This window comes from Dendronalium sp. ChiSLP03b (assembly GCF_034531165.2).
GTDB classification, from domain to species: Bacteria; Cyanobacteriota; Cyanobacteriia; order Cyanobacteriales; family Nostocaceae; genus Dendronalium; species Dendronalium minutum.
Window position 1 is genome coordinate 1 of sequence record NZ_JAVRBR020000051.1, and the last position, 50,097, is coordinate 50,097.

45 protein-coding genes and 2 riboswitches are annotated in these 50,097 nt (G+C 42.1%); of the genes, 15 read left to right on the forward strand and 30 right to left on the reverse strand.

What is annotated here, in order from left to right; translation table 11 throughout:
• Window positions 1–386 precede the first annotated feature (386 nt).
• A complete protein-coding gene (locus tag RMY31_RS13255) occupies window positions 387–1,907 on the forward strand; it encodes a GMC family oxidoreductase (RefSeq protein ID WP_322663548.1) in 1,521 nt (506 codons plus the stop codon).
• Between the two features lie 74 nt (window positions 1,908–1,981).
• On the opposite strand, the gene RMY31_RS13260 is transcribed toward RMY31_RS13255, so the two are convergent.
• A complete protein-coding gene (locus tag RMY31_RS13260) occupies window positions 1,982–2,320 on the reverse strand; it encodes a hypothetical protein (RefSeq protein ID WP_322663541.1) in 339 nt (112 codons plus the stop codon).
• A 229-nt stretch (window positions 2,321–2,549) separates the two neighbouring features.
• A complete protein-coding gene (locus RMY31_RS13265) occupies window positions 2,550–3,632 on the reverse strand; it encodes a class I fructose-bisphosphate aldolase (RefSeq protein WP_322663540.1) in 1,083 nt (360 codons plus the stop codon).
• Window positions 3,633–3,915: 283 nt separating this feature from the next.
• On the opposite strand from RMY31_RS13265, the gene RMY31_RS13270 reads away from it, so the two are divergent.
• Window positions 3,916–4,617: a hypothetical protein gene (locus RMY31_RS13270; RefSeq protein WP_322663537.1), complete on the forward strand. Its 702-nt coding sequence runs from the start codon at window positions 3,916–3,918 to the stop codon at window positions 4,615–4,617.
• Between the two features lie 200 nt (window positions 4,618–4,817).
• On the opposite strand, the gene RMY31_RS13275 is transcribed toward RMY31_RS13270, so the two are convergent.
• On the reverse strand, window positions 4,818–7,529 hold the full coding sequence (locus tag RMY31_RS13275) for a CHAT domain-containing protein (RefSeq protein ID WP_322663535.1): 2,712 nt from the start codon (window positions 7,527–7,529) through the stop codon (window positions 4,818–4,820).
• 156 nt (window positions 7,530–7,685) lie between these two features.
• Here RMY31_RS13275 and RMY31_RS13280 point away from each other — a divergent pair, with 156 nt between their 5' ends.
• Window positions 7,686–7,829 (forward strand): hypothetical protein, encoded by a 144-nt coding sequence (locus tag RMY31_RS13280; RefSeq protein ID WP_322663532.1) that lies wholly within the window; start codon window positions 7,686–7,688, stop codon window positions 7,827–7,829.
• Window positions 7,830–7,858: 29 nt separating this feature from the next.
• Here RMY31_RS13280 and RMY31_RS13285 read toward each other — a convergent pair whose 3' ends face one another.
• Complete coding sequence (locus RMY31_RS13285) at window positions 7,859–7,990, reverse strand: hypothetical protein (protein WP_322663530.1); 132 nt, start codon at window positions 7,988–7,990, stop codon at window positions 7,859–7,861.
• Between the two features lie 31 nt (window positions 7,991–8,021).
• Here RMY31_RS13285 and RMY31_RS13290 point away from each other — a divergent pair, with 31 nt between their 5' ends.
• Both RMY31_RS13290 and RMY31_RS13295 read left to right on the forward strand, forming a co-directional pair.
• Complete coding sequence (locus RMY31_RS13290) at window positions 8,022–8,423, forward strand: hypothetical protein (RefSeq protein WP_409877905.1); 402 nt, start codon at window positions 8,022–8,024, stop codon at window positions 8,421–8,423.
• Window positions 8,420–8,758 (forward strand): type II toxin-antitoxin system RelE/ParE family toxin, encoded by a 339-nt coding sequence (locus RMY31_RS13295; protein ID WP_322663525.1) that lies wholly within the window; start codon window positions 8,420–8,422, stop codon window positions 8,756–8,758. The genes RMY31_RS13290 and RMY31_RS13295 overlap by 4 nt, the downstream gene beginning before the upstream one ends.
• 261 nt (window positions 8,759–9,019) lie before the next feature.
• On the opposite strand, the gene RMY31_RS13300 is transcribed toward RMY31_RS13295, so the two are convergent.
• The gene (locus tag RMY31_RS13300; RefSeq protein ID WP_322663521.1) at window positions 9,020–10,810 is read right to left on the reverse strand and encodes a ShlB/FhaC/HecB family hemolysin secretion/activation protein; all 1,791 of its coding nucleotides are present in this window, start codon (window positions 10,808–10,810) and stop codon (window positions 9,020–9,022) included.
• Complete coding sequence (locus RMY31_RS13305; RefSeq protein WP_409877906.1) at window positions 10,800–14,039, reverse strand: filamentous hemagglutinin N-terminal domain-containing protein; 3,240 nt, start codon at window positions 14,037–14,039, stop codon at window positions 10,800–10,802. Before RMY31_RS13305 ends, RMY31_RS13300 begins: the two co-directional genes overlap by 11 nt.
• A gap of 147 nt (window positions 14,040–14,186) precedes the next feature.
• Here RMY31_RS13305 and RMY31_RS13310 point away from each other — a divergent pair, with 147 nt between their 5' ends.
• Window positions 14,187–14,714, forward strand: a complete 528-nt coding sequence (locus tag RMY31_RS13310; protein ID WP_322663518.1) for a COP23 domain-containing protein — start codon at window positions 14,187–14,189, stop codon at window positions 14,712–14,714.
• A gap of 2 nt (window positions 14,715–14,716) precedes the next feature.
• Here RMY31_RS13310 and RMY31_RS13315 read toward each other — a convergent pair whose 3' ends face one another.
• Window positions 14,717–16,753, reverse strand: coding sequence for a tetratricopeptide repeat protein (locus tag RMY31_RS13315; protein WP_322663516.1), 2,037 nt, complete (start codon window positions 16,751–16,753; stop codon window positions 14,717–14,719).
• Between the two features lie 781 nt (window positions 16,754–17,534).
• Window positions 17,535–21,212 carry a magnesium chelatase subunit H gene (bchH, locus tag RMY31_RS13320; RefSeq protein WP_322663515.1) on the reverse strand — a complete coding sequence of 1,226 codons (3,678 nt, stop codon included), beginning with the start codon at window positions 21,210–21,212 and terminating at the stop codon, window positions 17,535–17,537.
• A gap of 101 nt (window positions 21,213–21,313) precedes the next feature.
• Here bchH and RMY31_RS13325 point away from each other — a divergent pair, with 101 nt between their 5' ends.
• The 4 genes from RMY31_RS13325 (at window position 21,314) to RMY31_RS13340 (ending at window position 24,278) form a co-directional block, all read left to right on the forward strand.
• Window positions 21,314–22,405: a tetratricopeptide repeat protein gene (locus tag RMY31_RS13325; protein WP_409877907.1), complete on the forward strand. Its 1,092-nt coding sequence runs from the start codon at window positions 21,314–21,316 to the stop codon at window positions 22,403–22,405.
• A gap of 75 nt (window positions 22,406–22,480) precedes the next feature.
• Window positions 22,481–22,729, forward strand: a complete 249-nt coding sequence (locus tag RMY31_RS13330) for a hypothetical protein (protein ID WP_322663511.1) — start codon at window positions 22,481–22,483, stop codon at window positions 22,727–22,729.
• A 411-nt stretch (window positions 22,730–23,140) separates the two neighbouring features.
• The gene (locus RMY31_RS13335; protein WP_322663509.1) at window positions 23,141–23,761 is read left to right on the forward strand and encodes a PAP/fibrillin family protein; all 621 of its coding nucleotides are present in this window, start codon (window positions 23,141–23,143) and stop codon (window positions 23,759–23,761) included.
• Between the two features lie 4 nt (window positions 23,762–23,765).
• Window positions 23,766–24,278, forward strand: coding sequence for an NUDIX hydrolase (locus RMY31_RS13340; protein WP_322663507.1), 513 nt, complete (start codon window positions 23,766–23,768; stop codon window positions 24,276–24,278).
• A gap of 35 nt (window positions 24,279–24,313) precedes the next feature.
• Here the strand turns inward: RMY31_RS13340 and RMY31_RS13345 are convergent, their stop codons facing one another.
• From RMY31_RS13345 to RMY31_RS13375, 7 genes are all read right to left on the reverse strand, one after another.
• The gene (locus RMY31_RS13345) at window positions 24,314–24,892 is read right to left on the reverse strand and encodes a Uma2 family endonuclease (RefSeq protein ID WP_322663505.1); all 579 of its coding nucleotides are present in this window, start codon (window positions 24,890–24,892) and stop codon (window positions 24,314–24,316) included.
• A gap of 47 nt (window positions 24,893–24,939) precedes the next feature.
• Window positions 24,940–26,031, reverse strand: coding sequence for a 3-dehydroquinate synthase (gene aroB, locus RMY31_RS13350; protein WP_322663504.1), 1,092 nt, complete (start codon window positions 26,029–26,031; stop codon window positions 24,940–24,942).
• Window positions 26,032–26,178: 147 nt separating this feature from the next.
• The gene (locus tag RMY31_RS13355; RefSeq protein WP_322663502.1) at window positions 26,179–26,385 is read right to left on the reverse strand and encodes a hypothetical protein; all 207 of its coding nucleotides are present in this window, start codon (window positions 26,383–26,385) and stop codon (window positions 26,179–26,181) included.
• An 18-nt stretch (window positions 26,386–26,403) separates the two neighbouring features.
• Entirely contained in the window at window positions 26,404–26,952 is a 549-nt protein-coding gene (locus RMY31_RS13360; protein WP_322663500.1) for a pentapeptide repeat-containing protein, read from the reverse strand.
• Window positions 26,953–27,347: 395 nt separating this feature from the next.
• Entirely contained in the window at window positions 27,348–27,995 is a 648-nt protein-coding gene (locus RMY31_RS13365; protein WP_322663498.1) for a GNAT family protein, read from the reverse strand.
• A 144-nt stretch (window positions 27,996–28,139) separates the two neighbouring features.
• Window positions 28,140–28,595 (reverse strand): DUF1392 domain-containing protein, encoded by a 456-nt coding sequence (locus RMY31_RS13370; RefSeq protein ID WP_322663495.1) that lies wholly within the window; start codon window positions 28,593–28,595, stop codon window positions 28,140–28,142.
• Window positions 28,596–28,769: 174 nt separating this feature from the next.
• Window positions 28,770–29,234 carry a hypothetical protein gene (locus RMY31_RS13375; RefSeq protein WP_322663494.1) on the reverse strand — a complete coding sequence of 155 codons (465 nt, stop codon included), beginning with the start codon at window positions 29,232–29,234 and terminating at the stop codon, window positions 28,770–28,772.
• 218 nt (window positions 29,235–29,452) lie between these two features.
• Here RMY31_RS13375 and RMY31_RS13380 point away from each other — a divergent pair, with 218 nt between their 5' ends.
• The gene (locus tag RMY31_RS13380; protein ID WP_322663492.1) at window positions 29,453–30,430 is read left to right on the forward strand and encodes an SDR family NAD(P)-dependent oxidoreductase; all 978 of its coding nucleotides are present in this window, start codon (window positions 29,453–29,455) and stop codon (window positions 30,428–30,430) included.
• Between the two features lie 23 nt (window positions 30,431–30,453).
• Here the strand turns inward: RMY31_RS13380 and RMY31_RS13385 are convergent, their stop codons facing one another.
• From RMY31_RS13385 to RMY31_RS13400, 4 genes are all read right to left on the reverse strand, one after another.
• Window positions 30,454–31,482, reverse strand: a complete 1,029-nt coding sequence (locus tag RMY31_RS13385) for a VOC family protein (protein WP_322663490.1) — start codon at window positions 31,480–31,482, stop codon at window positions 30,454–30,456.
• Window positions 31,483–31,824: 342 nt separating this feature from the next.
• Complete coding sequence (locus RMY31_RS13390; RefSeq protein ID WP_322663488.1) at window positions 31,825–32,079, reverse strand: orange carotenoid protein N-terminal domain-containing protein; 255 nt, start codon at window positions 32,077–32,079, stop codon at window positions 31,825–31,827.
• A gap of 55 nt (window positions 32,080–32,134) precedes the next feature.
• Window positions 32,135–32,290: a hypothetical protein gene (locus RMY31_RS13395; RefSeq protein WP_409877908.1), complete on the reverse strand. Its 156-nt coding sequence runs from the start codon at window positions 32,288–32,290 to the stop codon at window positions 32,135–32,137.
• Between the two features lie 589 nt (window positions 32,291–32,879).
• Entirely contained in the window at window positions 32,880–35,999 is a 3,120-nt protein-coding gene (locus tag RMY31_RS13400; protein ID WP_322663486.1) for an MFS transporter, read from the reverse strand.
• Between the two features lie 512 nt (window positions 36,000–36,511).
• Between RMY31_RS13400 and RMY31_RS13405 the strand changes: the two genes are divergently transcribed.
• The 3 genes from RMY31_RS13405 (at window position 36,512) to RMY31_RS13415 (ending at window position 37,391) form a co-directional block, all read left to right on the forward strand.
• The gene (locus RMY31_RS13405) at window positions 36,512–36,715 is read left to right on the forward strand and encodes a chlorophyll a/b-binding protein (protein ID WP_322663484.1); all 204 of its coding nucleotides are present in this window, start codon (window positions 36,512–36,514) and stop codon (window positions 36,713–36,715) included.
• A gap of 40 nt (window positions 36,716–36,755) precedes the next feature.
• Window positions 36,756–36,959: a chlorophyll a/b-binding protein gene (locus RMY31_RS13410; protein ID WP_322663482.1), complete on the forward strand. Its 204-nt coding sequence runs from the start codon at window positions 36,756–36,758 to the stop codon at window positions 36,957–36,959.
• A gap of 213 nt (window positions 36,960–37,172) precedes the next feature.
• Window positions 37,173–37,391 (forward strand): high light inducible protein, encoded by a 219-nt coding sequence (locus RMY31_RS13415; protein WP_322663481.1) that lies wholly within the window; start codon window positions 37,173–37,175, stop codon window positions 37,389–37,391.
• Window positions 37,392–37,458: 67 nt separating this feature from the next.
• Here RMY31_RS13415 and RMY31_RS13420 read toward each other — a convergent pair whose 3' ends face one another.
• The 10 genes from RMY31_RS13420 to RMY31_RS13465 form a co-directional block, all read right to left on the reverse strand.
• Window positions 37,459–38,574, reverse strand: coding sequence for a HAMP domain-containing sensor histidine kinase (locus RMY31_RS13420; protein WP_322663479.1), 1,116 nt, complete (start codon window positions 38,572–38,574; stop codon window positions 37,459–37,461).
• A 39-nt stretch (window positions 38,575–38,613) separates the two neighbouring features.
• Window positions 38,614–39,015 (reverse strand): hypothetical protein, encoded by a 402-nt coding sequence (locus RMY31_RS13425; protein ID WP_322663477.1) that lies wholly within the window; start codon window positions 39,013–39,015, stop codon window positions 38,614–38,616.
• Window positions 39,016–39,513: a Rab family GTPase gene (locus tag RMY31_RS13430; protein WP_322663475.1), complete on the reverse strand. Its 498-nt coding sequence runs from the start codon at window positions 39,511–39,513 to the stop codon at window positions 39,016–39,018.
• 220 nt (window positions 39,514–39,733) lie between these two features.
• Window positions 39,734–41,539 (reverse strand): OmpA family protein, encoded by a 1,806-nt coding sequence (locus tag RMY31_RS13435; protein ID WP_322663473.1) that lies wholly within the window; start codon window positions 41,537–41,539, stop codon window positions 39,734–39,736.
• Between the two features lie 223 nt (window positions 41,540–41,762).
• A complete protein-coding gene (locus RMY31_RS13440) occupies window positions 41,763–42,371 on the reverse strand; it encodes a hypothetical protein (protein ID WP_322663471.1) in 609 nt (202 codons plus the stop codon).
• 587 nt (window positions 42,372–42,958) lie between these two features.
• On the reverse strand, window positions 42,959–43,579 hold the full coding sequence (locus RMY31_RS13445) for a universal stress protein (RefSeq protein ID WP_322663546.1): 621 nt from the start codon (window positions 43,577–43,579) through the stop codon (window positions 42,959–42,961).
• A 155-nt stretch (window positions 43,580–43,734) separates the two neighbouring features.
• Window positions 43,735–44,077, reverse strand: a riboswitch (cyclic di-AMP (ydaO/yuaA leader).
• A 17-nt stretch (window positions 44,078–44,094) separates the two neighbouring features.
• Window positions 44,095–44,931: an ABC transporter ATP-binding protein gene (locus tag RMY31_RS13450; protein ID WP_322663544.1), complete on the reverse strand. Its 837-nt coding sequence runs from the start codon at window positions 44,929–44,931 to the stop codon at window positions 44,095–44,097.
• A 53-nt stretch (window positions 44,932–44,984) separates the two neighbouring features.
• On the reverse strand, window positions 44,985–46,421 hold the full coding sequence (locus tag RMY31_RS13455) for an ABC transporter substrate-binding protein (protein ID WP_322663470.1): 1,437 nt from the start codon (window positions 46,419–46,421) through the stop codon (window positions 44,985–44,987).
• A gap of 139 nt (window positions 46,422–46,560) precedes the next feature.
• Window positions 46,561–47,412, reverse strand: coding sequence for a nitrate ABC transporter permease (ntrB, locus tag RMY31_RS13460; RefSeq protein ID WP_322663468.1), 852 nt, complete (start codon window positions 47,410–47,412; stop codon window positions 46,561–46,563).
• A 95-nt stretch (window positions 47,413–47,507) separates the two neighbouring features.
• Window positions 47,508–47,724, reverse strand: a riboswitch (cyclic di-AMP (ydaO/yuaA leader).
• 254 nt (window positions 47,725–47,978) lie between these two features.
• Window positions 47,979–48,146, reverse strand: coding sequence for a hypothetical protein (locus RMY31_RS13465; protein ID WP_322663466.1), 168 nt, complete (start codon window positions 48,144–48,146; stop codon window positions 47,979–47,981).
• A gap of 25 nt (window positions 48,147–48,171) precedes the next feature.
• Here RMY31_RS13465 and RMY31_RS13470 point away from each other — a divergent pair, with 25 nt between their 5' ends.
• Window positions 48,172–49,473 (forward strand): HAMP domain-containing sensor histidine kinase, encoded by a 1,302-nt coding sequence (locus RMY31_RS13470; RefSeq protein WP_322663464.1) that lies wholly within the window; start codon window positions 48,172–48,174, stop codon window positions 49,471–49,473.
• A 237-nt stretch (window positions 49,474–49,710) separates the two neighbouring features.
• Here the strand turns inward: RMY31_RS13470 and RMY31_RS13475 are convergent, their stop codons facing one another.
• Entirely contained in the window at window positions 49,711–49,932 is a 222-nt protein-coding gene (locus tag RMY31_RS13475) for a hypothetical protein (RefSeq protein ID WP_322663462.1), read from the reverse strand.
• Window positions 49,933–50,097: the final 165 nt, after the last annotated feature.

Here is a 50,097-nt window from a genome sequence, read left to right on the forward strand (position 1 = left end):
GCGTAATTTGCACCACTGATAAAACGGTCTTAACTGTCAGAGTACATTTTGAGTATAAGATTTATCTCTGACCAATTCTCAATGCTTGTGTTTCTTTCATATTTTGCTGGCTGCAAAGCCGCTAGTTGGAGGCTCTCAAGAAACAAGGCAAGAGGGAAGAGAATTTGACCTGTTTGTTTGCTTCATAACGGGTAGTGATATTCAGAAAAGAGCATCGCATTTTTTAACCGAACCAAACAGCGATCGCATCGGAGTGTTAGATTAAGTGAGAAGATTTTGAGTCATGGATTACCGTTTTAGCCCTATATTGAGCAATAGGCAGAACTAACAAATAAAACAAAGAATTATCAATTTAAGAGACAGCAGAAGTATACAAAGAAAATATGATGGCTAAATATGATTATGTTGTAATTGGCGCAGGTTCGGCAGGCTGTGTCTTAGCTAATCGGTTGACGGAAGATCATGAAAGGTTTGTATTGTTGCTCGAAGCAGGCAATCCGCCTAGCTTACCGGAACACCAAGTCCCTCTAGACTGGATAAAACTCTGGGGTACAGAGGTGGACTGGGCATATTTTACAGAAGAAGAACCGTATATAAATAATCGTAAAATATATTGTCCGCGCGGGAAAGTCTTAGGTGGCACCAGTGAGATCAACGCCATGATCTATATTCGAGGCAGTCGGTATGATTATGACCACTGGCAGGAGTTAGGCAATCTTGGTTGGGGTTATCAAGATGTGTTGCCCTACTTCAAAAAATCTGAAAACCAGCAGCGAGGAGCATCTGAATTTCATGGGGTCGATGGATTATTAAGTGTTACAGATCCCATTGCTCCTAGCGTCGTATCACAACGATTTGTGGAAGCAGCCGTCACGCTAGGCTACGGGCGCAATCCTGATTTCAATGGCGCACAACAGTCAGGTGCTGGACTTTACCAGTTGACAGTCAAAGATGGTAAGCGACAAAGTACAGCAACTGCATTTGTGCTACCAATTCTTGACCGCCCCAACTTAACAGTCACTACTGGTGCGTTAGTTACTCGGTTATTGTTTGAGGGAACGCGCACTATTGGAGTAGAGTATCTGCACCAGGGAACGATACACCAAACTTTTGTGAATCAGGAAGTAATTCTCTGTGCTGGTGCGCTCGATTCGCCCAAACTGCTGATGCTTTCTGGAATTGGGAATGCAGAATATCTGCGTGAGCTAGACATTCCTGTAGTTGTTGATTTACCGGGTGTCGGTCAAAACCTCCAAGATCATCTTCAAGTCGCCGTGGGACACCAAGCCACACAGGATCTGCAACCTGCTCCAACCAGCAATATCGCAGAAGTTGGATTGTTCCTGCATACTGAAGGTCGTTTAGATGCTGCGCCTTGTTTACAATTTTTCTCTGGGCCTGTTTTATGGACACATCCGGCTTATGCCCGTTCTGGGCCAGGATTCGCAGCTACAGCCTGTGTGACTAATCCCCAAAGTCGTGGTCGTGTCAGCCTGTGTTCTGCTTCCCCCAAAGACCCACCTCTAATTCGGATGAATTATCTCCAGAGTGAATCCGATTTACAAAAGCTGCTTGTAGGGATCAAAATTATTCGGCAGATATTCCACTCAAGTATATTTGATGAGTTCCGAGGGGAGGAAGCTGCTCCTGGTGCTGATAATAAGAGTGATGAAACACTCCTAGCTTACATCCGGGAAACCTGCGACAGTGTATACCACCCTGTCGGCACTTGCAAAATGGGAACCGATCCCAGTTCAGTAGTAAACCCCGAACTACGAGTGCATGGTGTTGAAGGCTTGCGTGTAGTAGATGCATCAATTATGCCAACTATTACTACGGGAAACACAAATGCACCCACAATTATGATTGGTGAAAAAGCAGCCGACTTGATTAAAGCCGCAGGGTAAGTTTCACTCAAACATATGTCCTAACAGTGATGGTACTTACGCAGGTTTCAAAGCTATAAAGTCGAACTTAGAGACTAGTACCGCCGCTCGCTGCCTAAATCTCTAGGAATCGTTTCTTTTGTTCTTCTACTACTCTCGATATTATTACCAGTTTCTGGTTGAGTTCTAATGACTTTTTTCTGATGACGTTCTTTGCTGGTATAGTAAGGTTTAAAACGCTCGCTTTGTGCTATTCTGCGTTCTTTTGTGGAATAATAGGGTGGCGTTGCCTCTACTTTATGTGATTTTTCTGAATAATAACCATCTGCTTGAACAGATGTCGCAGGTAAGCTAATTATCCAGACTAAAGTAGCCAGTAATGCGATCGCAACTTGGCGACACAATTGATTAAATCTTTTCTGAATTGCCAACATTGGGAAAACACCTTCTGAATTCTCTAGCAACTGCCTTGAATGCTAAAAAACTTTGATGGGGCTAACGTCTTTCCCTAGGCTGGGTTGCGTATATATAAAAAGTAAGGTGACTGAGGTTAGGAGGTTATCAGTACAGACGCGATTAATCGCGTCTGTACAATTGTCAGTGGTCAGTTGTCAGTGGTATTTTTCTCCCCCTGCTCTCTTATTTCCACCCAGTCCCCAATCCTTAAGCTATGGTTACATCTGGTGACAAGTAAACATCTTGGATAGCGTGAAACAGTTTCACTCCTTCCTCAAATGGACGTTGGAATGTTTTACGTCCAGAAATTAATCCTGTACCACCAGCTCGTTTGTTAATTACAGCGGTACGAACTGCTTCCGCAAAGTCATTTTTTCCGGATGCGCCACCAGAATTAATCAGCCCTACCCGTCCAGAGTAGCAATTCAGCACTTGGTAACGAGTCAAATCAATTGGGTGATCGGTTGTTAACTCTGTGTAAACTCGCTCATTGGTTTTGCCGTAACTCTGACCAGTAGCTTTAGCAACTGCCCCATAACCGTTGTTAGTTTCAGGTAACTTTTGTTTAATGATGTCGGCTTCAATCGTTACACCTAAATGATTCGCTTGTCCGGTGAGGTCGGCAGCAAGATGATAATCTTTATCTTGTTTAAAAGCATTATTCCGCAGATAGCACCAGAGAATAGTTGCCAAACCCAGTTCATGGGCGCGTTTAAAAGCTTGGCTGATTTCTTGAATTTGCCTAGTAGACTGTTCTGAACCAAAATAAATTGTCGCGCCTACCGCTGCTGCACCCAAATTCCAAGCTTGTTCTGCATCAGCAAATAATACTTGGTCGAATTGATTGGGGAAAGTCAGCAGTTCGTTATGGTTGAGTTTGACAATAAAAGGGATTTTGTGGGCATATTTACGCGAAACGATGCCTAATACTCCCAAAGTCGTAGCTACAGCGTTACAACCTGCTGCTATTGCCAGTTTGACAATATTTTCTGGGTCAAAGTAAATAGGATTGGGTGCAAAAGACGCACCTGCTGAATGTTCGATACCTTGGTCTACCGGGAGGATAGACAGATAGCCAGTATTTGCCAGACGGCCTGTAGAATAAAGTTGCTGGAGATTACGCAGTACTTGAGGATTGCGATCGCTATTTGTCCAAATGCGATCGATAAAGTCTGGTCCCGGCAAATGTAGTAAATCTTTAGAAACTTTTGCTTTGTAGGTAAGCAGGTCTTCTGCCTCTTTACCGAGTATTGACTCGATAGAACCAGGCTCTTTGAGTGTTGTAGTCATAGCGTTTTCCTCAGATTTGAGAATATGACTTTGCTTTTAAGATAGTACTCCTACTATTTGTAACGTACTTTACATGTATTAACTACTATAGCAATCCAAAATTATATTATTTTAGATTTTAGATTTTGCATTGAAAGTCATTTGTGTATTTTTTCAACTGAAATTGTCAAAGTCCCTCGTGCTTTATTTGAAAGTTTGAAAGATATAGCTGTTAATGCGTTTTAATTGGATAAAGTTGAGCTAATGTCTTAGTAGTTTAACCATAATTGCTCGCTCGAAAGCTATGAATTTTCCGTCTTTGGTGAGTGCCTTCTTGCTAGTTTTAACTAATTGTATTTTGTCTAGCAATTTGACTGGGCAGTATTTCAATATCATGGCTACTGAGCCAAATAATTCATTAAAAAGTATAAAGAGAGAATCAAATCAAAGTGCCGTAGAGATAAAGTTTGTGGGTTTGCATAGGCAGAAACCACCTCATATCACGCTCATGTTTGACATAACACTACGCAATCACCGCTCTGCCCCTCGTTGGTTTATTTTACCCTACAGCCTCAGTCCAGGTTTCAAGTATGAAAAAAGCGGCGGTGTTTACGGAGTTAGCATCTTCGGATTCGAGGGTAAAGGTAAAGTTATAGTTGGTCGTTTCCACGGTACAGATAATTTTCAAGCGTTGTTGTTACCAGCAGGTGCGGACATTAAACTACGAAACTTTCCTATAGAGTATTGGGGAGAAATTCCAAACGACTCATTGCCATTAGAAGTAGTCACAGCTACTAATTTAACTATTGGTTCTCAAACAGCTAGAGCATGGTTTGGTAGAGATCCAACGAGCGATAAACGTGCAGATGTTACCCAACAGCAACTGCAAGCTCTTGGTTCGCGATTTACACCAGATAGTCATGAGTTGCCAGTTTTAATTGTTGAAGAAAGTCGCCTAAAACTAAATATTTGTCTTACTCAAAATACTAGTACAATGGGCACGTAAATAAACTAACCATTCCAAATCAAAGAAACGGTATTAAGGAGTATTTCTAGACTGGAGCTTATTAGGTATAAGTAGAGGGTACAAAAAAAACAGAACTATCTAACAGAAAGTAAATTTAGTTGAAACTCTCTTGCCTTCTGCCCTCTGCCTTCTGCTTTAACTTAATGATAAATATTCATGCCTACCTACTTACCTTATACCTACTGCCAATTTCCTATCAAAACATAAGGTGCCCAATAATAAGGATGTGGCGGTAAATTCTTTAACTCTGGAAACGGTGGATTCATCTTTAGAGATTCTAACAGTGATAGTTGAGCGTTCCTTAGGGCATCTGCTTGTTTTCCTGCTGGCTTTTTCAGATGTTCGTAAAATTCACCCATGAATTTGGTGGTGGAAGCATCTCCTACAGGCCAAAGAGTAGCAAGAGTACTGCGTGCCCCTGAACGAACAGCCATTCCTGCTAATCCTAAGACAGCCCTTTCATCGCCTGTTGCGGTTTCACAGGCACTCAGCACCAGTAGTTCTACAGTTGTACCTGGTTCTTTTAACAAAGCACTTAACTCATTAATACTGATACTTTTACCATCCCCTGTAATAATAAAATTCTTCTGGGGATTAGAACTAAACAGCCCATGAGTTGCTAAGTGAACAACAGGAAAATTTAATTTCAGCTGTTTTTCAATAGTTTTGGCAGTAAACTCTTGATTGAGTAGCTTCTGGGAAGCAGGAAAAGCTTGTTTAATTTGGTCTAATTCCTTTGGCACATTAACTAGTGCGGCAAAAAATTCTCCTCGTACCTGAATTTGCTCGCTAACTCCAGCCGCTAAAACCTTAAGCTGTTTTCTTTCCAATCGTTGAGGATTGATGAGTTGTAGGCTAGGAACTAGCGCCACACTATATTTTTCAATCAGATAATTTTCACCATCATAGAGCGCAGCTATTGGCACTCTCTGCAATCTACCATTTAATACAAATACTAAGTTTTTGATTTGGTTGCTGTCTAACTTTGCCTCGAAAGGTTTAATTAACCAGTTATAAATTTGTCCAAACGTTGGTAAAACCGTTTGTAGATTTTCTTTTAATTCTCTAGGATCGGGATTAGAAGTGGATAGGATATTTCGTGCGGAGTTATTGATAGTAACGTTGTCTAAATAATCATAAAGCCGATCTAGAGTCTGATTGACTTCTTGCTCGCTAATAGGAATTACCACTTCTTGCAAAGGTTTTCCCGACAAGGAAAGAATGACTTCTAAGCGATCTGGCAAAACAATAGGATAGATAACAGCTGCGTTGGCATCAATATTATCAATTTGCACTGCAACATCTGCTGGCTCGGAACAGGGGTCTTGAAAAAAGTTATCTAGTTCTGCTAATTGCAGAGACTCTATTACCTGACGGGCTAACTCTAAACGTTTTTGAGGCTTTTGCGTCTCAGCTTTGTTTTGGGTAATGCTGGGATTTAATACTATGAGGGAATTCAATTCATCATCGCTCAGATTTGATTTCAAGAGCAAATCCACTAATTCAATATAGACAGGTTTAACTTCTTGGAGAAAGTCAAATTGGACATCTTGATTGTTAGCATTTAAATCACTTCGCAGAGATTGAAGAGTATTAAAAGCGGCAGTGTAAGCTGCGATCGCTCCTTTTTGATCTCCTTGTTTCCGGAGTAAACTCCCTAACTGATATTGCCAAAGATAAGTAATTTCTCTAGCATCACCATTGATATTTTGTTCCTGCGCTAACATTAGTGCTTGCCGAGTCAGTTTGGTTGCCTGACTTAACTGCCCCTGCTTGTGGTAAAGTTTGCCCAAGTAGCCGAGAACGTAGGTTTCGGCTCGTTTATCTTGGAGAGTACGCGCCTGTTGCAGTGCATTCTGTAATAAAGGTTCAACCTGATTTATTTGAGCGCTTTGCATCAAAGATTCCGCAAAGTTAATCTGGGCGTAAATTGCCGCACGACTGGGAGTAAGAGTGGCTAGATCGGGTACAATTTGATTTTGCAATGTTTGGGCTTGTTGGTTTAACTGTAACTCCAACTGAGAGACAAAATCGTTGCCTCGTTGGATTAATTTAGATTCACCAAATCTCGACCAAGAAGCGATGCGGCGATTAGTTTGATCGCGCCACCATTTTTTAGTTTCTAGTAATAGCTGGAAGTGATTGAGTTGTGCCTGAATTTTGGGAATTGGTGGCGCTGATGCCACCTTTGCTGCTGCAATATAGTAGTTGAAAGCTTGTTGGTAAGGTGCTAGAACATCAGAAATAGATTTGCGATCGATAATGTCCGTTACCACGTCGTAGTCCCAGCGATCGCGGATTTGGTTGCCGAGAATGCGTTCGGTGTTGCTTAAACTCAGTAGCACAGCACTTTTTTCCGGCGATTCGGGAATTAATGACAGACTTAACTGCAAGATTTCTTGAGACTTTTCCAATAATCCTTGTCTGCGTAGGACATCACCAAGGCTATGCAAGCCAATTGCTTGAATTAGGGTAAGAGAATTACGCTGTTGAGCAAGGGTTTTGTATAGTTGCTCGATTTGGGTTTGGCTACAGTTGGGATTTTTGATGGCAAAAGCTTGGAGTAAGGTATTGCAAGCTTTGGGATACAGTCCTAAATCTTGCAAAGCCTGGGATTTGTTAATCAGGCTTTTAGTCATGCCCTCGCGATCGCCCATTTTTCGATAAGCTTCAGCCGCTGCTTGCCACAATTTTGCTGCGGCTTCTAAGTCTCCGGCATTGTAGCGTTGTTGACCTTCCCTTGCTAGCGCTACAGGACTAGCGGTAGCATTAGCATGTAAACTGGAGGAATTCGACCAAGCTGGGATAGTGAAACTGGATAACAGTCCCAATAAGGCTGAAAAGATAAGGATTAATAGACGACGGTGCTTTTTATAAATCATCTTTGTCATTTGTCCCCAGGGCGGCCGCATCTAAAGTAGTCTTGACCACAACCAAGTTAAATAATCAACGAAAGAACCAGAATCGAGCGCCACAAAAAATCTGCACTTCTTCACTGGTTTGCAGACTTGCAATCAGTTCGGGTAAACGAAGTGGAGCTTCTGTTAATGAAATCCGTATCATTGCTTTGTGCTTTTATGCGATCGCTCTTGCTTAATTTTACAGGTATCTATAATGCGCGCGATCGCTCTTTTGCCCAAACCACGTTGCAGGGCGATCGCACTTTATTTGAGCTAATGATGATAACTTAGATGATCGCCTGATAAAATTTTTCGTTATTCTAGCGATCGCACTTAATTTGATAGGTATCGAGAATCAGAGCGATCGCTCCTTTGAGCAAACTATTGTGTAGAGCGATCGCTCTTGTTCTTACCAGAGTACAAATCAGAGAGGCGATCGCGCCTAACTCCATCTGATTCTGTAACCAAGTTTCCTAATCTGCGGTGTTCTGCGATCGCCTGATGGTGACGGGTTTAATCCGTGGCGATCCAAAGTCGGCGATTACCCCTTTGGGGAACTGCGAAACAACCGCAGAACAAGGGAGGTGCGATCGCTATAATAAAACCAGTATCACTAAGGTAAAACCAACAATGTCCATTACGCTTGAGCTTCCACCGAAAGTTGAAGCGCTGCTGCGACAGCGTGCTGAAAGTACTGGACAAGATATTTCGCAAATGGCGCTAGCGGTTCTGACTTTGGGGCTGAGTTTGGACGATCGAGATTTTTTTGAGGCTTTAAAGGGAATCCAACGCGGGCTTGATGATTTTGAGCAAGGACAATTTTCGAGTTTAGAGGACTTCATTGCTGAACAAAACCAAAAGTATGGATTGTCTCTGGAAGCGTGACGTACCGTATTGATTTCTCCAGCATTGCGAAAGCCGAAGCGGATGCCGCATTCTTAAGTTTTTCTCAGTTCACCACAGCCGATCGCTCCCAGTTCTGGTATCAAGGGCTGATTAAAGCAATCATCTCTCTGCAAGAAATGCCTCGGCGCTGTCCGATCGCTCGTGAGGATGTATTCTTTAACCAAGAAATTCGTCAACTTCTTTACGGGCAAGGGAAGCAAGCTTATCGAATTCTATTTACGGTTCTTGAAGACCAGCCCATTCCCACGGTGAGAATTCTCCATATTCGTCATGCGGCACAGAAGCCGATCGGTGAGCCGGAAGTAGAGGAGTGATGGAAACGATCGATGCGTCAATGATGGCAAATCGTGTTGGCATTCTATCCACAAATCTTGGTCAATATACATTTGCGATTGCGTGATGGTGGCGGGTTTAATCCGTGGCGATCGGATTATTATTCATGGCGATCCAAAGTGGGCGATCGCAATTCGACTGTCGATCTGTTATTGCAGGACAGGGGAGGTGCGATCGCGGCACTCAAGCAAATAGGGCGATTCTCCTACGAAGACGTTGATTCATGCCAACTTCCTCTTCCTTCAAAACGCTTTATACTCCATTTGAAAATACACGCCGTTTTCTTGCCATGTGCGCTTGCTCGTATCAATATCCACCAAAGGAATACCCCAATCGAGGCGTGCTGTGAATCTATCCCCCATCTGCCACAGCAAACCTAATCCTGAACCTACCAATGTATTAGACTGAGGATTTTCTCTGCCTGTATTCCAGACAGTACCAACATCGATAAATGGTGCAACTTGCAAAGTCCCTTGTAATTGTGGGAAGCGGGCAATCGGCAATCGCAATTCTGCGGAAGCAAAAATGCCATTATCACCCAGCAAAGCATCTTGGCGATAACCTCGCACTGTTCGTTGTCCTCCCAAACTAAACTGCTCAATAGAAAGCAGAGAGTCACTTGCCAATTGCACATTAGAACGCAACAATAAGGTCGGGGCGATCGCTGGTTGTCCTTTTGCTTGACTGAGAAGACGCAAATAGATCAGTTGTCCCCGCCACAGTAAATATCGGCTATCTGCTTCGTTGTTGTTAACCGTGGCGTTAAAGGCTCCAATCCCCAGATTCAACTCAGAACGAGCAGCTAAGACTTCTTGACGACTCCGCTGTAGCCATTCTTGAGCAAAACTCAACTCCGATATGCGTGTTTCTCCTCGGTCGTCAGCCCCTGGAAACAGGGGAAAATCCACGCCTTGAATGGAAGAATTACTGAAACGCCTAGCTGCCGTTAAACTCAGAGCTAATTCTTGGCTGAATTCTGGGGTGGCTCTTTGCAGGACGGGCTGACGAAAGGATAGTTCAAACTCACGAGAATTTACGTCGATATCTAAATCATTAAAAGGAGGTTCAATAATTCTGTTGTTGACGATCCGATAGTTGAAGCCAATAGTGGCATTGCGGGGATTTACTGGTAAGGTGTAGCCGCCCTCAAAGCTATTGCTGCCATCGGTATTTTTGTATGCAAAACTCAAACGATCTCCGACTCCGAGGAGGTTGGCTTCTGAGATTGCGATGCCGCGCTCAAAACTACCGACGCTGGGGTTGCGGTTATTATTAATGCTGAGTCGGGTGTCAAAAGTTCTTGCTCCCTTGACTGTCACCACTAGGGAATTTACACCCGGTCTGGTGCCAGCGGTGAGTTCGGCATCTAAGCTTTCAATTAAGGGATTGAGTTGTAGCAGTTGCAAAGCTTCTTGCAGGCGGTTGATATTCAGCGGTTTGGTAGTGGCGATCGCAATGCGACTGCGGACATAATTTGAATTTAACCGTCCTTTAATAACGTTGACTTGAATATCTTCCAAGCTGCCTTCCACTACCTGAATTTTAACGATCCCCGAACGGAACTCTTGAACTGGGATGTAAGCACCAGAGGTAATGTACCCCTTTTGCACATACAGTTCGGTGATTTGATTAGCGGCTTTGAGGAGTTCGGCAAAGGTAATTGGTTTGCCTGTAAAATCTGCGATCGCAGAGTTTAACTTTCTTTGGCTGAAGGCGGTATTGCCGACAAACTCGAACTTTTGCACGGTGATACTGCCTGGAATGTCTAGGACTTCTTCCGGGGTGGGAGGTGCTATGGGTGGTATTTGAATGGGTGCATTTGTTGGAGGTAAGGGGGTAGGTAGAGGTTGTTCTGGGGGCTTTGGGGTAACCGGATTAATCGGCTGGGCGCAAGCAGAGTTTGTGTTATACAACAGGTGCAGCACCAACATCAGACTCAAACAAGTCAGGGGAAATCTCCAACTAACGTCTCCTTGTCTGAAAACACTTTTCGCAGCAAATATTAACTCCCGTGAATTCTGTTTAATTCCCATGACAGTTAGATGCAGTTAACCCAGAACTATAGGGAGTAGGAGTAGGCGTTTGGCTGGCCAGAACTACCACACCTTGAGAGTTAACATACCAACCTCGTGCGGGAAGTGGCAGTTGGGAAGTATTATTCACCTCTGTGGCGGCGCTAGGAACAGCAGGGTCAAAACTGACTAAAGCTCCACTACTGAGCTGTTCGCTCGGTCGGGGTGGCAATCCTCCGCGTCCGGTAATGGTAAATTCGCTTTGAGTTTGTCTTGTTGCTGCTCGACAAGCCTGAGCTACCACTTGTTCTGGTTGAGCTACCTCTTGGGGTAAATCGACAATTTCAAAGTTATTTTCTGCTTCTGGTGTAATGATGCTGACTTGTCCGGCAATTCCGAGTTGGGAACTAGCAGTAATCTGGCAAGTCGGACACAAAAAGAATCCTCTAGTATTGATGCTGATATTTCCTCCCATTCCCTCGACAGCATCGGCAGTAATCTTACTGCCTTCTAACAGCGTCACAAAGTTGGCGGGACTAAAGCCAGTAATATTGATGTTGCCACCGTTACCACTGCCAGCGGCGGTGGCTGATATCTGACTGTTATGGCGCATGAGTAAGGAATTCGTTTGCACAGAAATGTTGCCACCTTCACCCGATGTGGTGGCAGCAGATATGGTTCCTTGATTATCCAACAGAATTGAGTTAGCTACGACTTGCAAATTACCAGCTTTTCCCGTCCCTAAACTTTCTACGTCAATTCTTGCGCCATCTTGAATAGTCAACTTGTCTGTAAAAACTTTGATGTCACCAGAAGCACCCGTTGCCTTAATTTCTGGAAAGCCAACACGTCCAGCAGCAGCCGATAAGCCACCCAGAGTTAAGTTCCCGATTGTGATGCCACTTAGTTCTATAGAATCAGAAGCGTAAACAGTTAAGGCTCCTCCTTGTCCAGCACCTAAAGTAGCAGCTGATGCATCTGCACCTTCGCGGAGAATCAACTTCTTCGTAGAAATCGTCAAGTTTCCCGAATGAGAGGGACTATAACCTGTAGTACCTAAACCACTGGGAAACCTCGGATCGGGTTGAACGCCAGCTATTTCTACAGACTCGCGGGCATTGACGACTACATTTCCCCCCGGCCCCCCGAATGGAATAACACCAGTTGGTAAGGAAGCGCCTGTATTACTGGCTATTACTGCATCTTTTGCATATAGGCTGCCTGTATCGATTCTCAGGTCGCCGCCCTTTGCCGTACCGAAGGTAGTATTAGTGTAGATGCCAGTTAAAAGTGCGGCTTTGGGTGGGGTTCTTTGTATTTGTACGGTATCGCTAGCTTTAACTTCGACATTTCCGCCCGCACCATTACCTAAAGCAGCACTGATGAAAGTAGCACCATCTTCTAAGGACAATTGTTTGGTATCAATTGCGATATAACCGCCTGTGCCAGTACTGCCCCGGCTACTTCCTGTTTGAATGGCAGAGCCACTCAATTTGACTAAATCGGAAGCACGGACATTGACATTTCCTCCCACCCCTTGGGTAAATGTCGGGCTGAATATTGTTGCCCCGTTGCTCATGATTAGGGAGGAAGTTTCAAGATTGAGGTTACCTGAACTACCCGCACCCGCAGTCCCAATGAATATGCCCGTTCCCCGGTCAGTGGGTCTTAGTGTCCCAAAGATAGCTCCTACTTGAAAAGTCTTTTGAAACTCCTCAAATCCAGTTCCTGATATCTCTACTGAGTTGGCAGCTTTGATATCAATGTTTCCTCCCGTACCATTACCAAAAGTTGTTGCAGATAAAAATGAGCGATCGCCGATAATCAACTTATCTGCCGCGATCGTCAAGTTCCCACCTGCTCCCGTACCCAGATTGTCATTAGATATCTGGCTATTGCCTGACATTTGTAAGGAATCCTGGACTCGCAAATCAATATTGCCAGCATTACCCCCTCTGGTAGTCGCCGCGATTCTACCTCGATCGTTCAGCAAAATAGAGCCAGCATCGATCCGCAACGCTCCCCCATCACCCGCACCAAAAGTCGCCGCTGTGATGTTACTGAATCGACTGGGGTTAAATGCTGAAAATCCCAGAACTTGCAAAGAATCAGTTGCTTTGATATCGATATTGCCACCAGGAGCCGCCGTGTAAGTAGCGGCAGATATGGCTGCCCCATCCTGAATCAGTAAGCGGGGGGTGGCAATGGTAATATCTCCACTTTTGCCACCGCCGATAGTTTCCGTAGATAAGTTGCTCGAAATCTGCCCATCTGCTGTAGTTCCCACCAAGGACAAGGAATCAGAGGCATTCACGCTAATGCTACCTGCTGATTGCGCTCCTTGGGTTTGAATTAACACGACTGAGCCATCACCGATGGAGATGTTTCTCCCTTGCAACTGAATTGAGCTACTACCTATGCCACTAGTATCTATTAATGCCTTTTGAGATAGGGCAATATCCTGAAAGTTTGTCACCCCTTCATAACTTAAATTCCACCCTTGGGCATTGGGATTGAGACTTACTAAACCTCCTGCCACACTACCTAAATCAATGCGTCCGCCCTCGGCTGTGAGCGTTCCACCTTCTGAGATAATCCCTCCTCCTACCAAGGCTAAGGTATTACCTGGCTGCACCTTCAGTCCAGTGGTGTTTCCTCTAGTGAAAGGTGAGAATATAGAATTTTGCGAACTGATGTTGTGTCCCTGACCTTGGACACGAATCGCTTGCGGATTCTGCCCAAATTGCAAACCAATTGGCACGCTAATCGTTAATAGAGGGGGGGATGAAGTGTCAGTGGCGCTAAATTCTGCACCATCAGCAAATTTCAGGCTATTGGCCGTACTCGCCAAAAACGAGCCACCAATATTGAGTTGGGCATTGGCACCAAAGTTAATGCCGCTGGGATTGATGAGGATAAAATTAGCACCGTAGTTTTCTTTGATTAAGCCATCAATATTGGAAATTGCACCGCCTGTTACCCGGCTGATGATGTTAGTAATGTTATTTAAGTTGCTAGTGTTGTTGAAAAAAGCTTCGCCACCAGTAGGAACAGAAAATTCTCGAAAACTATGGAAAAGGTTGCTACCAGCTTGTGCCCCTCCGGTAACTTCAAAGATGTTGCCAGATTGACTAACATTGCTAGGAAGTGTGTTATCTGAAGAAATTTGTCCCCAGGCAGGGAAGGTAGCAATTAAAGAGCAGATAGAAGCGCTGCTAATAATTAAGATTTGGCGATATAATTGTTTCATTTTAAACATGGAAAAATTAACCCCACTGGAAACTTGCTTGAGGTTTTTTTAGTCTAATTTTAAGTAAATTCAACTAAAAATAATAATAAGATTGAGTCTATAAATTCCAGCTTAAATTTTTTTGGTCAAAAAAGGGAGTTAAGTAATATGAACAATATGAACAAGTGGCAGTCTTGGGTAACTATAGGGACGACTCCAATATTAGCTCTGGGTGCTATAGCAGCCCTCTCTGCGCCCAGCACAGCTAGTAACGTGCAAGTCACCTGTAAGACTAACGCCAGTACGCCAATGGTGATTGTGACTTTGGTCAAAGATGGAACTGCCAAAGATTACCCTATTTTGAAGTTTATCCCGGAATATTTCTCAGATGCAGATGTTGTGCAAAACTGCCAGAATGCAGCTAAAAATTTACAAGTTGCCTATAATACAGGTGATTTTAAGTATTTGACGACTGACAAAGTTAACGATCGCCCTGTTGTCTGTGCTATAGAACGTAGGGGTATTGGTTGTAACCATTACAGCGCTCAGGTTTTATTTAGTTTCAAGCCAACGAGCAACCCTTCTCAAGCTTTATACGAAATGTTGGGTAGCGATTTTAAACAAGCACAACCTCCTGATGTCCGAACTATTAGCCGTACTTACACGGATACCAAACCTTTTTGGTGGCCATTTTAAAGTTACTCACCGAATTGTTGAGGACAAGCTTGTTTGGCTTTTTCTGCGGCTTGGTAATCAGGTTTAAGCTTCAAGGCTCGATCGAAAGCCGCGATCGCTTTTTCAGGTTGGCGGAATTCACAGAGGCTGAGTCCCAAATAATACCAAGCTTCAGCTTTTTGATTATTAGTTAGCTGGGGACGATCTAGGAGAGAGTAAAATTGAGCGATCGCTCGATCGTCTCGCTTTAAGCCTTGCAGTGCGATCCCTTTACCCCGCAAAGCCACAAAGTAATTGGGATTGTATCTTAATGACTGTTCATAGGCTTGTAAAGATGCTTCGTAATCCTGTTTTTGCAATAACACCTTCGCTTGATAGCCAAAAGCGATGGCTAACTCTTTGGCATTTGAATCGTTACGTTCAAATTCCCAAACCTTTTTTAAAAGCTCAATTGCTTGATGAACAGCAGTCAGTGCTGTGTCTGTTTGTTTTAGCGCTAGTAGTGCTTCGGTTTTATTAATCCAGAACACAGGATCTTCTGAGTTGAGTGTAATCGCTTTATCAAAAGCCACGAGCGCCTGATTATATTGTTTGAGATTGTATAGCGCTTCCCCTCGGCAATTCCAGGCGTAAACAGCTTCTGGGTTAATGATAGTTGCTGTAGTGCAGGATTCTAGCATTTGGTTGTAGTCTTTGAGCCTAGCTAGTGCATAGCCTCGGTTAGTCCAAGATTGGTAGTAGTTGCTATCGATTTTTAATATATTGTTGTACTTCGCGATCGCCTGTTGATATTCTCCTTGGTATAACAGCGTATTACCTCTTTGAAAAATTATTTCTATTTGCAACCATTTAAAGACACTGAACCCTAAGACTATCAAGCCAGAACCACAGATCATCAAGCCAGCTATTGCTATTAACACCCAAAATCGTTTACTTAATTTCAATTTAGGTGCAGCAATGGTATTGCTGGTACTCAAAGTATTAACTGATGGAATGGGATTATATATGGCTGTTTCTACCAATGAGGGATGAAGTATTTTGTCTAATTCCTGCTTGACCCAATTGCGATCGAAAACTGATTGGTAAATGCGGTTCCCCAATTTCAGCTTGTCTTTTTGTTGCATTACCAATCCCAAACGCAATAGTTCTGACTGTTCTGGACTATTATCAGTTGGGACTTCGCCCTGTTGCCAAATTTCCTCGTACAGTTCCAACAGCAATAATGGGTCGCATTGCTGATTGTTAACAATACTGTCGTACATCCCTTGTAAATGCTCAGCTGCCACTTGAGTTTCCCAATTATTAATCAAGCGGGTTTGTAGTAGCTGTTGCACTGTTACTGCTTCTGCACCTGCGGCAACAAATGCGTCGGACTCCGCAAGTAATTGACAAAGCTTTTGAGTGAGAACCGGTTGCCCATCTGTCCAGAACAACACTTCCGCCAGCAAGACTTCCGGACAACTAGCTTTTTCATCTAATTGGAATAATTCGATAGTGCTGTGGCTAAACAGTCTTAACCTTGCTAATTCCTGCTCTAGCAACTTGGGATCTAAAACCGATTGCTTAATGGGGTTTGAGGTTTTCAAATTGCTCTGCTGTGGCACTACCATTCCCACGTGTAATTGTTTTGCCTGCGCTAAACTTTCATGAATTGGAGTTTCTGCTTGCTGCCAGAGATGTTGCTGCAACTGGGATGCCGGAGCAAGATGTTCCAGAAAAAATTTAATTGTAGTAGGTTTCAACCAACCTTTAAGTACAGCTAATTCCCCAAAGCGAAGATTCTTCTTTGGTTGTTCGGCGAGGATAGTTCTGATTTGCTGCTCATTTAACAGCCCAGCTTCTTCTAAATATTTACCCAAGGGCTGTTTTGGTTTTTGCTCCAATACGGCTGGCCACTGCTGTGAGAAAAAATCAGCCGTTTCTTGTTTAAGCCATCCATGCGAGGCTAGAATTTCACCAAGCCGCAACCCAGCAAATTGCGTCTGCTCTTTTAGAGCAATTTCTACCTGTTCAGATGAAATCAGGTCAGCCTGTTGTAAAACTTTACCAAGCGGCTTCATAATAAAGCAAATATTAAACTATCAAAATAAGTGTAATTCTGTATTTTATATTAAGGTATTATCATACATTCGCGTAACAATTTTTACTATTCTAATCTATTTATTAACGCCATGTGCGACTTATTATTTTGTAACAAAGGCATGAGCAAATAAGGGTACATCTCACTTTTGTAAAAAGATCCCTAACCCCGATGAATATACTTCACGCGTCACTTGCTACTTTGCGGGTTCGCTTTATAATTTTAGGATTTATGTAAAATAGTTATGTTAACTTCCGCAACCCCGCTAGAACAATTTCTCCTAGATTATCAGATAAAGTTAGTAGGGGTTTTTGTAGTCCCCATTCTTTAACTTTTGTTGCTGAAAGAGCGCCATGAGAAGTGGCATTACGGAATGCTTTAGCAAGTCTTACAGCTTCAACCCAACTAGAAACAGGATGAGAGTTAACAATCCAATGTTCAATTATTTTTTGATCGCCATTCTCAAGACCCAGAAAATTAGCGATCGCACTTTTGTTTTTAGTGGATGGTTTTTTTAGCCATTTCTCAAGTTCCAGCTTTGTTGAATCTGGCGGAGTTAATGAAATGTAGTCTGGAAGGTTACATTAAGATCTGTAGATATGCTGAGAGAATTTTGGATAATCACAATGATGAATAATATTCTGTGTCATACAAAAATACACACAGAAACAGCCTATTTTTTAAGGCAGTATATCTGTATGTAAATTTACTGTGCAATTTTACTTATAATCTTTGAGTAATAACACAGTATTTCTACTAGATTAAATCGTTACTCCTTCCAATTCCTCATCAGTTAACTCGTACAATTGGCGTAACTTATCCAGCTTATCTGCATCAGCTTGCCAGAAACCCCGCCCGTGTGCCTCTAACATTCTTCCAACAATATTGCGGAAAGCTTCAGGATTTGCTTTGCGTAATTTCTCTGCCATTTCTGCATCTAAAGCATAAGTATCAGCGGCTTGGTCATATACCCAATCATCGGTAAAATCCGCAGTACCACCCCAACCAATTAACGCTGTCATTCTTTGGGAAATTTCAAACGCACCACCGGAACCTTGATTTGCCATTGCTTGGGCCCATTTGGGATTTACTAATTTGGTGCGATACTCCATCCGCAGTAAATCATCTAAATTGCGGGGTGTGGTGTCTTTGGAGAAACTTTCGACAAAACTGGTAGTTACCTTTTTCCCGCGTTGTTTTTCTGCGGCTTTTTTTAAACCGCCCGTGTTGGCGTAATATTCCTGAATATCGGTTAGACCATATTCTACCGAATCGATTTCTTGAACGATGCGATCGCTTGTTTTCAACAAAGTATTCAACACTTCTGGTCTAGCTTGGCCCTTATCTTGTCTACCGTAGCTAAACACATTACGACTTTGCCAAGTATTACCTAACTCATCACCAGATTCCCAATTACCATCTACAACTTTGTCGTTCACCAAAGAACCAAAATCACCCGCAGGATTAGAAAACAACCTCGCAGATACATTTTCTATGCCTTGGGCTTTTAAAGCTAAAGCATGTTTTCTAATAAAATTCTGGTCTTCCGGTTCATCAGCATCAGCGGCTCGTTGAAACAAATCATCCAACAATTCGATAATATTTATAAAACTATCTCGGAAGATACCAGACAAATTTCCCAACACATCAATGCGGGGATGTCCCACTTCTGGCAAAGGTTTTAATTCATAACGAACAATTCTTCCAGTTCCTTCTTTAACAGGTTCAGCCCCTACCAATTCCAATAAAATTCCTAGAGATTCACCCTTAGTTTTAATTGCATCTAATCCCCACAACAACACTGCTACAGTTTCCGGATATGTGCCGTGTTCCTGCAAATGTTGGGCGATGATTTTTTGAGCAATTTCTTTTCCTCGTTCATATGCCGCAGGTGAAGGCATTCTATAAGGATCTAACGCATGAATATTCCTCCCTGTCGGTAACACACCAGGCCCATCCCGTAACAAATCACCACCAGGCGCAGGCGGAATATACTCTCCATTCAATCCCCGCAACAGATTTGTTAACTCATCCGTAGTTTGCATTAATAAATCTGTAATTTGCTCTTTTTCCTCTTGGTGTTTTAGTAGTTCGTCTCCAAAATAAGCCTCTAAATACGAAGCTAACTCCTCTTCATTCGGTGCTTCGCCCAAAGTATGTAACCCAGAAGAAAACAAACGATTTTCTATAACTTGTAGATATTCGTACAACTTCACCAAATAATCATCAAAAGCATGAGCGCTAAACATCCGAATATTTTCTGGAGTAAAAGGAATGCCCAACTTTTTAGCATCCTCAAACGGACAATCGGCATCTAAACCAGTGTCCACAATCTTCTTGCAAATCGCTTCCTTAAGCGCATAATTTTTCTTGGGGTCTTCTCGATACTCGGAAATTAAATCCCGCAGTGCTACCAATTCTTTATACAAACCAGCACGACCATAAGGCGGTACATTGTGAGAAATTAGTACACCATAACCGCGACGTTTTGCCAAGATTGACTCAGAAGGATTATTCGCGGCGTATATATATAGATTAGGCAAATCTCCTAACAGAATATCTGACCAAGAATAACCAGTATTACCTAAAGGTGAACCGGGCAACCATTCCACTGTTCCGTGCATCCCAAAATGAACTACAGCATCAGCAGCCAATTCATTTTGCAACCACTTGTAAAAAGCAGCATATTGAGGATGAGGAGTTAAATCTCGTTCAAACATTAACCGCATGGGATCGCCTTGTATTCCCAAAGGTGGTTGTACACCTATCCACACATTCCCTAACTGGACACCGCCAATTTGCAATTCATCGCCATAGGTTTTAATACCGCTACTTGTAAGAGATTTCCACTGTTTTTCGATGCGGGAGGTGCGGAGATATCCTAGCCATTTTTCGAGAGTGCGGGCGTTGACAGACGCGGGGACGCGGGGATGAGGGGACGCGGGGATGTTATCTGCGTTATTGAAAGTTTCATCTGCTTCTTTTACCCAGCGAATTAACTCTTCTCCGTCATCAGGAAAATCGCCGACGGTGTAACCTTGGTCTTTGAGTGCGTGGAGGAATTTTAGGAGACTGCGCGGCACGTTTAATAATGCAGCTGTACCGACAGCACCATATCCAGGGGGAAATCCATATAAAATAATGGCAATTTTGCGTTCAGATGCTGGTTTTTGCCGTAAAGCAATCCAGCTTTTGACTCTGCCAATTAATCGCTGCACTCGTTCGGGAACTAGATAAATCTTTTCGCCCACTAAACCGCCGAGAGGAATGGCATCAATTGCCCCATCTAGTTCTGGTAAAGCATACAACACCACACTTTGCAATCCGCCGACACCTTGGCGCGTCCAAGAGTAAATATCTTGAATTAATAATGGTGCTGCAACGATGTAGGCTACATTCTTCGCAGCAAGAATCCGCTTAGCAACTTCTACCTGACGGCCTGCTTCCATTGAACCAGCTGGGCCACCTACCAGAGGAAAGCCAATTGTTGAAACAATCGCATCTACTTTGACAGCTTCAGAGGAAAGTGAAAGAGTTTCAATATTACCTATCTGTCTTTGCTGAATTTCGTAGTCGGTTGTCATCCAATCACGCACTGCCACATGTCCTTCCACTCCGTTGATGAAGATAGGCAAAGGAATTAACCCAGCTTCTTCAAAACGACGAATCAGCTGCGGAATGTAAGGTTGTTTGGTGATGACATGTTTGCGATAGAGGAGAATTCCGACAATGGGTGTTGTAGAGACGCGATTAATCGCGTCACAATAGGTTTGATACCACTCCAGGTATGCTTTTGGCGATTCAAAAAATCCTTGATAGTCGGGATGGAGTAACCCCATGTTGGGGGTTTCGACAGGGGGAGGAATATCACCAACTTTTAAATTTAAGTATTTTTCTGCTAGTGTCCAAAATAATGCGGCGACGTTTTCCGAACCGCCAGCATTCCAGTAACCATAGATAATTAACCAGTTGCGTAAGTCTTGGACTTTTTGCACTGGCACAAATTTCAGCAGTTTGGGGCCAATTTTTAAGAAGCTGATATAACCAGCGAGTTTGTCTTCTTCTCGTCCATTGCTAAATTTATCAAGAATGAATTTAACTGGTTTGGGCATTCCTTTGGGTTTATCGCCAATGGCAAATCCGCCCAGTTTGGTTAAACTCATCAATTCCAAAGCTGACTCAAACACAAGGCGGATGGGAATTTGAGCAATACGATCGCGCAACCACAAAACTTGGTCATAATCAAATATTAAGCTACCGAAAAATACATCAGCGCCTTGGAGTGCTGCTGCCACCTCGGTGCTATTGCTGGTAATATTGCGATCGCTAAATACCCGAATATCCAAATCAGGACAGCGAGAGTTAGCCAAAAAAGCCGCTTTCCTGTACAAGTCAGCGTTGAACGATTCAAATCCAGCAATCAAGACGATGCGTTTCATGCCTCTAAGCTACAAAATATGACTTTATCTCGATCTTAAATCGGCTGCTATGGTAAAACCTAAGACGCAGGATTTTTCATCATGTTTTTTCTTTAACACCCATGCGCCCCCAAAATTACTTATTGGCATTACTTAGCTTAACGATACTAGCGAATTCTCACCCTGTTATCGCTGCACCCTTAAATTCTTCTGGTATCTGTGTTAAAGAAAACTCCCCCGAACTACCATCTTTACCTCTTTTGCCTCGACTTCCTCGTTTGCCTGTTATTACTCAGGATAATTCAGGATTGCGTTATCAGGCCCTTGAATTAGCAGCAACCGGAAAATTCGATCTAGCACTGAAAGTTGCCCAAACTATTCCTAATGAAGCAGACAGATTCAGCGTTTTGAGTGCGATCGCTGACAACTTAGCAGCCGCCGGAAAAGTCTCAGAAGCTTTGAAATTTGTCCAAAGCATCGAAAATAAGTCCGACAGAGTTGAAATTCTCAGTAACATATCTAACAACTTAGCAGCATCCGGAAAAGTTAACCAAGCCCTACAAGTTGCGACAGCGATCGAAGACAGTTCCCAAAAAGTATGGACGATGCGAAGTGTCGCTACAAAGTTAGCAGAAGTTGGGCGAGTTTCACAATCTTTGCAGATAGCTAAAACTATAACGGTTAATTATGAAAAATGCTCAACTTTGAGTAGTATTGCTATTAAATTAGCGGAAGTAGGACAAGAATCCCAAGCTGTGCAAATAGCACAAACTATGGAAGATGAATATTGGCAAAATTCAACTTTAAGTGACATATCTCTGAAGCTAGTAGAAGTAAAAAAAATTCCCCAAGCTTTGCGGATAGCCCAAAGCATTGACGATGAATATAAAAAAGCTTCAACACTGCATGATATAGCTGTTAATTTCGCAGCAGCCAAAGAATTTTCACAAGCCTTGCAGATAGCTAAAACTATAACTAATAACAATCAAAAAGCCTCAGCATTTGTCAAGATTGCGGCTCAGTATAGAAAAATAGGACAAGTATCTGAAGCTTTGCCAATTCTTGCACAAGCCTTAGATTTAGTCCAACAGAATGAGGATGACTACGAAAAACCTTCATTGTTGCGTGAGATAGCTGACGAATATAGAAGAGTCGGACAAAAGGAGCAAGCTTTGGAGATTTTATCGCAAGTTGATGCACTCGAAGATAAATAGCTAAATAGCCAGTTGTATTCAGTAGTTTTCAAGTATTTAGACCACGTTGAAACGGTAGTAGGGAGTAGGGAGTAGGTGAAAAGCGCTGTCTCTACAAAGACTTGGCATTTTGGCACATTTTTTTATTTTCAAGTTGGTATGGTGAGATTCGCGAATGTCTTTGTGCGACAATACCGACTTGCAGAATCCCTCGGCTTGCTACCGAGGGTCTTTTTTTGGTGGTTACCTTATAACCAGCGAAAGTGCGATCGCATTCAAAAAAATAACCTCCAAGGTAGGAAACCACTGGAGGCGATGAGCAAAGACATTTTAATAGTGGACTAGTCTATATATAAATTTATCTTTTAGGTAAACCTGATTTCCTCCATCTATCAGGATAGGTTACAGTTAAATTAATCTATCATTAGATATACAAATTTCTAAATTGATTATTCAACTCTGAATAAGTTAATGTTTAGCTGACTACACAAATTTTGAAGGTTGTCTTGCGTAAGTCTGCTGGCAATCGCTAGTTGATAAGTTGATGTACATTGAGTTCACATTATTCATAATTACGGAAATCAAAAGCCAGAATCAAGCCCTATCCTAACTCCTGAGTATTAACTGTAAGTGCTAATCTATTGATATATTGTAGATTGATGTATTGAGTAGACAAAGAGCTTGATGGGTATTTCCATAAACTTCAAGCGTGAGCATTATTCACAAATCAGAATATTTTTTAGGATAAATTAAATTATGGCTAGTGAATTAGTAAAACTTAAACAAGAACTGATTGCTATTTCAGAGGCTAGTGAACTTGGGTTTAACTACACTCCAACAGCCAAGGATCAAATCGAGGCATTAGCAGAAAAACTTGAGGCACTAAATCCCACTACTGAACCTACAAATAATATCGAATTGATTCAAGGGCGCTGGTGGCTATTGTACAGTACTTTTGGATTAGAACGCGAAACTACTTTGCAACGTCTTTCTTTTGGCAAACTGCCTAATGTCGTTGTTGAAGTTACTGGTATCTTTCAAGAAGTTTATCTAATTGGTCAGCAGTACAATAACATAATTGAATTTAGGACAGGTTCTGATGTTCTGGGCATCCTTTTAGTTAAAGGACGCTACACAATAGAGGATTCTAAGCGTCTCAATATTGATTTCTTGTCAACTTCCGTCAAAAGTGCCAATGATGATTTGAGTGATGATGCGTTTTATGAAACTTTAGGGATTGAGAATGAGTTAGTGGAATCAACACTCTCATTTAGTGGCTGGGCCGATATTACCTTTTTGGATGAAAATTTGCGTTTAGTGCGTGGTAATCAGCAGAATTTATATGTGCTACTACGAGATGAAAAAGTAAGTAATTAAGCGCATGAGTGAAAGCGATCGCAGAAAAACTATCATTCAAGCAGGGCAAAAAGTCAATTTTGTGGATCTTGGCACTTCATTCATTCCTGCCTTTGAAAAAATAACGAGTGTTTTAGTTGTGCCTTTTACTAGGGATGGTTTAATTGTATCTGCTCACCTTACCCGTGGTATTGACCTTCCTGGAGGACACATCAAGATAGGCGAATTTAGCTGCGAGGAAACTGCAAGGCGTGAGGTTCTAGAAGAGGTGGGAGTAACTCTGGGTGAATTACAACTTGTGAAAGTCATCCAGTCTGATTACTACGGTGACGAACCAGAACAACTTACATATCTTATAGTGATGACTGGATTTGTTGAAGATATACTTCCTGACGATAATCTCAACGAGAGTTTAGGTAGAAGCATTATCAATGTTGATGAGTTTATCTCTCAATATCAAGCTGGCGATAAAAATAATATGCGGCGAATTGTGCTAGATGCAAAAATATTACTATTTGGGAAACTTGGAAAAAACTAACAAACTCATAGTTTTGGTATTTTAAAAAAGCTTTACTAGCCATTATTTATTGGTATTTTCGCATTTTTAAATACCTGCTCAACAGTAAATTCTAATCCCTCAAACAGTGAATCTGTAAATAGTTGATCTCCCATATAAGTTTGTGGCGCAGCATCTGGGTAAAAAACAGTAATGCTTCTAGCTTTACTATCTACTACCCAAACTCGCAATACCTTAGCGTCTAAATAGTCTTTTGCCTTAGCTGCCATTTGTCCAAAAGTTTGTCCGGGCGAAATAATTTCAATTACCAAATCGGGAGGAACAGGACAAGCTGCGTCTTCATCCCAGTCGGCAGGTAAACGTTCATAAGAAATATACAAAACATCGGGTGTCGGTACCCAATCTTGCCCCCGACGAGTTAATGTAATAGCCCATTCTACCAAGACTTGTCCTAATCCCTCACACCATCGCTCAATCATATAGAGAAGGGCGCGGGTAAGCTTAGAATGGAAAAACTTTGGTGACATTTTAGGAATTGCCTGACCATCCACGAGTTCGTAGGTGATATCCCCCTCGCCTGGTGGAAGATTTAGAAACTCTTGCAAGGTTAATTGATTGTTGGCTTGGAGTATCATGACGCAAATCAGCTGATGGCTAATTTTAATTGTAATTCCGTTATAAATTACATTCCTCGTAACACTTTCCGAATAGTCTCTGATGGTACATCATCTTTAATTGTCACCACACCAATCTGTGTTGGCAAAATAAACCGTACTTTACCCGCTTTGACTTTTTTATCTAATTGCAAAGCTTCAATAATTGCTTCAATATCCACTCCATCTGGTAATTTAGTTGGTAAACCCGCTTTTTGAATTAAAGCGTTTTGACGTTCTGTGTCTTCCTGTTGCCAAAGTCCCAAATCTACAGCAATTTGTCCTGCTGCTACCATGCCAATAGCAACAGCTTCGCCATGATTCACTAAACGATAACCCGTTAAGCTTTCCACCGCATGACCGATGGTATGACCATAATTAAGAATTGCCCGCAATCCCGCTTCTTTCTCATCCTTGCCGACAACATCGGCTTTTGCTTGACAAGAGCGCGTTAAGATTGTGCTGATAAATTCGGGCTTGATGTAACGGAGTTGATTGAGGTTTTTACTAGCTTCCATTTGGGAAAATAACTCGGCATCCCAAATCACGCCGTATTTGATTACCTCTGCCATTCCGGCGCGAAACTCCCGCATGGGGAGGGTTTTCAGCACTTCTGGATCAATTAACACGCTTCGCGGTTGATGAAATGCCCCAATCAAGTTTTTGCCGTGGGGATGATTCACACCAGTTTTGCCACCAATTGACGAATCCACCATTGCCAAGAGAGTCGTAGGTACTTGCACTACATTAATGCCTCTTAGCCAAGTGGCTGCTGCAAAACCAGTCATATCACCAATCACGCCTCCCCCCAAAGCCACCATCGTGGAGGAACGTTCTAAACGGTTTTCTAAGGCGATATCGTAGAGTTTTTGGATGGAGTTGAGGTTTTTGTAGCGTTCACCCGCTGGCAGGGAACAGCTAGCCACTTCAAATCCCGCAGATTTCAGCGATGCGATCGCTTTTTCTCCATAATGCTTAAAAATGGTTGGATTAGAAACCACTAAAACCTTCTTGCCTAGCTGCAAATCGGTCATGTATTGACCTAATTGTTCTAAAGAAGAAGGTGCGATCGCAATCTCATAAGACTGCTGCGGTAGATTCACATTAATTATAGAAGTCATTGCCCAACCCCAAACACAAGCCTGTGGGCTGTATTCTACCGCAATCTGAGGAGAAAGGAGGCAGGGGGGCAGAGGGGCAGAGGAGAGAATTCTTCAATAATTTCTCTGTGTCTTTGCGTCCCCCTTCGGGTGACGCTCCTAACGTCGCTAACGCAAGGACTCGCTAACGACGGGAAGCGGAGGCACTCCGTTGGACGGGTTTCCCGGCTTGTTCGCCCTTGGCGTTCCCGCAGGGTAGGAAGTGCCGTCCAAGACTGCGATCCCCTCACCGCTAGCGCGTCTACAAACCGGGGAACCTGTCCAACGCAGTGGCTCCTCCTGGCAATTTCTCTCCCCAGCGCTGGTTAACCGCATTCCCTTCATCCCCCTACCTTAATAACTCCCAGCCCAAGTTATCCACTTATGGGATATGCCTATGTGCAACATTCCTCCATTCATCTCTTGTTCGGTGATGACTGCTTCTGTGAAATCTGCACCGCTGAATTCTGCTTCATTGATATTGCTACCAATCAAATTTGCCTTTGTGAAATTGGCTTTTCTCAAATCTGCTCCACTCATTTCAGCTTCGCTGAGGTTTGCACCCACTAGATTTGCCATACCTAAATTGGCACTCCGCAAATCTGCACGACTGAGGTTGGTTTCTCCCAGATTGACTTCAATTAAGTCTGCACCAATCAAGTTCACTTCACTCAAGTTTGCACCATTCAGGTTAGCTCTACTCAAGTCTGCATCAGTCAGATTTGCCCGACTGAGATTACATCCACTCAAGTCCGCTTGACTGAGGTTGGCTCCACTTAGGTCTGCTTCAGCGAAATTTGCACCTTTTAAGTCTGCATCACTAAGATTTACCTGATGAAGATTTGCTCCATTAAACTTCCGTTCTCCTGCTGCATATAGATTCAGGAGCTTGTTAGCGTCCATATTATCACCTCATAATATCTATAGGTAAGCAAGTTTAGTTGTGAGTTAACACTACCCAAACCACACCAAAGACAAAAAGACGATTTTTTGAGTTGCCAGCAACCAGAATTTTAGAAAAACTCGTAATTTTATTGTGCTAGAGTTTTTGAGGTTTGGAACATTTACTTAATCTAAATATACTAATTCTCTGAATAAAGTTTAGAAACTACAGCTCTCCCAATGGTACTTAAGAGGTTTTGTATGGTGATGATTGTTAGAAGTAACTGTTTTTGGCTTTTTACTTTCTTGCTGGGCTGTATAAATTACTATTTACTAGTGATGTAACCTTCTTCCAAGCTAAAAGCATCACTTTAAAATAGCAATCACTCCTAGTATGTTTTGCTCAATTAGTAAAACTAACTGTTATTCAGTTCCATTAATGAAAATTTTTCATTGGAATAAAGCCATTTCTCAAAATTATCTTTACAGCGCAACCATTCTTTATCTGTCATTACAAACCAGTCGGTATCTCTGTTTCTTCCATGAATAAACATGTGCTGTCGAAACCGACCTTCAAAAATGAATCCCATTCTTGTAGCCGCAGTCCGACTAGCATGGTTTAGAGAATCACATTTCCACTCGACTCTCCGATAGGAATGGCGCTCAAAAAGATGTTGCAGGAGCAAAAATTGTGATTCTGTGTTCACCTTGCTTTTGTGGACTTCTGGAGTAAACCACACATGACCTATTTCAGCACGACCGTGGGTTGGAGCGATCGCAAGTAATCCTACAATCCCTACCTGGGTATTTTTTGAGTTTTCAAAGACTGTCCAAGTCAGCGGGTCGGATTTACCTATCATCTCCCTTTCGATCCAGTTTTTCATAGTGGAAGGGCTATCAAACGGGCCGTAAAACAAGTAATTCCATACGGCTTCCTTTTGCAGGTTACCATGAAAAGCCGCATATAAAGCTTCCACATCTCTTTCTGGAACTAGGGGTGTGAGTGTCACAAATTGTCCATTGAGTTGAAAAAATTCAGGTGGCTGCCAAATTCGGTGTTCCATGATTTGATTGCTGACTCACAGACAGATAATCTTACATCTTGGTGTTCTGCGATAACGTAGCTTTTCTCACGACTTGCCGAAGACGACGATCGCATTCTTTCCCTGCTCACTCAGCAATTGGTTATTTTTTTATTTGGAAGTCCCTTATACCTCCGCCTTTACCAAATCAACATCAGCAAGCCATATCATCCTGCTTTGAGCCGATGCCGTTTCTTCCAAAATAGGCGATCGCCATTCCACAGCATAAAGCCAATTGCTTTTGAGGCTAAAAATACCTTGAATGATACGGCGGGAAGGCTTTTCACTGAAATCAACCTCAACCACATCTCCCAACTCAAAAGCTGGACTGGGAACAGTCATGTCTTCCAGTATATTTGTGGCGTAAAACTCTCCAGCAGGCAAGTAGAGTGTTTCACCAAGGCAAACAATTGCATAAACCCACTCTTGCCCTTCCCACTGAACACCGGAGCAGTAGCCTGACAAATCGGAGCTTGACAAGAAGACTTTTTCTAGTATTTGAACTGCCAGTGGAGGCATGGCTTTACCCCACGGCGGAGAAGTATGCCAACAAGATTCTAAAGCAGTAATTTGATTAATCATAATGCAAGACGGTTCTCTTTTTATACATAGACTCGCTTACAGCACTATTATCCGGAATGTTATGCCAAAAAAGTACTTTAATTTATTGATAGTTAAATAATTACATCTTATGCAAAGGTATGGAATTAGCTTTTTCGGAGTTTACTAATCCCATACTTTTATTTGGTACTGTGATTAATGAGAATAACCACTTACATATTGAATTACAGGATCTGTTTGTAAAACACGACCATTTTTGAGAATTTCTAAAGATGCACCATTGACAACATATTCATATTTACCATTTTTAGCGACATATCCTGTCCCTTCTTCTGTATAAGCAGGTAAAGTACGAATACCTTGACCATTTAATTTAGATGTGCTGGTGTAGAAAAGCTTTCCGCGTTTATTGCAAATATAAATAGCAAAATTAGGAGTTTCAATATAAGCTTCTAACAGTCCACCTCCAGCATATCGAGGACAAGTATATGTATTTGCTGCGATCTGACTATTTGCTGGTGAATCATGAGTAGGTATTAATTGTGAAGCAACAGCGGCAGAAGATGTTCCTAATGTTCCGGCCAGTAGTGAAGTAGCTCCACAAGCTGTAGCCAAAATTATCGAAAATGTTTTGTTTTGTTTGTGATTAAAGCCCTTCATTGTCTACCCTCAAGTTTGATTACTATAAACTCCAAATTCAACTTGCAGGTTTTCGGATTTGGGGACAAAACATTTAACATTTAGGCAAAGGGTGTACATGTTCAAAACCCTTAAACCCTTACGCTCTACCTCCACGCCAAATTTTTTTGCGTAAGTCCCGATGGCGAAGGTTAGAGTTAGGCTAACGGTAGAACCTAAGTACAAATGAGTAAGTAATCATGAAACACCTTGAGGGGAAAGTGACATTGGTCACAGGTGCTACACGGGGACTAGGTAAAGGAATTGCTATTGGTCTGAGCGAGGCAGGTGCGACGGTGTACATCACCGGTCGCAGTCTCAACAACTCTTGTTCTACAAATAACATCGGGGGCAGTCTTGATGAAACCCAAACAGCCATTGAGGAAGCTGGTGGTGTATGCATCCCTGTCCAGGTAGACCATAGCAATGATGAGCAAGTGCGTTTGCTCTTTGAGCGCATTCAAGATGAACAAAATGGACAACTCGACCTATTAGTTAATAATGCTTATTCAGGAGTTCAGGCATTAACAGACGCTTATGGAAAGCCATTTTGGGATTGCGAACCGAGCCTTTGGGATGCTAGCAATAACGTTGGTCTTCGCAGTCACTATGTTGCGAGTGTTTTTGCTGCGCGCATGATGACCAAGCGTCGTCAAGGACTGATTTGCACTCTTTCCTCATGGGGTGGCATGTCCTATATATTTGGTACAGCATACGGTGCCGGTAAAGCAGCTTGCGATCGCTTAGCAGCGGATATGGCTGTTGAACTTAAGCCACATAATATCACTTCTGTTTCTGTTTGGCCTGGTATTGTTGGTACAGAACACTTTTCCCGTTTGGCGTTAGAAGTAGAAGAAAATGCTACTGACCAGAAAAACTCATGGCTGAGCGATCGCTACAACTGGGAAACTCCTTTATTAACGGGACGTGTCATTGCTCAACTTGCTTGTGAGCCAAATGTGATAAAGCGTACGGGACGCGTCCAGATTGTTGCCGAACTGGCTAAGCAATATGGACTGGTAGACCAAGACGGAAATCGTCCTGTATCGCTACGCTCTTTGCGTTTTCTGCTGCCGTTTGCATTACCCTCATTGAGAAAGTATTCGTGGCTGATACCCGATATTAAAATGCCGTGGTCACTGTTACTACTCACTACCCTCAGTTCGCCTAAAATTTGACTAATGACTGTCAAAGTTGCTTGTTAACTGTCTACCAAAGTCCAGAAGTAGCCATCCGGTGCAATGAAGGAAAAACTTTTTTCTCCAAACTCATTTTCTACAATGCTGGTAAGTTTTTGCGCTGGACTTGCCTGAATGCGATCGCCATAAGCTTCTATGCCACGCACGCGATATGTGTAGAGGGACATGCCCAAGCTACCTGGTTTTGCTGCGTCAAACTGCGACTCTAATGCGATCGCATCTGGAAATCTGATGATGTAAAGTCTACCACTGCGTGCAGCCATCAGATCGGACTTGGAAGAACGGGGATCGTCAAAGGCTGTGACGATATACTTTTCCCCAGGTTTGAGGTCAAATAGCTCTCGACCAGCTGGTGAAGATTCATAGCTAGTCTCAACATCATCACGCACGCGCAGCAAACCCAAAACTTCTTCATAGAATTTCAAGCTTTCTTTGCTGTCATCTTGGACAATCATCCCCATGTGAGTAAACTGACTAGTTTTCAAAGCAGCATTGCGATCGATTTGTCCGTAATCCGGTAGTGTATAGCCAAACCTTTGAAATAAAACTTGTCGAGTGAAGGGTTGCAGTAACAACATTTCTCGCACGCCAACTGCCGAGTCAATGAAAGGACGGCTTTTGCGTTCTTTGTTGTAGATAACTTCCCAGTAAGGGTTAGTGTATCTGATAGGCCACCCAGCAGCTTTCGCATCTTCCACATGATTTAAAATATTAAGCGCGTCAGCTGTTAAGGTAGTTGCCCAGCGATTTCCCTTAACTTTCATCGACACTAACCCCAATCCTTGGTTGGTCGGGTTTTGCCAAACCATTAACCGAATTAGACCATGATCGACATTTTGGTGGTAAAGGCGAATCGAGCGTAAAAAGGAATTCACCCCATATAATTGCTCGGCTGCATCTGCGGATAACTCACCTACTTGGCCAATGCGATAGCCATATTGTTCCCAATATTGAATCGCAACAATTGGGTCTGGGATACCAATACATACTTCATAGATACCTTCAATTGCGGTTTCTTGCCCGTGAGCCATATAAATTTTAGATTTTGGATTTTAGATTTCGGATTGGGTATTGACTATAACGGACTAGTCAAGAAAAATAAAGCTTTTGCAGAAATACTAGAGTTTATTTGTAATTTCCGGTGTTTTCTGTTTAAAAAATTCAAACTAGCAAAATTGAAGAAATTTGTTGTTATAAGTTTAAGTAATATTGTTTAATGTAGGTTTTAAAGGAGAAAAATCTCGAATATTCTCTTTTTTATAACCTAATATCCATTTTGTCAAAATAAAAACATATAAAACTAATTAATCATTTATCTTGTAGAGGTAGGCATTGCCCACCTTATATCTGACGAAGGTTTGAAATCTCAGCTTTTACAGCACCTGTTTCAGAAAAGATACTAATCGATCGGTGTTAAATGATTTGAGGGAGTTCAAGACTTCTTTTGCTTGTTCAGAAGGCTCATAGTCGCGTGGTACACCAATAATTGTGGTTCCCGATCTTTCGCTTAACAAGTACCAGAAAGCTAATTTACCTTCAACACTCATTGAGCTATACTCACCAGTAAGAATTGTAGTTCTGCCTCTAGCAAGTTCTACCGTCGCCTTGATAGGATTTGGAGCGAGCAATCACTTCATCTTGACCAGTTCTTTCTGCTGGTAGTAAATCACGCAAAGCAAAGAGCTATTCTTCTGAGGATATTTGTTGAATTCGTGCTACCAAGTCCGCGGCTTTCTCTGTTGGTAATGTATCTATTGCGTTACCAGAGATTATATCAGTTATTTGAGGATAACTTTCCCCTAAGACTGCTAAGCGAGCGTCTATGTCTAGACTATTCAAATTTGATACAATTTGTTTTGTTGAATCGATGTTTTTAAAAGTCATAAGCACTTACAAAATTCTCATATTTATTTCACAAAAGTCCTAAATAATTAAGGCTAGAGAGCTTTTTACAGTCAAAAAAATGTACAATTTAAGTGACAAAATCTACAACGTAATAACTTTGACTGTTTTCAATTATGCTTTTATTTACATTAGAAATTTTGGGTAGAAAAATTCACTCTAAGAAGATAGAGTATTACTACAAAAAGCCAGATATTTAAACCAGCCGCAAGACAGATGGAATCAAATAAAAGTCAAATTAAATTATGAAATACAAAACAAAGAGCGTCACGACTTTAGGGTGCAAATATCACAAAGAGCAACCTAGATGAAGACAGAGTAAAAAGCATATTTTTTACTCTGTATTTATTTATAAATAGAATTATAACTAAGGGTTTTTTTGTTCTACACCTTTATTAATCACATAGTGTTTTGTACTTTCTCAAAGGTATTACGAATTGGTATAAGTTCAACTTTACGTTTCATTTACACAAAAAAGCCTCCTTTACAGGAGGCTCAAAATAGTTAGCGGAGACAACTTGTTAACTTACACCACAACAACAGCGATCGCTCCTCCTAATGCGGCGAAAATAGCGGAGACGACGGCTGTAGCAAACAACCACCAAGCTGCCGTAGCTGCGGCTTTACGGGTTTCTTCTGCTTGCCGCTGTGCTTGGTGCTTCACTTCTTCTAGGCGGCGTTGTGCTTCATGTTGTAGGCGTTCTGCACGTTGCAATACTGTGTTGCGTGCCCGTTCAATTTGGTCGATGATTCGATTGGCATCTTCCTCGGAAATATCTTCACGGGAACTCATAATCGCTACTAAGGTATCGCGGTTAAAAGAAGACAAGCGATCGCGCAATGCATCAAACCCAGCTTGCGGGTCCTCAAATAATTGGCGAACATCGTGCTTAATGCCATCATAGTTGAGTTCTGGGCGATCTAAGGAGTTGAGATAATAACGGATGCGCTCAAAAATCCCATCGATCGCACCTTGAATCTGTCTTTGGATACTCCGCACTTGTTCCACAAATTGATCCCTGACCGATATCATATTATCAGCAATCCGCGCTGCTTCTTCATCAGTCATATCTTCGCGGATTTTCAATAGGGCAATAATGGTCGAACGGTCAAAATGGGACAAGCGATCGCTAAAACTCTCAATTCCAACTCGCGGATCGTGCAACAGCAATTGTACATCGCGCTTGATACTTTCTGGGTTGAGTTCTTCTTTACCAGTTTGCCGCAGGTACTCTTCCAAATAAGCTTGGAAATTTTGGACTCTTTGTTGCGTCCGAGTGGCGAGGCGACGCGGCGCACGCACAACGTTGCGAATAGAAGTTTGCACTGAGTCAATGACTTCATTAACTTGCTGTTCGCTCAAATCCTGGCGTTGACTCAGCAGTTTCACCAATGTATCCCTGTCTACCTGGGATAAGCGACGGCGCAGTGCAGTAGCTCCTTCTTTCGGATTTTCAAACAATCGATTAAAATCTCGTTGAATTCCTTCAGGGTTAAGTTCTGCTTTGCCAGTATTCCGCAAGTAATCTGCGATTGTCGTAGTCACAGTGTCATATTGATCCTTAGCTTTTTCTGCTAAAGCTTGAGGTGCATGGCGGACACCGTGCCAAGAATCTTCAACACTATCAATGATTTGATTAACTTGGTCTTCACTCAAATCTTGCCGCTGGCTCAACAACTGTACTAAGGTATCGCGGTCAAAGCGAGACAAGCGGGCGCGAATTGCCTCAATTCCAGCTTGGGGATCTTCCAATAACCTCTTTAGATCGGCGCGGATAGCATCAGGATTTAACTCTGCCTTTCCAGTATTACGCAGATATGACTCTACATTCAACCACAGAGTTTCTGCTTGATATTTTGCTTGGTCTGCCAGTGCTTTGGATTCTACCAAGGCGCGATCGCGCTGTTTTTCGATTTCGTCTAGAATGCTGTCTACTTCGTATGATTGAATATCTATGCGTTGTAACAATATCCTCCGCATTTGCTCGCGGTTAATTTGCGCCAATCGTCGCGACAAAGTTTCATAATCTGCGTCTGGATCTGCCAATATGGGTTTGAAATTTTTCTCAATCCCTTCACTTGTCAAATCTGTCTTGGGAGTAACGAGTAAATAACTTTCTACCTGCCGTTGCAGGTCTTGCACTATCTCTCTTTCTTCAGCAGCTGTGACTGTCACTAGCACTTCTTGACGAACAGCTTCTAATCGATCTGCAATGCGCTGAATTTGTGCTTGGGTTAGCAGTCCCCGTTCTTGCAGGATTTTAACGAAATCGTTGCGGGAAAGTCGATCTAGTTCCCTTCGCACTGTACCTGGGTCTGCTGCTGGGTCGTAAACGACATCGCGAAATTCCTGGGCAATTCTTTCTGGACTCAGTTGCCAAGCATAAGTAGTATGCAGGTAATTTTCAACATCGGCACGGATGGGGCTGTAGGGTTGTGATGGTGTGGGCAAGCCTAGCCTATCTGCTTGTTCTGTAGCTTTGTCTCTAGCAGTGGCAAGCGATCGCAATATCTTTTCCACATCAAAATCTGACAAGTCTGTTCTGCCCAAAACAATACCACTCAAGGCGGTTAATCCCTGCTGGAGTGTCTGCTGAATTGGCCCTGCGGTCTTTTCTTCGGTTGTTTCTTTAGACGAACGCGTTTCGGCAATTAACCGATCTAGTTTGGCGTTGAGTTCATCTGTTTTGGTTTGTCCTGGTGGCAGCGATTTCAGATAGTCCATCAACTCACCCAAGCGGTCTTTGGTAGGTTGTTTCTGACTCACTACCTGTTGCCAAACGCTATAAAGTGTGTCGGCGATGCGGCTGACATCTCGCTTAGAAAGGTCGGTACGACTGCTAACTAAATCGATAAACTTTTGGCGGTCGATGTTGCTCAGTTCTGCACTGCCTGCGATCGCTTGTAGTTGTGGGTCGTTGAGTAATCTTTCAAACTCGCCGCGAATCTTGGATATATCTAGCTCTGGGGGACGTAGCCTTTCTAGATAATCTTCTACGTTCTCCCGCAGACTCACAGGGTCGATAGCACTTCCTAATTCCCGACGCACAGCAGCGGCGGCGGCTTCAGCTGTTGCTACTACTTGCTGATTTACAGCTTTTGCGCCCAGTGCAGCCGTTGCTGTCCCCATAATCGCTTGAAAACCAGAAGTTGCCGTGTTGACTACTGAGCCAATTAAGGAACCTACTGTGGTGGAACTCACCCACATCAGTAGCAAAAAGTAAGCACCCCAAATTACCAACCCCAAAATTGCTCCTAGTCTGGGGTCTAAAATCACCAAACTCAATTTTACTGCTAGGTAACTAGCAATTAACAAGGCGATCGTCACAGTGACTAATGTCCAAATACCCACTGCCGTGCCAATTTTGCGAATCGTACCTCCCAAACTTCCCGCTTCCCCAGTATCTGCATCTGAGTCAGATGGACGGCCCAAATAGGAAATACCAGCTGCCACGGAGAGGTTAGTTAATACTAATTGGAAAGCAAAAGCTAGAATCACACCGGAGATTAAAGCGACAAAAAAGCGCGGCCCGGTAACGAGAGCCGATGCCTGTGGTGGTGTGATGCCTGAGGTATCTACTGGGGTCTGTACCAGCCACAATAGTGGCTTGTAGAGTCCCAGCATGATTTCCGTACTTTGAAACATTGTATTTCCTTCTTCTAAGTTTAAATTCGGGGATTAAGAATTTCGATTTGGAGAAGCAACTGTGTATATATGTCTGTATCTTTGGCAATACCTAACTCATGTAAATCTCAGAATCCTGGAATTTAGGCGTTTCAAGCATCTCTCTGAAGTTTGAAAACTATATCTAGCGCTAGATAGAATTTATATTATCTAGCGGTAGAAATATCAAATTTGCTGGCATTATGAAGTGAAAAACTGGCTAATTCTTGGCTACCAGTTTTTAGTTTTTTATTTCTTATTTCCCAGCAAGTTGATTTGTCTAAATTATAGTTTTATCACCAATCGACTATCAAGAATTTACATTTATTTACAAATACGTTTTTTATCACCCTCTCAAGGCGTATTTGTTAGCGCGAACGAGTTTCTGATAATCGTCCACAAGAAGTGCCTGTAGTTTGTGCCTACAGGTGGAAAGCAACTTACCGAGAAATAGCTAACTTAAAGTTAAGTAACAAATTGTTCAGGACAAAAAAATGGAAACTCGCTCCTCCACAGATTTGCCCACAATTGCTACAGAGTACAATGGCAGCGATCGCAATGCATTGCTGTTTGGTTGGACACCTCAATCCGAAATCTGGAATGGTCGTTTTGCGATGATTGGCTTTGTCTCTTATTTACTTTGGGATTTAGCTGGCTATAGCGCCCTTCGAGATGTACTCGGCCTAATTGGCCGCTAAAAGATTAAACACCTAAAAAGTTCATATTGGAGGAAAAATCATGGAAACTCGTCCATCTACTGATTTACCACCTGTTGCTAGAGAATACAATGGCGTAGATCGCAATGCCTTTTTGTTTGGCTGGACACCTCAAGCCGAAATCTGGAATGGTCGCCTAGCAATGATTGGCTTCATTGCCTATGTACTTTGGGATTTAGCTGGCTATAGTGTAGTTCGTGACGTACTGCACCTCGTTAGGTACTAAATATTAGACTGCCTGCAAAATACAAAAAATCTCAATGTCATTGTGAATGTAACTAAGGTGTAAAGACAAAGTAAGCGCATTCATTGAATAAAATTTCCAAAAAAATTCTGGTTCTAAAAAAACACCTTTAGCTAACTTCAATTGACAAATCAAGTATTTTTGCAAGAGGTCTATTCAACACCTGAAAAGTTTTGAGATATTGGAGGAAAAATCATGGAAACTCGTGAAACTCGTCCATCTACAAATCCACCACCTGTTGCTAAAACTTACAACGATCGCGATCGCAATGAATTTCTTTTTGGCTGGACTCCGCAAACCGAAATCTGGAACGGTCGTTTTGCAATGATTGGCTTTATAGCCTACTTACTCTGGGATTTAGCAGGATATAGCGTCCTGCGAGACGTACTACGCATTCTTGGGTACGAATCCTAAATAAACAGGAGCCAGTCGTGTGCTTTGGTTCCCAAAGTTAAGCGAACTTGCGTTCAACAGTCAACAGTTAAGTAATTGGTCTAGGCAGGCGGAACCAAAATCTGGAACCGCCTTCTTGACGTGGTAAATAACCAATTATGCCTCCCCAGTGTTCAACTGTAATCCGGCAAAAATAAAGACCCAGCCCAACTCGACCTGATTTATGTTTGCCTTGAGAAAACTTTTGAAACAAAGTATTTACTATCTCTGCTGGTACACCGCTACCCTCATCGTCCACATTTAAGAGAACATACTCTCCATCTGGTTGTAAATCAATTGTTACAGTAGACCCCACTGGACTGTAGCGATAAGCATTTTCTACAAGATTTAAAATCACCCTATCCAAACGTGATTTCTCTCCAACGACTTTCCAGTCTGCTTTCATGTCAATGTTAGAAGTTAGCTGCAATTGCTTATTATTAAGTGTGAAAGTCGGCTGGGAAAGTTCAATGACCTCTTGTGCAGAACTTAAGAGATTTGGTGCGTCCTCAACATCGACTGTGAAAGCCTCTAGCGATCGCACCTCAGTAGAAAATACGTCTAAGATGTTTTTAATTAGCATCTCTTGCTGAATAGATTGCTTCCTACCAATTTCTAAAAATTCTTTTCCTTTCGGTGACAAATTTTCAAATTCCAGCAGAGCTAAACAGCAATTAATAGCACTCAACTGCCCTGCTATATCGTGGATAATACAATGAATTAGTACATCTTTTTTCTGATTTTCTTTTAGTAAATGCTGATAATCTAACTGGCTTTCTCTAGCTTTTTGGATCAGAGATTGTTTGTTTATAAACTTTTCGCCTAATAATTCAATTAATAAAATTTTTTTATCATTCACGCAAACTGCATAAGCTTCAAATTGATATTCTTTACCAGTTAGATCTACTTCGCTCCATAAACCCGAACTCAGCTTTATACTGCTATTACTCTGCCAAAATTCTTCTGCATCAATAAGAAAATTTGCTAAAAAAGGAAACTCTTCCTGCGGTATTAATATATCAATTTCCGATGTAAATCTTCGACCAAAAAAACGCTCAATCCAATTTGGTGTAGTTCCAGTAATTCTAAATAAGCTATCTTGAAGTCGCTCTAATATTAAAATATTGAGTGTAGCGAATAAGTCAGATACTATAGAGTTAGTCATGATTCACAACAGACACAATCAATTAGTTTTGGCTCTCAGTTAATGATTTTGTATTCTAGTTAATTTTTCCTGTAGTAAGCTGAAATCATTTATACTTTGTTGAATTGGTAAGAGTTGATTTTCATCCCAAGTACTATCTAACAGCAACACCCAATCTCCCTCAGATGAGGGAAACATATGAACATCTGTACAAATACCGTACTCTGTTTTTATTAGAGGTAGAAAAAGAGGAATATCATCTAACGGTAATAACCCTTCCAAGAAAAAAACTTGCTCGCCTACACCCCCTCCTTGGCGGAGGTTAGTAATTCCATATTCTGCCAGCTTACCGCCCCAAGCCAAAAGGCTGCCATCTTTTTTGACTAGCAGATAGGCAAGAGAGCGTGCTTCTATTAGATAATTCAGAATATAGTTAATTACGGCAGGCGGGATATCTAGCATCTAACCATCCAAGATTTTTTTACCAAGAGTGTGGAAAACTTCTTCTACACCTAGTCCATTTTTAGCACTGGTTTTAATTACAGTCCAACCTTTCTGGATAACAGCGTCTATTTCTGCTGTTTCAATTTCCCATTCATCTGTCATATCCCATTTATTCAGTACCAAAATGAAGGGAACTTGCCCAAGTGTATCTTCTACTCGTTTTTGCAATTCAAAAGCCTTTTCTAAGGTATTGTTACGGGTACCATCTACAACTAATAAATAACCAGCCGAACCTCGTAGATATGAAAGGCGGACTTTTTGAAATTCATCTTCTCCATGAATATCCCAAAGGATAAGATTTAATTGATTTGCTTGGATATCTATAGTTTTTTTATCAATCTTGACACCTACAGTAGTATAATATTTTTCTGAAAAAATACTATGTACAAATCGTGCAACTAAACTAGTTTTACCTGTGGCAAATGCACCTACCATACAAATTTTTTTTTGGATCATACAGCGTTTTTCTTACTCCCCATCCCCTATTCCCTACTCCCTTTTAATTAGGTGTAAGTAGATCGGCGCAAATAAATATAATATATTCTGTCATTGCGAGGAACGAAGCAATCCCAGCCTTTGCGATTGCTACTCTGCGAGAAGGCTCTGCCTACGTCGTTCCTCCTTTCTACGAGACGCTACGCGAACGCAATGACATCTTACATTTAATTATGTCTACCTACTTATCAGTAATAAACACTTGAAAAGATACTCTACGATTAGCTGTTTCTGCTTCTGGTATCAAGTCTGGCTGTAAAGGCAAGCTAGAACCCACACCCATGACTTTAAATTTACTAGTATTGATTCCTTGATATTTTAAATAAGTTAATATTTTATTAGCACGAGCTTGACGGAGTAGCATGTTCTGTAGTTTTGTTCCTTCTACATCGGTGTGTCCTATTATTTGTATCTGTACATCTTTACCCAGATATTTGGCAGTATCTAAAAACTTTTGGATTAGTGACACCAAAAGAGGTAGTTTACCAGCTTCGCCAACGATAAGCTCTGTTGTTCCTCCTGAGAAAAAGAGTCTTTTTTGTTCAATTTGCTTTTTGTATGACTGCAACTGAAGAAGTTCAAGCTCGACAAGATTTTTATCTTCAAATTGAGTAATTCCTGGGATGAATCGCCATAACTTACGTGTTTCTAAAATCCATTGACGAGGTGCAGAACCTGTGGTGTGAAGAATACCATTATTATCAATTTTTAATGATACAGTTTTTGGCGGTTGCAGCAAGTTCTCAGCTCTTTTTACAGTCAGTTGTGGTTCCAAAGATAGATATGGTTGCCATTGACCGATAACTTTTTTCGGATTGAGATTTGTTTGTTGTATCAACGTATTGGGATCTATCGCTAAAGGATCGCGCATTCCCAAAATGAAATGTTTGCCATAGCGTTGTTTGGTATTAATCACAACAATTCCTGGTTGAGAGTTGAGTTTTTGGAGATAGGCTTGCCAGCGGAGATGTTCTCGAATCGCAAAAAAGCCCCAAATACCAAAAGCGATCGCTATTGTGCCTAAGAAAGCCACTGCATAAGTATAATTATTTTTTTGGGATGCAGATTTATACTGACTTGCCAAACATGCTTCTAGATAAGGCGTGCTGGCTGTAAATGGTTCTGTCTCTCCTGCAAAGTCATTAATTTCTGGCCCCAGCTTGAGATGGATTTTTTCTATCGCTTCTTGAAAAACTAACCTTAATTCTTGGGGAGGGTTTCCCCAGATACTACTAGCTAGCAATGCTTGTGGTCCTTCTTCAACCCAAATAGTGAGTTCTCCAAACCGCAAACTTTGGAGTGCATCTTCTTTTCGCACGCTGAACGAGTCTTTGGCAAAATCTTGGATAGCGGTTAACATCGCAGAAACCAAATCCGGATCTTGAGTAGTTACTTGGTTAACCACTACATGTTGCAGCAGTAATCCAGTTTTTTTATGAATTAGGAATACTTGTTCTACTCGGTAAACTAGTGTACGCAGCAGGATGATTTCCGCAAATGATTTCCCTGTACGTCGTGCTTCGAGCCTCCACTTAAAGCTTTCAGGCGACAAGCTATGTTCTAAAGTTTGATTGAGAGATTGCATCATCTCCTCAAGCGCTGTGGAAATCGCTTTGCGGGTAGCTGGCCCCACGATCGGAAAAAACGCTTCTGAAAGCACATTTTCGTCTTGTTTCACAGAAGCTTGGATGGCTTCTTCGACAGTCGATACTATTGCTTCAATCAGTTGTTTATCTTGTTTTGAACGCAATACCACAGCTTCTGGAAGCAGGCGGCTGATATCTTCTGGTTGAATTTGGGGGTTGTTTAATCGCTCATAGATTTTGTTGAGTTCAGTTGGCTCAATACCAAACAGCAAACTGCGAAGTGTACTCAGCTCATCGCTGAGTTGTTTATCTTTATTACTCAAAGAAAAGTCAAAAGATTGGCTGTTACTGTTTGTAGCTTCAGGTAGTGATTTCGGTCTTTGATTCAGGGAATCACTCATTACTAAAATCCCTCAACAGGGGATGAGGGGATAGAGAGCAGGAGGAGAATAATGACAACTGACACTTCGGGTGACGCTCGTGACGCTCGGTCGCGTAGCGTCTCCCCTTGGCAGAAGACTTGCTAACGCCAGTTATTCATGGGGAGCCAGTGCGTTGGGCGACTTTGCCGACTTGAAGCAACTGGCGTGGAAACTCCCAAGACCATACTGGCTCACAACTAGCTCAGGACTTGTTTTGTGTATTCAGACGAATAGCTAGGTCTGTAAACAGAGCTGCAAGCTTGGAACTATCTGTTTTGTCCCTATGCAGTTCTTGGGCTTCCCGTTGCAACAAAGCTAGGATTTCCTCGTACTTTTGCCGGATATCATCTTGTAGGCTTTTAGATTGGTTAAGAATCTGCTCGCGTAAATCCCGCTGGCTGTTGATAGTTTGTTCATCAAATTGAGCAAACTTTTTTTCTAAGGATATGGCTATACTTCTGTGTTCTTCACTAAGTGTTTGCACAGCAGTATCACGTTCTGCTTGCTCGTTTTTTAGCCGTTCTGTTAAAAAATCTACCTCTTTTTTCAGATAGATTTCCAAAGCATCTAAACGTTTTCTTGTCTCATCACGCACGTCGTTGAACTCTTTAACTAAACGTTCTTCTAAACGTGCAAATCTTTTTTCAACTTCTCGTACCTGGTTACCAAAAAGAATTTCTCTGACTTTATCTAGATTGTTACTTTCACTAATACTATTGCTACTAAATAACTGTTTGTTTATTTCTTGATTTGACCCCCCTTCCCTGAGTTGTCCTAAGTTATTATTAATATATTCTTCAGGTAGGTTCATACTTTTAATCCTTCTCGAGACTGAAATTTAGTTTTGCTTTTAATTGTGACAGTAGATAGTATTGATGAAGTTTACATAGTTATATTCAGTACAAGTATCTTTAAATACAGTATTTAATTTTAACCCTCCAAAGATAGAAATATATATTAAGTTATTATTTAGATAGCTGATATTTTATAAATTTTTGTTAATGAAAATACAGTTGAAAATGTTAGAGGATATTTGAAAAGTCCTCTTGTCGGTAGCAAAACGTTTTAGATCCCCCTAAATCCCCCTTGTAAAGGGGGACTTTAATTCCGGTTCCCTCCTTGTAAAGGGGGGTTAGGGGGGATCTAAAAGTGCCTAAAACCACAGTGAAACACTTTTCAAACAACCTCTTAACCTCTACTCAATACGTTTCAACGAAGGGGCAAAGGAGAAACTTTAAGGGTTTTTGCGATTCCCTTTAACTATTCACTCGATTTCTGTTTATTTATGCTTATCTGCTAAATTATTTGCATACTAGTGAAAAAAGCCACCTAAATATTTAGGTGACTTTTTTACTGTGTTTTAATTAAAAGAAAAATCGCTGGAATTCAGCACCACTATTATTCGTCAATACAATTGGGTATACCTACGACAGCGCAAGGAAAATTAGAACCTAGTATCTGAATAATGGGATGACTTATAGATTTACATCCCAGAAATAGTATATCGGCAGCTTCTGATTCCACAACTTTTTTAAGTTCTGTAGCAATGTCACCAAACCGCAAATGAGACTTGAAGGAACCCTGCCATTCCTCAGCGAGACTTCTTGCTTGCCAAAGGATTCTATCGGCTTCTTGTAGAGATGGTGCAATCCCCTGCAATTTTGGTTGAGTTAAGACGGGTGTGATAGACCTTGATACATCGTTTACGGGACATTCTAATTGAGGAACGCGTCTTGCAAAGCTTAAAATATCGGGATACTGACTGCTATGATTGTCTTTTACTACATAAACGGCTTGCACTGTAACTTGATTGTTAGTGGCTAAACGCGTTTGATGAGCAATCCAAAAGGCAATATCTAGTGCAGTGTGACTGTTAGGAGAAGCATCATAACCAACGATTAAATTGACTGATTTTGCTTTTTGAACTTTTTTAGAAAAAGATTTTTTTGGCTCTGGTAGCAATACCATTTGCTCAATTAAATCGTCTCTACCGATGGCGCTTTGCAGGCGCGCTAACATTGGCTTGATTTTCACAGCTTTAACTTCTCCCCAAGAGTAACGAATGATGAATGAGAAGCAGGGCTACCAATTCTGGATTTTGGATTGAGTGGCGAAAATCTAAAATTAGTAGAGGAAACCCCAATAACAACTGGTATTACAGCCAAAGTTTTGGGGGTTCCTTCCATTGCCGACGGAGTTAGCTGACGGGCTAAGACTGGAAGGTGTCTCTCTCTTAAGAGGAGCCAGCGCCCTTCGGATTCGCAGTCGCCTACGGAGGGAGACCCTCCTACAGCGCTGTCTCACCGTGGGGGGGTTCCCCCCGTTGAGGAGCCACTGCGTTGGACGGGTTTCCCGGCTTGAAGCAAGTGGCGTGCGACTGGCGTTGCTGAGCTCAAGATTAGTCACTCTTGACTTTTGGCTCTTAAAATTGCTGCTCTGTGCGAGATGCGCCCCACAATATGGTTCCTCCGTTCCAAATCCTGCTTTTGATGAATTTGAATTAGGCTACCCGCTAAAGAAATAATAGTCTAAATTTATTCGTCTTGTGTAAAGTAGCGATCGAGGAAATTGAGAGCATGGTTGCGGAGTTCAAAGTAGTCTTTTGAGTTTCGCATGGCGGCGCGATCGCGTGGATGAGGGAAAGGCACTTCCAATATTTCCCCAATCGTAGCCTCGGGCCCATTAGTCATTAATACGATGCGATCGGACATATAAATTGCTTCATCTACATCGTGAGTAATCATCATCACTGCCTGCCGATTGTTTTCCCAGATATCCAATACCTGCCGCTGCAATTTGCCCCGAGTTAGTGCATCTAGTGCCCCAAAAGGTTCATCCATCAGCAACATCTTTGGACGAATTGCTAAGGCTCTAGCAATTCCCACCCGCTGTTTCATACCTCCAGAAATTTCATCAGGATATTTATCAGCTGCCGCTGTTAAGTTTACCATTGCCAAGTGTTCGTTAACAATGCTAATTTTTTCGGCGCGATTAGCATTTTTTAGCACTTCATCTACAGCTAAACGGACATTTTCTCGCACAGTTAGCCAAGGTAAAAGTGCGTAATTCTGAAATACCATCATCCTTTCGGCTCCTGGCTTCCGAATTTCTTTTCCATCTAACCGTACTGAGCCAGAAGTTGCTTTTTCTAAACCACCAATAATTTTTAATAGAGTTGATTTACCACAACCAGAGTGCCCAATGACAGAGATATATTCATCTTCTCCAATGGAGAGGTTAATACCATCTAGTACAACAAAATTACTTTTATTTTGTGTTGGATAAGACTTGACTAAATTTTCAATTTCTAAAAATCCAGTACTGGGCATAACTTTGTTCTGAGTAGTGCTATGTAATGAGGTATATTCCATCATCAAATACTCCGGAAATAATTTAGTCAGTAGTCAACATTTGGACTAGGAAATTAAGACATGAAAAAACGAGTGGGAGTGTTAGCCCTGATTTCAAAACTATTCAGATAGCCCATTGGATTGCTGGGATCAAAACCTTTCTTATCTATGAATACTTCTGGAGGTTCTACTTTGTAATCATCCTTCGGACACTCGATTCCCATTTCAGTTGCTATCTCCCGATATAAATCGGTTCTCCAGCCTTTTTCGGCTAGTTTATCTGCATTTTTGGGAAATTCATGAATTTGTCCCCAACGCGCTGCCTGTGTCATCAACCAGATACTCCTGGATCTCCATAAAAATGTTGAGTGTTCTCCTGGCTGTTTGGGAAGGTTATCTGGAATATCAAAGAAAATTGTGGTGTCAGCAGCTTTAACGGTGCGGTCTTTGCCGTCAAAGCCGCCATAGTTGTAATTACCAAGAATTGCTGGCCCTGTAAACTTTGCGATTGGCGCGCCTGGCTTTTTAGGTTTTGCACCTGTAAAGGAGCGATCTGTAATGAGTTCGGCAACTTCCTGGTGGTTTTCTACTTTGCTGCAATACTGGCAAGCTTCTATCATGGCCTTGACTAAGGAACGATAGGTTTTAGGATACTTTTCGATGAAAGATTCCATCACTCCTAGTAGTCGGTCTGGGTGTCCTAACCAAACTTCCTTGCCTTGGGCAAAGGTAAAGCCGATGCCTTCGTTACCTGTAATTGCTCTCGTGTTCCAAGGTTCTGCCACCATGTAAGCTTGCATTGCCCCAATTCGCACATTTGTCACCATTTGAGGGGGTGGCACAATGATAATGCGAAATTCTTTGAGTGGGTCAACGCCAGCCGCAGCAGATATATAACGCACAAAGTATTCGTATATTGAAGAACTCAAGACTACCGCCCAAACTCTGTTTTCTGGTGGTTGGTTGTCAAAGTAGCCGCGAAAATCCTTGCCAAAAGCTTCTAAAGCACCATCGCCATATTGTTGTTGATACTCGTACCACGGACGCAGCCCAAAATCCCACATGGCTTTGTTCATGGTCATGGCGTTACCGTGGCGGTGTATGGTCATCGCCGCGCACAAGGGTGCATGGCGTGCGCCTTCTGCCCCAATTCTGGCGTTGGTGACAGCACCAGATACTACGGGTGCAGCATCCAAACGACCGAAAATTACTCCGTCGCGGGAAGTTGCCCAACTTGCTTCGCGGTTGAGTGTGACGTTCAAACCGTATTTGCGGAAGAATCCTTTTTTCCAGGCGATCGCAAATGGCGCACAATCATTAACAGGAACATAACCAACAGTAATATCCGGTTTTTCTGGCAAGTCTTGACCGCTGACTACTGGTTTGATAGCTAAAGCTTCTTCAGTCAGTCCTTTAGCGCCAGTATTCCCCGTGATAGCACACGATGACAGCGCCATCCCGGCTGTCGTTGTTCCTATTCCTTTAATAAAGTCTCGTCGAGTCTTAGTCATTGGTCATTAGTCATTAGTCATTGGTCATTGGTCAGCAGTTAAAAAGTGCTGGGTAGAGACGCGATAAATCGCGTCTGTACAAGAGTTAGGAGCCAATAGTTATTTCTCCCTTGTCTTCTTTGTCCTCTGTGCCCTTCTGCTAGTTAGCAGCTGTCGGACGGCGGGTGACTATTTCTTGGATTTTGCCAACTGCGTAATCAAGAACTAGCCCAGTTAAACCAATTACTAAGACAGCTAAGAAAACCGAACTCAGGTTTAAACGGCTCCATTCATCCCAAACAAAAAAGCCGATTCCAATACCACCTGTGAGCATTTCTACAGCAACAATTACTAGCCAAGCAATTCCTAAACTAATTCGCAAACCTGTAAAAATATAAGGTAGGCTTGCTGGCCAAATAATTTTTGTAATCTGTCGCCAACGGGGCATTTCCAGCACCTGTGCTACATCTAAATAATCTTTGGGAACGCTAGAAACTCCGAGGGCGGTGTTAATAATCGTCGGCCACAAGGAAGTAATGAAAATTACAAATATGGCTGAAGGGTCTGCTAAATTGAAGATGGCTAAAGCGATTGGCAACCAAGCCAAGGGTGAGACGGGTTTAAAAATCTGAATAATCGGATTGAGAGCTAGCATTGCTGATTTGGACATACCAATCAGAAATCCTAGGGGAATCGCCACTACCGCACCTAACAAAAAACCCAGCAATACCCGTCGCAGACTTGCTAACAATAACCAGCCAATTCCTAAGTTTCCGGGGCCTCTTTGATAGAAGGGGTTTAAGATGTAGTCAAGATTAGCAACTAGCGCCTCTGGCGGAGTAGGCATTAATTCATGGTTGGCAAGTGCAACCACCCACCACAGCACTATGATCCCTAAAAAACCAAGAAAAGGCAGCAAGAAGACATCCTTGCTAATCACGGGTTTTGCTTTTTTCCAGGCTGTTTGAGTGGCGATCGCTGCGATCGCCGCTAAGTTTAATTGAAATACCATTGCCACCTCAACAGAACTAAGTGCAGGTACAAAAAATCCGAGCAGTACCAGCCTTGGACACTGATGAGATCGGAACATTAAAAAATGCCGACTCTTCAGTCTCCTCTCAATGCCTACGAAGTTAGCTGACGGGCTAGGGCTGAGAGATGCCCTTCTCTTGAGAGTGCTAAGTTCCGAGTTGTGAGTGCTGAGTTAAATACTCACTTATCAGTAACTCCTAGCTTTTCACTTTCTATGAGATACGCCCCATAAGATGGTTCCTCCGCTCCAGCGTTACGCACTACAATGCGCTGGATTAGGCTGACTTACTCTAAACACATATTTAGCATTATGTTTATTCTCTGTAAACCATAACATCGTTGCTCTGTAAATACATCTGCCTTATGATAAGTGTTGTTTATTTAAATACCCATATCAAGTAGCTCTCCTTGCTTCTTTGTAATAAAGAAAATTTATACATTTATCAGATTGTGAATTAAATCCTTAAACAGCAAACTACACAAACTATTAAACCCAGCATCAAGGCTGTTAGTTGCTAGATTAGCGCTTGAATAAAATGTATTAAATTATACATTATCTGCTAATCCATGGTTAACAGAGCCAGCAAACAACTCAACGGCAGTGGCAATCATAAATATGTAAAATCTATTTCTTTTGATAGGTGAAGCTTGTAATTTATTTTGATAGATAACCACTGCACTCGCTAAACTAATTGCATATGGCAATTTACTCATCTGTCTCCTAGCAGAATTTAACATCATGGATTTTAGTCAAGTACTGGCTGAAAAAACTGATACCATCCTATACAAATGGGTGATAGCAGTTCGCAAAGATAGGCGGATTGAAAGCGCTGATGACCTGTCTTACACAGCGATACGAGATCATATCCCCGATGTCTTAAAAGCGATGGTAACGGTGCTTTCAAAATCTGAGGATAGTGATGTTAAATCGATAGTTACTGCGGGTTTGCAGCATGGGGTTCTGCGAGCTGAACAAGGCTTCGATCCAGCAGAGATTGCTCGGGAATATCATTTGCTACGAACAGTAATATTTGAAACCATAGAAACAGATTTGTTGAGGGTAACACCCCCAGGAATCATTCGTTCTATGCGTTTGATTGACGCTACGATCGATGAAGCGATCGCTCGTTGCTTCAAGAGTTATGTAGATGAACGTCTGCGAGATTTACAGTATCTGTATATATCATTAACGCTGCATAATGAGGAACTAACTCGCATAGTTAGCGCTAATCAAGAGTATCTTTCGCAACTAGCCCACGACTTAAAACATCCTCTCACCTCGATTATTGGTTACTCAGATTTGTTTTTACGCCAACAACGGCAGAAGACTGAGATAGAAGACAGTAATGTCAACTTAGAACATATTGAGCGCGTGCTACGTAATGGCAGACACTTACTAAGCATAATCAATGATGTATTAGAAATTTCACGTTATGACGCTGGGCAAATAAAACTCCAACCCGCACCGACGAATGTTCGCGAATTAATCAACAATGTATACGAAATGTTAGAGCCTTTGGCTGTGAAGAAAAATTTAAAAGTCGCGATAAATTGCGATCGCGCTCCTGAGCAAGTATTCACAGATTCCTTGCAATTACAACAGGTTGTGACAAATCTTGTGAGTAACGCAATTCGCTACACTAAGTCGGGGACTATTAGTATAGTGTGTCAAAGACTGGAAAATGAAAGGATCGCCCCTATGTTACCGACAAGGGATTTTTTGGAAGAGAATCCCTCTCTTGTCGCCAAAGGAAACATGGCAATGATTCTAGAGTCACCGTTAGGCAAAAGTGGGTACTTTGCGATCGCAATTTCTGACACTGGAATTGGCATTGCACCAGAAGACCAAGCCCGGATATTTGAACCTTACTTTCGTGCTAGTTCCAGCAATCAACCACCCCTTCCAGACAGCACTGGATTAGGATTGGCTATAGTTTACCGCTTAGTGAAACTACTGCAAGGGCAAATCAACCTAGTGTCTCAAGTGGGAGTTGGTTCCACTTTTATTGTGACTTTGCCTTTGCAAGTAGAAATAAGCTAATACCTGTCTAAGTTGAATAGACTTGTCCGAAATATTAACTTAGGAAAAGAAAAATGGTAAAACGTTAAATTGACCGTCTACCATTTTTCAACATTAGTTATGGTTTTTGATTACATCCAAAAGTATCCACACCAAACAAAGCAAATTTTAGTAATTAGTTATGAACAATTACAATCGCTGTTAAATTGTGCCATAAATCGGCATTTAGAACGTGCAAATATCACTAATCCTGTTGTGTCACCCCACCACCGGATACCGCCGCATCATCTCCTGCAACGCCACCGCCTCACCTTTTGGCGTATACACAACCTCCCCCGACATAGCAATTACAATCCTGTTTTTCCTCGCCCACTCGAACCAAGCGATCGCAGTAGACTTAGCCTGTTGCGCCTCCGGTTTCCTCCCTTGCTTACAAGCAGCGACAAATAATGCCCTGACTCGCTCTCCTATACCCCACATTCCGCAGGTATATCAGGTGAGAAAATAATATTTTCTGCAAGGCGCACCAAGAAACTGGAGAATCCATTGTCGCTCATCAGTAAGATTGGCAATATGCTTAAAGCCAGCGCTCGTTACCAGATGAATAGATTTGCTGCTTTAATGGCATCAGCCGCACAAGCGAAT

What these genes read in the sequence shown, in the direction of transcription:
- RMY31_RS13260 (WP_322663541.1), bottom strand. Translation starts at nt 2,320, where the DNA reads ATGTTGGCAATTCAGAAAAGATTTAATCAATTGTGTCGCCAAGTTGCG.
- RMY31_RS13430 (WP_322663475.1), bottom strand. Translation starts at nt 39,513, where the DNA reads ATGATCCAAAAAAAAATTTGTATGGTAGGTGCATTTGCCACAGGTAAA.
- RMY31_RS13355 (WP_322663502.1), bottom strand. Translation starts at nt 26,385, where the DNA reads ATGCGGTTAACCAGCGCTGGGGAGAGAAATTGCCAGGAGGAGCCACTG.
- RMY31_RS13465 (WP_322663466.1), bottom strand. Translation starts at nt 48,146, where the DNA reads ATGAGTAAATTGCCATATGCAATTAGTTTAGCGAGTGCAGTGGTTATC.
- RMY31_RS13380 (WP_322663492.1), top strand. Translation starts at nt 29,453, where the DNA reads ATGAAACACCTTGAGGGGAAAGTGACATTGGTCACAGGTGCTACACGG.
- RMY31_RS13300 (WP_322663521.1), bottom strand. Translation starts at nt 10,810, where the DNA reads ATGGGAATTAAACAGAATTCACGGGAGTTAATATTTGCTGCGAAAAGT.
- RMY31_RS13270 (WP_322663537.1), top strand. Translation starts at nt 3,916, where the DNA reads ATGAATTTTCCGTCTTTGGTGAGTGCCTTCTTGCTAGTTTTAACTAAT.
- RMY31_RS13470 (WP_322663464.1), top strand. Translation starts at nt 48,172, where the DNA reads ATGGATTTTAGTCAAGTACTGGCTGAAAAAACTGATACCATCCTATAC.
- RMY31_RS13345 (WP_322663505.1), bottom strand. Translation starts at nt 24,892, where the DNA reads ATGATACTCCAAGCCAACAATCAATTAACCTTGCAAGAGTTTCTAAAT.
- RMY31_RS13410 (WP_322663482.1), top strand. Translation starts at nt 36,756, where the DNA reads ATGGAAACTCGTCCATCTACTGATTTACCACCTGTTGCTAGAGAATAC.
- RMY31_RS13255 (WP_322663548.1), top strand. Translation starts at nt 387, where the DNA reads ATGGCTAAATATGATTATGTTGTAATTGGCGCAGGTTCGGCAGGCTGT.
- ntrB (WP_322663468.1), bottom strand. Translation starts at nt 47,412, where the DNA reads ATGGTATTTCAATTAAACTTAGCGGCGATCGCAGCGATCGCCACTCAA.
- RMY31_RS13405 (WP_322663484.1), top strand. Translation starts at nt 36,512, where the DNA reads ATGGAAACTCGCTCCTCCACAGATTTGCCCACAATTGCTACAGAGTAC.
- RMY31_RS13365 (WP_322663498.1), bottom strand. Translation starts at nt 27,995, where the DNA reads ATGGAACACCGAATTTGGCAGCCACCTGAATTTTTTCAACTCAATGGA.
- aroB (WP_322663504.1), bottom strand. Translation starts at nt 26,031, where the DNA reads ATGACTTCTATAATTAATGTGAATCTACCGCAGCAGTCTTATGAGATT.
- RMY31_RS13385 (WP_322663490.1), bottom strand. Translation starts at nt 31,482, where the DNA reads ATGGCTCACGGGCAAGAAACCGCAATTGAAGGTATCTATGAAGTATGT.
- RMY31_RS13265 (WP_322663540.1), bottom strand. Translation starts at nt 3,632, where the DNA reads ATGACTACAACACTCAAAGAGCCTGGTTCTATCGAGTCAATACTCGGT.
- RMY31_RS13415 (WP_322663481.1), top strand. Translation starts at nt 37,173, where the DNA reads ATGGAAACTCGTGAAACTCGTCCATCTACAAATCCACCACCTGTTGCT.
- RMY31_RS13375 (WP_322663494.1), bottom strand. Translation starts at nt 29,234, where the DNA reads ATGAAGGGCTTTAATCACAAACAAAACAAAACATTTTCGATAATTTTG.
- RMY31_RS13325 (WP_409877907.1), top strand. Translation starts at nt 21,314, where the DNA reads ATGCGCCCCCAAAATTACTTATTGGCATTACTTAGCTTAACGATACTA.
- RMY31_RS13420 (WP_322663479.1), bottom strand. Translation starts at nt 38,574, where the DNA reads ATGACTAACTCTATAGTATCTGACTTATTCGCTACACTCAATATTTTA.
- RMY31_RS13285 (WP_322663530.1), bottom strand. Translation starts at nt 7,990, where the DNA reads ATGGAGTTAGGCGCGATCGCCTCTCTGATTTGTACTCTGGTAAGAACA.
- RMY31_RS13435 (WP_322663473.1), bottom strand. Translation starts at nt 41,539, where the DNA reads ATGAGTGATTCCCTGAATCAAAGACCGAAATCACTACCTGAAGCTACA.
- RMY31_RS13275 (WP_322663535.1), bottom strand. Translation starts at nt 7,529, where the DNA reads ATGACAAAGATGATTTATAAAAAGCACCGTCGTCTATTAATCCTTATC.
- bchH (WP_322663515.1), bottom strand. Translation starts at nt 21,212, where the DNA reads ATGAAACGCATCGTCTTGATTGCTGGATTTGAATCGTTCAACGCTGAC.
- RMY31_RS13310 (WP_322663518.1), top strand. Translation starts at nt 14,187, where the DNA reads ATGAACAATATGAACAAGTGGCAGTCTTGGGTAACTATAGGGACGACT.
- RMY31_RS13455 (WP_322663470.1), bottom strand. Translation starts at nt 46,421, where the DNA reads ATGACTAAGACTCGACGAGACTTTATTAAAGGAATAGGAACAACGACA.
- RMY31_RS13475 (WP_322663462.1), bottom strand. Translation starts at nt 49,932, where the DNA reads ATGTGGGGTATAGGAGAGCGAGTCAGGGCATTATTTGTCGCTGCTTGT.
- RMY31_RS13450 (WP_322663544.1), bottom strand. Translation starts at nt 44,931, where the DNA reads ATGGAATATACCTCATTACATAGCACTACTCAGAACAAAGTTATGCCC.
- RMY31_RS13445 (WP_322663546.1), bottom strand. Translation starts at nt 43,579, where the DNA reads ATGTTAGCGCGCCTGCAAAGCGCCATCGGTAGAGACGATTTAATTGAG.
- RMY31_RS13440 (WP_322663471.1), bottom strand. Translation starts at nt 42,371, where the DNA reads ATGAACCTACCTGAAGAATATATTAATAATAACTTAGGACAACTCAGG.
- RMY31_RS13370 (WP_322663495.1), bottom strand. Translation starts at nt 28,595, where the DNA reads ATGATTAATCAAATTACTGCTTTAGAATCTTGTTGGCATACTTCTCCG.
- RMY31_RS13305 (WP_409877906.1), bottom strand. Translation starts at nt 14,039, where the DNA reads ATGAAACAATTATATCGCCAAATCTTAATTATTAGCAGCGCTTCTATC.
- RMY31_RS13335 (WP_322663509.1), top strand. Translation starts at nt 23,141, where the DNA reads ATGGCTAGTGAATTAGTAAAACTTAAACAAGAACTGATTGCTATTTCA.
- RMY31_RS13280 (WP_322663532.1), top strand. Translation starts at nt 7,686, where the DNA reads ATGAAATCCGTATCATTGCTTTGTGCTTTTATGCGATCGCTCTTGCTT.
- RMY31_RS13425 (WP_322663477.1), bottom strand. Translation starts at nt 39,015, where the DNA reads ATGCTAGATATCCCGCCTGCCGTAATTAACTATATTCTGAATTATCTA.
- RMY31_RS13315 (WP_322663516.1), bottom strand. Translation starts at nt 16,753, where the DNA reads ATGAAGCCGCTTGGTAAAGTTTTACAACAGGCTGACCTGATTTCATCT.
- RMY31_RS13340 (WP_322663507.1), top strand. Translation starts at nt 23,766, where the DNA reads ATGAGTGAAAGCGATCGCAGAAAAACTATCATTCAAGCAGGGCAAAAA.
- RMY31_RS13400 (WP_322663486.1), bottom strand. Translation starts at nt 35,999, where the DNA reads ATGTTTCAAAGTACGGAAATCATGCTGGGACTCTACAAGCCACTATTG.
- RMY31_RS13360 (WP_322663500.1), bottom strand. Translation starts at nt 26,952, where the DNA reads ATGGACGCTAACAAGCTCCTGAATCTATATGCAGCAGGAGAACGGAAG.